Source organism: Coprococcus sp. AM100_B19A (assembly GCF_027662015.1).
Taxonomy (GTDB): Bacteria; Bacillota; Clostridia; order Lachnospirales; family Lachnospiraceae; genus Allocoprococcus; species Allocoprococcus comes.
This window is the reverse complement of record NZ_JAQDKN010000009.1, coordinates 57,898-115,538: the sequence shown is the minus strand read 5'-3', so window position 1 is coordinate 115,538 and position 57,641 is coordinate 57,898. Positions and strand designations below refer to the sequence as shown.

General features: G+C 43.1%; 47 protein-coding genes, 2 tRNA genes, 1 pseudogene and 1 other annotated feature (1 of these 51 running past the window's edge). Of the genes and pseudogenes, 46 read left to right on the top strand and 4 right to left on the bottom strand.

Annotated features, from left to right (window positions below; genetic code table 11):
* Positions 1-355 precede the first annotated feature (355 nt).
* Complete coding sequence (locus tag PGQ33_RS10775; protein ID WP_270205711.1) at positions 356-1,483, bottom strand: glycerate kinase family protein; 1,128 nt, start codon at positions 1,481-1,483, stop codon at positions 356-358.
* A gap of 308 nt (positions 1,484-1,791) precedes the next feature.
* Here PGQ33_RS10775 and PGQ33_RS10770 point away from each other — a divergent pair, with 308 nt between their 5' ends.
* From PGQ33_RS10770 to PGQ33_RS10660, 23 genes and pseudogenes are all read left to right on the top strand, one after another.
* Entirely contained in the window at positions 1,792-2,649 is an 858-nt protein-coding gene (locus tag PGQ33_RS10770) for an aldo/keto reductase (protein WP_173826253.1), read from the top strand.
* 167 nt (positions 2,650-2,816) lie between these two features.
* A complete protein-coding gene (locus tag PGQ33_RS10765) occupies positions 2,817-4,796 on the top strand; it encodes a sodium-translocating pyrophosphatase (protein ID WP_173826252.1) in 1,980 nt (659 codons plus the stop codon).
* Positions 4,797-4,993: 197 nt separating this feature from the next.
* The gene (locus tag PGQ33_RS10760; RefSeq protein WP_270205710.1) at positions 4,994-5,428 is read left to right on the top strand and encodes a C-GCAxxG-C-C family protein; all 435 of its coding nucleotides are present in this window, start codon (positions 4,994-4,996) and stop codon (positions 5,426-5,428) included.
* On the top strand, positions 5,429-6,112 hold the full coding sequence (locus tag PGQ33_RS10755) for a TIGR04282 family arsenosugar biosynthesis glycosyltransferase (protein WP_022221077.1): 684 nt from the start codon (positions 5,429-5,431) through the stop codon (positions 6,110-6,112).
* Complete coding sequence (locus PGQ33_RS10750; RefSeq protein ID WP_022221076.1) at positions 6,105-7,082, top strand: (Fe-S)-binding protein; 978 nt, start codon at positions 6,105-6,107, stop codon at positions 7,080-7,082. The genes PGQ33_RS10755 and PGQ33_RS10750 overlap by 8 nt, the downstream gene beginning before the upstream one ends.
* Positions 7,083-7,100: 18 nt before the next feature.
* Positions 7,101-7,982 (top strand): LysR family transcriptional regulator, encoded by an 882-nt coding sequence (locus PGQ33_RS10745; protein ID WP_117555897.1) that lies wholly within the window; start codon positions 7,101-7,103, stop codon positions 7,980-7,982.
* Positions 7,983-8,087: 105 nt separating this feature from the next.
* Positions 8,088-9,347 (top strand): ABC transporter substrate-binding protein, encoded by a 1,260-nt coding sequence (locus PGQ33_RS10740; protein ID WP_117555899.1) that lies wholly within the window; start codon positions 8,088-8,090, stop codon positions 9,345-9,347.
* 1 nt (position 9,348) lies between these two features.
* Positions 9,349-10,212 carry an ABC transporter permease gene (locus PGQ33_RS10735; protein WP_117834328.1) on the top strand — a complete coding sequence of 288 codons (864 nt, stop codon included), beginning with the start codon at positions 9,349-9,351 and terminating at the stop codon, positions 10,210-10,212.
* A gap of 13 nt (positions 10,213-10,225) precedes the next feature.
* Entirely contained in the window at positions 10,226-11,035 is an 810-nt protein-coding gene (locus PGQ33_RS10730; RefSeq protein ID WP_177999131.1) for an ABC transporter permease, read from the top strand.
* Positions 11,036-11,048: 13 nt separating this feature from the next.
* On the top strand, positions 11,049-12,074 hold the full coding sequence (locus tag PGQ33_RS10725; RefSeq protein WP_195488115.1) for an ABC transporter ATP-binding protein: 1,026 nt from the start codon (positions 11,049-11,051) through the stop codon (positions 12,072-12,074).
* Between the two features lie 15 nt (positions 12,075-12,089).
* Entirely contained in the window at positions 12,090-12,977 is an 888-nt protein-coding gene (locus PGQ33_RS10720) for a nucleoside hydrolase (protein WP_195501922.1), read from the top strand.
* A 5-nt stretch (positions 12,978-12,982) separates the two neighbouring features.
* A pseudogene (locus tag PGQ33_RS10715) lies at positions 12,983-13,660 on the top strand (TIGR04283 family arsenosugar biosynthesis glycosyltransferase); the annotation flags it as partial.
* A gap of 139 nt (positions 13,661-13,799) precedes the next feature.
* Complete coding sequence (locus PGQ33_RS10710; protein ID WP_270205709.1) at positions 13,800-14,576, top strand: ABC transporter permease; 777 nt, start codon at positions 13,800-13,802, stop codon at positions 14,574-14,576.
* A gap of 8 nt (positions 14,577-14,584) precedes the next feature.
* Positions 14,585-15,322, top strand: coding sequence for an ABC transporter ATP-binding protein (locus PGQ33_RS10705; protein ID WP_270205708.1), 738 nt, complete (start codon positions 14,585-14,587; stop codon positions 15,320-15,322).
* 9 nt (positions 15,323-15,331) lie between these two features.
* Complete coding sequence (locus PGQ33_RS10700) at positions 15,332-15,913, top strand: hypothetical protein (RefSeq protein ID WP_270205707.1); 582 nt, start codon at positions 15,332-15,334, stop codon at positions 15,911-15,913.
* 24 nt (positions 15,914-15,937) lie between these two features.
* Positions 15,938-18,394, top strand: coding sequence for a glycosyltransferase family 2 protein (locus tag PGQ33_RS10695; protein WP_055247769.1), 2,457 nt, complete (start codon positions 15,938-15,940; stop codon positions 18,392-18,394).
* Positions 18,395-18,397: 3 nt separating this feature from the next.
* Entirely contained in the window at positions 18,398-20,191 is a 1,794-nt protein-coding gene (locus PGQ33_RS10690; protein ID WP_195368008.1) for a glycosyltransferase family 2 protein, read from the top strand.
* A gap of 39 nt (positions 20,192-20,230) precedes the next feature.
* Positions 20,231-21,559: an undecaprenyl-phosphate glucose phosphotransferase gene (locus tag PGQ33_RS10685; RefSeq protein WP_270205706.1), complete on the top strand. Its 1,329-nt coding sequence runs from the start codon at positions 20,231-20,233 to the stop codon at positions 21,557-21,559.
* A complete protein-coding gene (locus tag PGQ33_RS10680; protein WP_022220925.1) occupies positions 21,556-22,491 on the top strand; it encodes a glycosyltransferase family 2 protein in 936 nt (311 codons plus the stop codon). Before PGQ33_RS10685 ends, PGQ33_RS10680 begins: the two co-directional genes overlap by 4 nt.
* Positions 22,484-23,773 carry an LCP family protein gene (locus PGQ33_RS10675; protein ID WP_270205705.1) on the top strand — a complete coding sequence of 430 codons (1,290 nt, stop codon included), beginning with the start codon at positions 22,484-22,486 and terminating at the stop codon, positions 23,771-23,773. Before PGQ33_RS10680 ends, PGQ33_RS10675 begins: the two co-directional genes overlap by 8 nt.
* Positions 23,774-23,787: 14 nt before the next feature.
* On the top strand, positions 23,788-24,717 hold the full coding sequence (locus PGQ33_RS10670; RefSeq protein WP_055156750.1) for a rhodanese-like domain-containing protein: 930 nt from the start codon (positions 23,788-23,790) through the stop codon (positions 24,715-24,717).
* Positions 24,690-26,051, top strand: coding sequence for a glycosyltransferase (locus PGQ33_RS10665; RefSeq protein WP_330663258.1), 1,362 nt, complete (start codon positions 24,690-24,692; stop codon positions 26,049-26,051). Before PGQ33_RS10670 ends, PGQ33_RS10665 begins: the two co-directional genes overlap by 28 nt.
* A 110-nt stretch (positions 26,052-26,161) precedes the next feature.
* Positions 26,162-27,070, top strand: a complete 909-nt coding sequence (locus tag PGQ33_RS10660; RefSeq protein WP_270205703.1) for a rhodanese-like domain-containing protein — start codon at positions 26,162-26,164, stop codon at positions 27,068-27,070.
* A 115-nt stretch (positions 27,071-27,185) separates the two neighbouring features.
* Here PGQ33_RS10660 and PGQ33_RS10655 read toward each other — a convergent pair whose 3' ends face one another.
* A complete protein-coding gene (locus PGQ33_RS10655) occupies positions 27,186-29,510 on the bottom strand; it encodes a rhodanese-like domain-containing protein (RefSeq protein WP_270205702.1) in 2,325 nt (774 codons plus the stop codon).
* Positions 29,511-29,701: 191 nt separating this feature from the next.
* Here PGQ33_RS10655 and rfbA point away from each other — a divergent pair, with 191 nt between their 5' ends.
* The 18 genes from rfbA to PGQ33_RS10565 all read left to right on the top strand — a co-directional run bounded on the left by rfbA (position 29,702) and on the right by PGQ33_RS10565 (position 50,599).
* A complete protein-coding gene (gene rfbA / locus PGQ33_RS10650) occupies positions 29,702-30,598 on the top strand; it encodes a glucose-1-phosphate thymidylyltransferase RfbA (RefSeq protein ID WP_022220496.1) in 897 nt (298 codons plus the stop codon).
* Between the two features lie 16 nt (positions 30,599-30,614).
* Entirely contained in the window at positions 30,615-31,613 is a 999-nt protein-coding gene (gene rfbB, locus PGQ33_RS10645) for a dTDP-glucose 4,6-dehydratase (RefSeq protein ID WP_008369702.1), read from the top strand.
* Positions 31,607-32,530, top strand: a complete 924-nt coding sequence (rfbD, locus tag PGQ33_RS10640; RefSeq protein ID WP_022220495.1) for a dTDP-4-dehydrorhamnose reductase — start codon at positions 31,607-31,609, stop codon at positions 32,528-32,530. The genes rfbB and rfbD overlap by 7 nt, the downstream gene beginning before the upstream one ends.
* 7 nt (positions 32,531-32,537) lie before the next feature.
* Positions 32,538-33,083, top strand: coding sequence for a dTDP-4-dehydrorhamnose 3,5-epimerase (rfbC, locus tag PGQ33_RS10635; protein WP_044998736.1), 546 nt, complete (start codon positions 32,538-32,540; stop codon positions 33,081-33,083).
* Position 33,084: 1 nt separating this feature from the next.
* Positions 33,085-34,107 (top strand): aminoglycoside phosphotransferase family protein, encoded by a 1,023-nt coding sequence (locus PGQ33_RS10630; protein WP_022220493.1) that lies wholly within the window; start codon positions 33,085-33,087, stop codon positions 34,105-34,107.
* 104 nt (positions 34,108-34,211) lie between these two features.
* A complete protein-coding gene (gene spoVT / locus PGQ33_RS10625; RefSeq protein WP_022220492.1) occupies positions 34,212-34,760 on the top strand; it encodes a stage V sporulation protein T in 549 nt (182 codons plus the stop codon).
* Between the two features lie 52 nt (positions 34,761-34,812).
* Positions 34,813-35,184, top strand: a complete 372-nt coding sequence (locus PGQ33_RS10620) for a TIGR04086 family membrane protein (protein ID WP_270205701.1) — start codon at positions 34,813-34,815, stop codon at positions 35,182-35,184.
* Between the two features lie 260 nt (positions 35,185-35,444).
* Complete coding sequence (gene scfA / locus PGQ33_RS10615) at positions 35,445-35,588, top strand: six-cysteine ranthipeptide SCIFF (RefSeq protein ID WP_008369659.1); 144 nt, start codon at positions 35,445-35,447, stop codon at positions 35,586-35,588.
* A gap of 115 nt (positions 35,589-35,703) precedes the next feature.
* Positions 35,704-37,101, top strand: a complete 1,398-nt coding sequence (scfB, locus tag PGQ33_RS10610) for a thioether cross-link-forming SCIFF peptide maturase (RefSeq protein ID WP_117558972.1) — start codon at positions 35,704-35,706, stop codon at positions 37,099-37,101.
* Positions 37,102-37,116: 15 nt separating this feature from the next.
* The gene (gene secD / locus PGQ33_RS10605; protein WP_270205700.1) at positions 37,117-39,282 is read left to right on the top strand and encodes a protein translocase subunit SecD; all 2,166 of its coding nucleotides are present in this window, start codon (positions 37,117-37,119) and stop codon (positions 39,280-39,282) included.
* Positions 39,283-39,361: 79 nt separating this feature from the next.
* Positions 39,362-41,122, top strand: a complete 1,761-nt coding sequence (gene recJ / locus PGQ33_RS10600) for a single-stranded-DNA-specific exonuclease RecJ (protein WP_117823008.1) — start codon at positions 39,362-39,364, stop codon at positions 41,120-41,122.
* Between the two features lie 71 nt (positions 41,123-41,193).
* Positions 41,194-41,718, top strand: a complete 525-nt coding sequence (locus PGQ33_RS10595) for an adenine phosphoribosyltransferase (protein ID WP_022221132.1) — start codon at positions 41,194-41,196, stop codon at positions 41,716-41,718.
* 19 nt (positions 41,719-41,737) lie between these two features.
* The gene (locus PGQ33_RS10590; RefSeq protein ID WP_173826203.1) at positions 41,738-44,062 is read left to right on the top strand and encodes a RelA/SpoT family protein; all 2,325 of its coding nucleotides are present in this window, start codon (positions 41,738-41,740) and stop codon (positions 44,060-44,062) included.
* Between the two features lie 6 nt (positions 44,063-44,068).
* Entirely contained in the window at positions 44,069-44,692 is a 624-nt protein-coding gene (locus PGQ33_RS10585; protein ID WP_008369645.1) for an MBL fold metallo-hydrolase, read from the top strand.
* Positions 44,693-44,704: 12 nt separating this feature from the next.
* On the top strand, positions 44,705-46,204 hold the full coding sequence (hemZ, locus tag PGQ33_RS10580) for a coproporphyrinogen dehydrogenase HemZ (RefSeq protein WP_117823010.1): 1,500 nt from the start codon (positions 44,705-44,707) through the stop codon (positions 46,202-46,204).
* Complete coding sequence (gene hisS, locus PGQ33_RS10575; protein ID WP_195250590.1) at positions 46,189-47,460, top strand: histidine--tRNA ligase; 1,272 nt, start codon at positions 46,189-46,191, stop codon at positions 47,458-47,460. The genes hemZ and hisS overlap by 16 nt, the downstream gene beginning before the upstream one ends.
* Before the next feature lie 30 nt (positions 47,461-47,490).
* Positions 47,491-49,290, top strand: a complete 1,800-nt coding sequence (gene aspS, locus PGQ33_RS10570; RefSeq protein WP_117834278.1) for an aspartate--tRNA ligase — start codon at positions 47,491-47,493, stop codon at positions 49,288-49,290.
* Positions 49,291-49,429: 139 nt separating this feature from the next.
* Positions 49,430-50,599, top strand: a complete 1,170-nt coding sequence (locus tag PGQ33_RS10565; protein ID WP_044998604.1) for a M20 metallopeptidase family protein — start codon at positions 49,430-49,432, stop codon at positions 50,597-50,599.
* Between the two features lie 190 nt (positions 50,600-50,789).
* On the opposite strand, the gene PGQ33_RS10560 is transcribed toward PGQ33_RS10565, so the two are convergent.
* Positions 50,790-50,862, bottom strand: a tRNA-Gly gene (locus tag PGQ33_RS10560).
* Between the two features lie 260 nt (positions 50,863-51,122).
* Here PGQ33_RS10560 and PGQ33_RS10555 point away from each other — a divergent pair.
* Positions 51,123-51,195, top strand: a tRNA-Gly gene (locus PGQ33_RS10555).
* Between the two features lie 587 nt (positions 51,196-51,782).
* On the opposite strand, the gene PGQ33_RS10550 is transcribed toward PGQ33_RS10555, so the two are convergent.
* On the bottom strand, positions 51,783-52,661 hold the full coding sequence (locus PGQ33_RS10550) for a hypothetical protein (protein ID WP_195250275.1): 879 nt from the start codon (positions 52,659-52,661) through the stop codon (positions 51,783-51,785).
* Positions 52,662-52,880: 219 nt separating this feature from the next.
* Between PGQ33_RS10550 and PGQ33_RS10545 the strand changes: the two genes are divergently transcribed.
* The 4 genes from PGQ33_RS10545 to ilvB all read left to right on the top strand — a co-directional run.
* Positions 52,881-54,167, top strand: coding sequence for a homoserine dehydrogenase (locus tag PGQ33_RS10545; protein ID WP_195250270.1), 1,287 nt, complete (start codon positions 52,881-52,883; stop codon positions 54,165-54,167).
* Between the two features lie 33 nt (positions 54,168-54,200).
* Positions 54,201-55,049, top strand: coding sequence for a thymidylate synthase (gene thyA, locus PGQ33_RS10540; protein ID WP_008369620.1), 849 nt, complete (start codon positions 54,201-54,203; stop codon positions 55,047-55,049).
* 17 nt (positions 55,050-55,066) lie between these two features.
* Entirely contained in the window at positions 55,067-55,555 is a 489-nt protein-coding gene (locus PGQ33_RS10535; RefSeq protein ID WP_270205699.1) for a dihydrofolate reductase, read from the top strand.
* An 80-nt stretch (positions 55,556-55,635) separates the two neighbouring features.
* Positions 55,636-55,894 (top strand) — a binding site (T-box leader).
* A gap of 88 nt (positions 55,895-55,982) precedes the next feature.
* On the top strand, positions 55,983-57,641 hold the 5' portion of the coding sequence (ilvB, locus tag PGQ33_RS10530) for a biosynthetic-type acetolactate synthase large subunit (protein ID WP_008369614.1). It continues 72 nt past the right edge of the window; 1,659 of the gene's 1,731 nt are visible here — the first part of the coding sequence; it begins with the start codon at positions 55,983-55,985; its stop codon lies beyond the right edge, outside the window.

Below are 57,641 nucleotides of genomic sequence, written 5' to 3'. Positions count from 1 at the left end.
CGAACGGTACGCACGGTGGTGTGAGAGGACGGCGGTTAGTCACCGCCTCCTACTTGATTGCTTAAAACTACATAGGTGGATTGTTTACGGCAAAACTTAATCTGCAATATTTGCGATCACTGAGAGGTTTGCAGAGTCATCCAGAGAAATGGTAACAGAAGAACCTGCCTTCACAAGTGAAAGCTCTTCATTTGATGAAGAATCATTGTTACAGATGAAATGAAGATCTGTCAGGTCGTAGATCGTTGTGTTGTTGATGGTCAGTGTAGGAAAAGAAGAAAATCATAAAGAAAAGAGAGTATTTCTGTAAAAACTATACAAAAACACTCTCTGAAATTTGTAAATAATATTAAAACTATAACAGACGGAATACCTGTTCCACAGCTGCTGCCATATTTGATTTTGCATTTTTGGGATCCATTGCTTCGGCTAGTGTTGTGATTCCACGGACGATCGGGAAGAATGCATCGATTCCGGCCGCATTGCAGGCTGTTGCTTCCGGGGTGACGCTTCCGGCAAAAGCAACGACTTTGGAGCCGTATTTTTTTGCAAGTCTTGCCACACCGACAGGAGCTTTTCCCATAGCGGTCTGGTGATCGAGGCGTCCCTCGCCGGTAACAGTGATATCTGTATCTTCTAATTCTTTTTCCAGTTCGACAGCGTTAAGAATCAGATCGATTCCAGGAGTCAGCGTAGCATTTAAATAACTGAGAAATGCAAAGCCAAGACCCCCTGCAGCACCAGCACCTTCTGCAGATGCATAATCATTATGAAGAAATTTGGAGGTAACAGAAGCATAATGATTCATTGCCTGATCCAGTTCTTCTGCTATTTCCGGTGTGACACCTTTTTGCGGACCATAAATATAGGTAGCTCCGTTCTTTCCGCAAAGTGGATTAGTTACATCACAGGCAATATGAAAATTGCATTCTTTGAGAATTGGGTTAGCTTTTTCTATTATAATAGAAGATACCCGTTCAAGCGCCTGTCCGCCTTCGCCGACATCCTGTCCATTTTCATCGGAAAATTGATAGCCAAGTGCCTTAAGCATTCCAATTCCACCATCATTTGTTGCGCTTCCTCCAATTCCAATAATGAAATTGCGGATACCGCGTTCCATGGCATCTGCGATCATTTCACCGACACCGTAAGTGGTTGAAGTAAGTGGATTTTTTTCAGATTCTCTTACCAGGATAATTCCGGCAGCGGCAGCCATTTCGAGGATGGCAGTATTTTTTTCTGCCAGATATCCGTAATGTGCATTTACCGGAGTACCAAGAGGACCAGTCACTGTAAGATCAATACGCTCACCACCAAGTCCTGCAATCAGGGCATCTGTGGTGCCTTCACCACCATCTGCAAGTGGTTTTACGACAACATTCGCATCCGGGTGTGCTTTTAAGATCCCTTCCTTTGCAGCCATTCCGGCTTCAATCGAAGTGAGACTTCCTTTAAATGAATCAATTGCAACTACAACTTTCATAATTTCTAATCTCCTTATCACTGAATTTATTTTATGATAAATCCAGTGTATCATGGATTGAAGAAAAAAAGAATGTTATAAGAAATAATAAAAAGAATAAATAAACATAAAAATATGTCCCTTATAACATTTGCAAAAAGTGGGATATTTCCTATAATATGAGGTGTTCGAGGATTGCGGGAATTGCATAGCAATGGAGCAATCCAGTTACATCAGTGAGTGGCAAAATTTATTTTTGACACTCATATCATAAGATAGTAAAAACAGACAGTAAGGAACAGAAAAACAAAATGCAAGGAGTGGAAATCATGAATAAAAAAGAGATAAAACTGAGTAATGGAATGGAAATGCCAAGACTTGGAATGGGAACCTGGTTTCTTGGAGAAAATAGGAGCAAAGACGCGGAAGAGACAGCGGCACTCAGAGCAGGAATTGATGCGGGAATACGATTGATCGATACAGCGGAAATGTATGGAGATGGAAGATCAGAGCAGTTGATCGGACGAGCAATCCAAGGGTATGACCGCAGCAGGTTATTTCTTGTATCGAAGGTATATCCGCATAATGCCGGAAGAAGAAAAATTTTCAAAAGTCTGCAGCAGACACTGAAAAATCTACAGACAGATTATCTGGATTTGTATCTTTTACACTGGAGAGGAGGGATTCCACTTGAGGAAACGGTAGAATGCATGGAACAGCTTGTGAAAGAAGGAAAGATCCGTAGCTGGGGAGTATCGAATTTTGATACAGACGATATGAAAGAATTGTTTTCAGTGCCGAATGGAAATCATTGCGTGGTGAATCAGGTGCTGTATCATCTGGGCTCCAGAGGAGTAGAATTCGATCTTCTTCCGTGGCTAAAAGAACACAATGTGCCACTTATGGCATACTGTCCGCTGGCGCAGGCAGGGGATCTGCAGAAAGATCTTCTGCAAAGCAGTGCAGTGAAGGAAGTAGCGCGGATTCATGGAATTACACCAATGCAGGTGCTTCTGGCATTTGTTCTGTATAAGGAAAATGTGATTGCCATTCCAAGAAGTGGAAAGGCAGAACATGTACTGCAGAACTTGGAGGCGGGAAAGGTTCATCTGACAGTGGAGGAATATGCCAGATTAGATGCTGCTTTTCCGGCACCTCGGGAAAAAACATATCTTGATATTGTGTAAATCCCAGTGGAATGTGGACGGTGAGATACAAATTAAAAAAATAGAGAAAGACCACATTTATAGATAAACAAAATAAAACTTATTGAAAATTCAAAAAATTGTTTTGCATTCTTGTTCTTTTTATGATATTGTCTTTAGAGGTACAATAATTCAGGGAGGAACAAGAAATGAATAATTACATGTATCTGGTCCCGATTGCAGCTGTTATTGCTTTATTATTTGCAGCATATCTTGCTGGTAAAGTAGGAAAACAGGATGCAGGTACGGACCGCATGAAAGAGATTGCAGGCGCAATCGCGGAGGGCGCAAGAGCTTTCCTCATGGCTGAATACAAGATTCTGGTCATTTTTGTAGTAGTGCTTTTTGTACTGATCGGATTTGGTATCAGCTGGGTAACAGCAGTATGCTTTGTAATTGGAGCACTTTTCTCAACAGTTGCAGGATACTGTGGTATGACAGTCGCTACAAAAGCGAACGTAAGAACTGCTAACGCAGCAAAAGAAAGCGGAATGAATAAAGCATTATCAATTGCTTTTTCTGGCGGGGCCGTTATGGGAATGTGCGTAGCAGGTCTTGGAGCACTTGGCGTAAGCCTTGTGTACATCGTTACAAAGAACGTAGATGTGCTTTCAGGATTCAGTCTTGGTGCATCTTCAATCGCACTTTTCGCCCGCGTTGGTGGTGGTATCTACACCAAAGCAGCAGACGTTGGTGCAGATCTTGTCGGTAAAGTAGAAGCAGGTATCCCGGAAGATGATCCGCGTAACCCGGCTGTTATCGCTGACAATGTAGGTGATAACGTAGGTGACGTTGCAGGTATGGGAGCTGACCTTTTTGAATCTTATGTTGGTTCACTTGTATCAGCACTGACTCTTGGAGTAGCAGCAGGAGCTGTATCCGGAGTACTTTATCCGCTTGCGATCGCAGGATGTGGTCTGATCGCTTCTATCATCGGAACCTTCTTTGTAAAAGGTGATGAGAATTCGAATCCGCAGAAAGCTCTTACAAAGGGAAGCTATGCAGCTTCTATCGTAGTTATTGTTGTAGCACTTGTACTGAGTAATGTACTCTTCGGAAAGATGAGTGCAGCTATTGCTGTTATCGCAGGTCTGGTTGTTGGTGTGATCATCGGTAACATCACAGAGTACTACACATCAGCAGACTACAAACCGGTTCAGGGAATCGGAGAACAGTCAGAGACTGGTGCAGCTACTACAATCATCAGTGGTCTTGCAGTAGGAATGAAATCTACAGCAATCCCGCTTCTCCTGATCTGTGTAGGTATCTTTGTATCTTACTCAGTTGCAGGACTTTACGGAATCGCACTTGCAGCAGTAGGTATGCTTTCTACAACAGGTATCACAGTTGCCGTTGATGCATACGGACCGATCGCAGATAATGCAGGTGGTATCGCAGAAATGTCAGGACTGGATGAATCTGTTCGTGAAATCACAGATAAGCTTGACTCAGTAGGAAATACAACTGCAGCTATGGGTAAGGGATTCGCAATCGGATCAGCAGCCCTTACAGCACTTGCACTTTTCGTATCTTATGCACAGGCAGTTGGTCTTGAAGCGATCAACCTTCTTGACTACAGAGTAATCATCGGTATCTTTATCGGTGGTATGCTTACATTCCTCTTCTCCGCATTTACTATGGAGTCTGTATCAAAGGCTGCATACAAGATGATCGAAGAAGTAAGACGCCAGTTCCGTGAAAAACCGGGCATTATGAAAGGTGAAGAAAAACCGGATTATACATCATGCGTTGCAATCTCTACCACAGCAGCTCTTCACGAAATGCTGCTTCCGGGTGTGATGGCAGTCGTAGTACCGCTGATCGTTGGTATCGTTCTTGGTGTGGAATCCCTCGGTGGATTACTTTCCGGAGCACTTGTTACAGGTGTACTTATGGCAATCTTCATGTCCAACGCTGGTGGAGCATGGGATAATGCTAAGAAATACATCGAAACAGGACATCATGGCGGAAAAGGAAGCGAAGCTCACAAAGCAGCAGTTGTTGGTGATACAGTAGGTGATCCGTTCAAGGATACATCAGGACCGTCTATCAACATCCTGATCAAACTTATGACAATTGTTTCACTTGTATTTGCACCGTTATTCTTATCAATCGGTGGATTACTGTAAGAATTGAATAAAGTAAAAGAAATCCTTCATTTGCGGGAAACCGCAGATGAGGGATTTTTTTGTAAAAGGCACGAATTATTTGATTTATAAATAAGACAAGCAAATTATAGTTAAATACGATAAGACAATCTATAGAAATAGGACTGGTTTGATGTTAGAATGAAAAAGTGATGTAAGATGACAAAGGAGAGAGAAAAATGATAGAAGAAAGTATGATTCGGGAAAAATTTATAAAAGGATATGATTGCTCTCAGGTCGTTCTGTCTTATTTCGCAGAGAAACTTGGGATTACGGAAGAGATGGCGAATAAAGTCTCGGCTTGTTTTGGAGGTGGAATGATGCATGGGGATACATGCGGTGCATTTACCGGAGCAATCATGGCTGTTGGATTAAAATATGGACACTGGGATGTGAATACTCTGCTTCGGCAAAAAGAAGAAATGATGAACAAATATGCAGAATTTAGAGCATTGTTTCTGGAAAAGTTTGCAACAAACAGTTGCAAAGAGTTATTAGGCTATGATGTATCGCTTCCGGAACAGCTTGAAGAAGCACTTTCGAGTGGCAGAATGCTGGATTTTTGTCCTAAAGTAGTGGAAAGTGTGATTGAAATGTTGGAGGAAATATTATAGATGAAAGATGCACTTATTTTATTTACGAGGGTGCCGATACCAGGACAGACAAAGACCAGGCTGATGCCTTTTCTAACTGGGGAAGAGTGCGCGCGTCTACATGCCTGCTTTGTAAAGGATATATATGAAAAAGCAAAGCAGGTGGATGCGGATATTTTCGTGTTTTTTACACCAAAGGATGAAAAGAAGCTGCTACAGCAAGTTCTTGATAATGAGACAGTATGTCTTCCACAATTTGGTGATGATCTTGGTGAAAGGATGAAGAATGCGATTGGAATCGTACTGAGAATGGGGTATGAGAAAGTAATTCTGATCGGGACAGATATTCCGCAGATTCATCCGGAAACACTGAAAAATGCATTTGATAATCTTGGGGGAAAAGATATTGTGATTCATCCTACATTTGATGGAGGGTACTATCTGATCGGAATGAAAAAAGAATATGATTCTATATGGAAAATTGAACGATACGGAACGAATACAGTTATTTATGATACCTTACAGCACATGAGAAATGAGAAACTCTCTACGGCGGTAGGTCAGATGTATTATGATGTGGATGATAAGGGAGATTTGTACCACCTGTATGAGGATATTGAAAAGGGAGCAATTTGTAACTGTCCAATTACGATTGATTATCTGGAACTGGGACTGAAAGGAAAGCTGGATAAAAATTATGAATAAGTGGGATTTGGATGCATGTATCCATTGTGGAAAATGTACCAGAAGTTGTCTGTTTCTGGAAAAATACGGAATTGATCTGCCGGTATTAAAAGAAAAACCGGAGCTGGCATATCATTGTTTCTTGTGTGGAACCTGCGGGTGTGTCTGTCCAAAAGGAATTGATGGAAAAGAGATTGCACTTGACAGTCGGAGAAAATTGGTTGAAGACGGAGGTGGGAAGCTTCTTGATAATTCATATGACGGACTGCTCTTAGAAAAGAATCCGTATAAATTTGCAAATTACCGCCATTCAAAAAAGAAAGCAGTTTTTTTTACGGGATGTAATTTTCCGTCTTTTTTTCCGAAAACGACAGATAAGTTGGTGGAAGAATTCGCAAAATATGATGTGGGAGTTGTATATGACTGTTGTGGGAAACCGATTGAAGAACTGGGACTTGTTTCAGAGGCAGCGGGGATCATTGAGCGAATCAACTGGAAATTAAAAGAGTCAGGAGTAGAACAGGTGATCATGGCATGTCCGAACTGCTATTATTTTTTAAAAGGACGACTGGATGCGGAGATTATCAGTGTTTACGAAAAAATGGCAGAGCTTAAAATTGGAAATATTTATCAAAAAGAAAGGATTCCAATGTATTATCCATGTCCGGACCGGAAAGACAGAAAGTTTGAATATGATATGAAGCCATTCCTTGTCGGAAAGGTAGAAGATGCATTCAGAGATGTACAGTGTTGCGGGCTTGGTGGATGCGCAGCTGGAAAAGAAGCGGATGTGGCACAGGCACTGACAGACCGTGTAAAAGCATCGAGGGAGCCGGAACTTTATACATATTGCGCTTCGTGCATCTGTAGTTTCAGAAGGAGAGGATATGAAGATGCAAAGCATTTGCTACCGCTTATTATGGGAATCGATGAAAAGGTACCTCTTGGGAAAACACCTATTTTGAATCGGGCAAAATGTAAATTTAAATAGGGGAGTCGTGGGAAAAGAATGACGATTAAAGAATTAGAGGAATTTCGGATGATTTGTCAAAGAGGAAGTCTTGCGAGGGCTTCAAAAGAGCTTTTTATGTCACCACAGGGACTCAGCCGTGTACTGAAAAATCTGGAAAATGAACTGGAATGTACGTTGCTTGACAGGGTTGCCTCCGGGATAGAACTGACAGAGAGTGGACAGAGGCTGTATGATTATGCGAATACGGTTCTTAGCGAATATGACAAATTGAAAAAAGAAATTGATATGATACGTGCGAGTGAGGAAGGGACAGTAGAACTTCTGGTTGCCTATGATATCCTGCGTTACCTGACGCCAGACTGTATTCTGGAATTTCAGAAGAAATATCCGAATGTGACATTTTCTTATATGGAATATCCGGATCGGATCGTAGAGAAAATGCTGCTTGACAAAGAAGGGAATGTGGCATTGTCGATCGGACCATTTGCAGGAGATTGTTTTGATATGAAAAGTTTAAAAAAATGCAGTCTGGGGCTTCTGGTCTATGAAGGACATTCTCTGGCGAAAAAAAGAGAAGCAACTATTCTGGATCTGGAAGGCGAGCCTCTTTATCTTGAAAACAGCAGTTTTAAACTCAATGAGTTTATTCAGAGTAGATGCTGGAACCGGGGATTTGAACCGGATATTGTATTTGAGACAAATGGATTTGATCTCTGCTATAAAATGTGCCGGCTGAAGAGAGGGATTTCTGTGACGATTGACTTTGTCCATGAAGATATGAATACAGAGGGGCTGGTCATGATTCCTTTCGCAGAAGATGATATGATCTGGGAAATCGGTCTTCTTACGCTGAAGGACAGAGCAATGGAATCATCGGTAGAAAAATTCTATAAGTATATAGAAAAATACAATAGCTAAACGAAGTGTTGAGGGGCAACAACAAAGCAGGAATGAAAAACAGCGTGCTTTTTGTTAATAATTTGTTATAATGAAGGACGGAGAAAATGAAGGAGGAAAATTTTAATGAAAAAGAGAATTGCAGCGCTGCTTTTAAGTACTGTGATGGCGTTTTCCTTAACAGCATGTGGAAACAGCGCAAAGACAGAAAAAGCAGACAACAAAGAAACCAAGCAGACAACCGAAGCCGTAGAGGATATGAGCTTCGATGAAATGGTGGATGCAGCCAAGGGTACAACCGTTACATTTTACGGATGGGGCGGAGATGATAGCTTAAATGACTGGCTTGATAACTACTATGCACCGCGTCTGAAAGAAAAATATGACATCACACTGGAACGTGTACCGATGGATATTGATGCGATTTTAAGTCAGCTTTCCGGTGAAATTTCAACAGATAAAAAAGATGGCGATATCGATATGATCTGGATTAATGGAGAAAACTTCAAGACCTGTAAAGAAAACAACATGCTTTACGGACCGTTTGCAGAAGAACTTCCGAACTTCCAGTCTTATATTGATACAGATGATGAAGAGACAAATGCAGACTTCTGCTTTCCGATTGAGGGATATGAAGCTCCATACGGAAAAGCACAGCTTGTTATGATCGCAGATACAGCAGTAACACCGGATCTTCCGACAAACACAGATGAGTTCATGGAGTTCTGCAAAGCGAACAAAGGAAAAGTAACTTATCCTGCATTACCTGACTTTACAGGAAGTGCATTTGTTCGTAATGTGATTTACGATATCTGCGGATATGAACAGTTCATGGATATGGAAGCTGATAAAGAGACTGTAAAAGCAGCAATTGAGCCAGCTCTTGAATATCTGCGTGAACTGAATCCATACCTGTGGAATGAAGGAAAGACTTTCCCGAAGGATTCTACGGCACTGACCAATATGTACTCTGACGGAGAAGTTGTAATGGATATCTCTTACAGTGCATATTCAACAGCTACCAATATTGAAAATGGTACTTACACAGAAACATCTCAATCCTTCCAGTTCGATAAAGGAACAATTGGAAATACAAATTACATTGCAATTGCAGCAAATTCAGGAAACGTAGCAGGAGCCCAGGTAGCAATCAACGAGATGATGGATCCGGAAGTACAGGCAGATCGTTTCACAGAGATCCGTACCATTCCGGTTGTAGATTACAACAAATTAAACGATACACAGAAAGAAGCATTTGATAAAGTTGAAATCGGTAAGGGAGCAATCTCTCAGGATGAACTTTTATCAAAACGTCTTCCGGAAATGCCTTCCGCACTTGTACCGATCATCGAAGAGATCTGGGCAGAGGAAGTAGTAGGAAAATAAAATGAAGAAAAAAATGACACCTTATATACTGTTGGTGCCGCAACTTATATTAGGCGTAGTTTTTATTATTGGTCTGGGAACTGGAATCATCCAAAGTTTAGGGGTGATTCCAGCTTTTGGGTTAACGGAACCGACGCTGAAATATTATAAGGAGGTACTGACAAGGCCGGATCTTTTGCAGTCATTAAAATATAGTCTGTACATTGCATTTATGTCGGCTTTTCTTGCCACAGTAACAGGAACATTTCTGTGTGCAGTTCTGGTGAGTGCCGGAAAAGTGCGCGGAATCATTATGCGGATTGTTCAGATTCCGATCATTGTTCCCCATGTTGTTGTGGCACTCTTTATTGTAAACATTCTTTCGCAAAATGGAATCCTTGCGAGAATCCTTGCAAATGCAGGACTGATTACGGATCAGCAGCAGTTTCCGATGCTGATCTATGACAGATATGGACTTGGTGTAATTCTTGCCTATCTGTGGAAGGAAATCCCATTCATAATCTATTTTGTGATTGCTCTGATGGCGAATATCAATGGCAGTCTTGGAGAAGCAGCGACCAATCTTGGAGCGAATAAACTTCAGACCTTCATGAAAGTAACGCTTCCTTTATGTATGAATACAGTGCTCAGTGGTTTCCTGATCATCTTTGTATTTGCACTTGGAGCATATGAGCTGCCGTTCATACTTGGAGCAACGACACCAAAGGCGCTGCCGGTTCTGGCTTATCTGGAATATACCAAGCCGGATCTGCGGGCGCGACCGTATGCGATGGCGATCAATGGAATCCTGATCGTGATTGCTCTGATTGCAGCAGTTTTATATTACATATTACTTCGCCGGAGCACGAAGAAGCTGGCAGGTTAGGAGGAACAGGAAGATGAAAAGAAAAAAGAACATCTGGGAAGGCCTGATCATAGGCAATTTTATTTTCCTGGTTATCGTACCGATCCTTACAATCCTTGTCTGGGTGGGAACTGAGAGATGGGCGTGGCCGTCGCTCATACCACAGAAATTTTCTATGAGAGCGGTGAATGGAATACTGAGAAACAGGCAGCAGCTTGTGCGACTTTGTATGTCCAGTCTTTTCATATCGGCTTCGGTCGCGTTCCTGTCGGTTGTGATTGGAACAATGACGGCGAGGGCGCTGGAATGCTATGATTTTTTTGGAAAGCGGCTGTTTTCATTTATGTCGATGCTTCCGTTTCTTGTTCCGGGAACCGTGTTTGCGATGGGGGTTCAGATTACCTTTATCAAATGTGGACTTAGCGGAACTGTTCTGGGGGTTATTATTGTCCATCTGATCTGCTCCCTTCCATATGCAGTGACACTGATGCAGGATGGCACAAGAGCGATAGGGGTAAAGCTGGAGGAACAGGCAAGAGTTCTGGGGGCTGGTGCGCTTCAGGCATTTTTTAAAGTGACACTTCCGAATCTGTTTCCGGTCATGCTTTCTGCGTTTTCGATGGCATTTGTTGTTTCGTTCAGTCAGTATTTCCTGACGTTGATGATCGGCGGGGGAAATGTCAAAACATTTGCGATCGTCATGGTTCCATATCTCGGAAGCGGAGAACGTAATTTTGCCAGCATTTACAGTGTGATATTCCTGGTGATCATGCTTCTGGTGTTTGGAATACTGGAATGGATCGTGGGACGTTTTACAAAGGCACAGGAAGTAGAATATTATTAGGCAGGAGGAGCACATGAGTCTTACAATTAAAGAACTTTGTGTAGATTTACAAAAGATAAGAATACTGAAGAATATAAATCTGGAGATTAGAACGGGAGAATTTGTTTCGCTTCTTGGCGCCTCAGGCTGCGGAAAAACAACACTGTTAAAAAGTATTGCAGGTCTTCTTGAAACGCAGGAAGGGGATATCCGGATCGATGACACATCGATTACAAATCTTGCACCGGAAAAAAGAGGAACCGTGATTGTTTTTCAGGATCTCAGACTGTTTCCGCATATGACGGTAGAACAGAATATTAGCTTTTCGATGGAGCTGAAAAAAATCCCGAAAAAAGATAAGCAGGCGCGGGTAGGAGAACTGTTAAAAGCTGTCCAGCTGGAAGGATTTGAGAAGCGTAAGATCCGGGAAATGTCCGGTGGACAGCGTCAGAGGGTCGCGCTGGCAAGAGCGCTTGCGGCAGATCCGAAACTTCTTCTTCTTGATGAACCATTTTCAAGCCTGGATGAGAATCTGCGGTGCGAGATGGCAGATCTGGTAAGAAAGCTGCATCATGAGATGGGGCTTACGGTCGTTATGGTCACGCATGATAAAGAAGAAGCGATGAAGGTGTCTGACCGGATCGCTCTGATGAAAGCTGGAGAAGTGCTTCAGTATGATAAGCCGGAGAGGATGTTCTACCATCCAGAGTCCAGAGTGGTGGCAGATTATATGGGACAGACAAATTATATTTTTGGGAAAGTGGAGAATGGCAGATTCGTAAGCCGGGCAGTTTCATTTGAGACGCAGAAAGCGGAAGGAGAGTATGAACTGATGGTCAGACCATCGGCGATCACGCTGACCGTAGATGAGACGGAAAGAATGTATCAGATTGAAGAAGTTATGTTTGAGGGGGAAACAGCAGAAATCCTGTTGAAGTATGCAGATGGAAAGCTGACAGTATGGATGCTTCACCGTGACTGGATGAAACTGGGGGTAAAAACAGGAGAACTGGTTGGCATCAAAATTGATGAAAGACAGGGGATTTTGTTTCAGAAGTGATAAAAGGAGAATGGTATGCGAAAAATAATTCATGATTGTGACTGTACGTTTGGAATTAATGGGTGTGATGTAGATGATGGACTGGCACTGCTGTATCTGCTGGGGGATCCGGAAGCAGAGGTCCTGGGAGTGACGACAACTTATGGGAACAATACGCTGGAGAAGGTTTACGAAAATACAAAGAAGTTTGTAAAGAAAATCGGGCATGACGAGTTGCGCGTTTACAAAGGTGGAGCAACACCTGGAGAAACCGAAAGTGAAGCGGCACATTATCTTGCCGAGATGGCAGAAAAATATGCCGGGGAGCTGGAAATTCTGGTGACGGGTTCCGTGACAAATCTTTATGGAGCCTGGAAACACAATCTTGAGTTTTTTCATCAGGTGAAGAGTATCGTATTGATGGGAGGAACAACAGAACCGCTGATCTTTGCAAAGCGGGAAATGGATGAACTTAATTTCTCCTGTGATCCGCTGGCAACTTATGCGACACTTACCAGTGGAACGGATGTTGCGGTTATTACGGGTAATAATTGCCTGAAGGTACTTTTTACAAGAGAAGAGTATGAAAGAGAACTTTCGGATCTGAGTAAGGGAGTTGTAAGGCTGATCAAGAATGAGACGGATTACTGGTTTGACAATAACTGGGATGAATATGGAATTCCCGGATATTATAACTGGGATGCGATCGCTGCGGCTTACATGATGCATCCGGAACTTTTTGAGATACAGAGAGTGGACATGCAGCTGTCAACAGAAAAGCTTACAAAGGGAAGACTGATTCTGGCAGAGGATGAAACGAAAAAGAACTGCACTCTCAAGATCCCGGTGATCAGAGATGCGGACGAGTTCCGGAGAAATCTGTATGATACCTGGATGAACGTAGAAATTGAAACCGTGAAGTAGAGATGAAAATATCAATTATTATACCAACATACAATGAAGAATCGACAATTGAAAGGCTGATGAAGACACTGGAGCCGCTGAATGAAAGATGTGAGATTCTGTTTGTAGACGGGGGAAGCACGGATGGAACACTGGCACTTTTGAAGGACCGGTATCCGGTAATTCAGTCCCCGAAAGGAAGAGCAAAGCAGATGAACAAGGGAGCGGAAGAAAGCAGTGGAGATGTACTTTTTTTCCTGCACTGCGACAGTGAAGTTCCAGCTACAGCATTAGAAGAGATTGAGACTGTAATGAAAAAATACCGGGCAGGGTGTTTTGGAATTGCATTTCATTCATATAACTTTTTTATGTTCACCTGCAGGGTGATCTCCAATCACAGGATTAAAGACAGAAAAGTAATGTTTGGAGACCAGGGGATTTTCATTGACCGGAAGTTGTTCTTTGAAGTGGGAAAATTTCCAGAGATGCCGATTCTGGAGGATTATCAGTTTTCACTGATCCTCAAAGAAAAAGGGATTCCGCTTGGGATGACAAGACACAGGATTTATACTTCAGACAGAAGATTTGGCGGAAATACAATCGAAAAGCTGAAAGTAATGTGGCTTATGAACCGGCTGAGAGCCATGTACCGGGATGGTGTTCCGGCAGAAGAGATTGCAAAATTATATAAGGATGTCCGTTAGGGAGTCTGCTTTATGCAGACTCCTTTACTTATTTGGAAAATCAATAAAAGAAATAGAGAAAATCAATGATAAGTGTAAGGGATTTGATTGAATAAAGACTGAAAAAATAATATAATTATAATTTAAAGGGGAAGAAAATATGTCAGTTTATATTCAAAATTTTGTCAAATTTAAGCCGTTTTTAAAAGAACTGGTTTCAAGAGACGTGAAGGTGAAATACCGGCGTTCCATACTGGGGGTTTTATGGACACTGCTGAATCCACTTCTTATGATGACGGTTTTATCCATCGTTTTCTCAAATCTGTTTAAATTTGATATAGAGAATTTTCCGTTGTATTTGTTATGTGGGCAGGTTATTTTTAACTTTTTCAATGACGCTACGACAAATGCAATGTCAGCAATTATCGGGAGTGCATCTCTGATAAAGAAGGTGTATGTACCGAAATATGTATTCGTGATGTCAAGGGTGTGTTCCAGTCTGATCAATCTGATGGCATCCTGTGCAGCGTTATTTCTGATTATGATCGGTATGCATGCGGAACTTCACTGGACAATGCTTCTTTCAGTTGTGCCACTTTTTTTGTTGGTGGTTCTGGCTCTGGGGATTGGACTGATTCTGGCGACGATTGCGGTGAAATACAGGGATGTTCTGCACTTGTATTCGGTGCTGATGGCAGTGCTGATGTATCTGACACCGGTTATCTATCCAATGTCGATTCTGCCGGAATGGTTATACCATCTGGTAATGATAAACCCTCTGACCAGTATTCTGATCATGTTCCGGAATGTTGTAATCTATGGCAGACTTCCAGGTCTGGTGATGCTTCTGGTGACAGCAGCAGAAGCTGTACTGTGTCTTGGAGTGGGATGCTGGTTTTTTTATAAGCATCAGGATGGTTTTATCTTTGATTTGTAGGAGTAAGGATGGAGAAAAAAGTAATTGTAAAAGTAGAAGATGTTTCCATCAAATTCAGTCTGGCATCAGAGAAATTTGATGGATTTAAGGAATATTTTATACAGAGAGTAAAGAAAAAGATTACCTATCAGGATTTCTGGGCACTGCAGGATGTGTCGTTTGAAGTCTATAAAGGAGAAACACTGGGACTGATCGGTGTAAACGGAAGTGGAAAAAGTACGATGTTGAAAATCATTGCCGGTGTCATGAAACCAACCTGTGGCAGCGTTAAGACTTCCGGTGTGATCGCGCCGCTGATCGAACTGGGAGCAGGGTTTGATTTTGACCTGACTGCGAAGGAGAACGTATTTCTGAACGGGACGCTGCTTGGATATACCAGGGAATATCTGGAGGAGCGCTATGAAGAGATTGTAGAGTTTTCAGAACTGGACCAGTTTATGGATGTACCGGTGAAAAATTTTTCATCGGGAATGTTTTCGCGTCTCGCGTTTGCGGTAGCAACAATCGGACAGCCGGATATTCTGATCGTGGATGAAGTATTATCGGTAGGCGATTTCCATTTTCAGCAGAAATGTGAAGCAAGAATTAACCGGATGAAGGAGAATGGAGCTACGATTTTGTTTGTTTCGCATAATATGGAGCAGGTGAGAAATCTGTGCAGCCGGATTGTATGGCTGGAACATGGAAGAGTTCGCAGTATCGGGGATGCAGATGAGTTGTGCAGAGAATATCAGGAAGCAGAATAAGAGGGAAAAATGAGAAAAGTAGAAAAGTTGGCAACAGTTATTGTGCTGATTCTGCTTGCATTTGTTTATGGACATGTTCATAAGACGCATGCGATTTATGACCGGATGATAGAAAATGACCAGTATGTCATGATGGATGTGTCGCAGGATCAGATATCGCAGGAATTTGTCTGTGAGGAGGAGACACTGGATGGAATCCAGGTGAAATGCCAGAATTTGCAGGAAGATCCAGAAGCAGAGATCCGAATTTATCTTCAGGATTGTGAAAATGGAGAAACGGTTGCGGAATCTGTGAAGAAGGTGGGAGATATAAAAACGGGCAAATTCAATGAATTTTCGTTTGATACGGTAACCAGATGCAGGGGGAAGGCGTATAAAGTAGTATTTGAAAAAGATTCTATTGCACTTTATACGGAAAAGACATCAGAGGAAGGAACAAATTTGAAAATAAATAGTGAAGAAAGTGAAGGAACTTTAATTTTAAAGACGGTTACATATCGGTTTGATATAGAAACATTTTGCGTATTTCTGCTGCTAGTATTGTATATCTGTGTTTTCTTTCAGTTTTTGAACTGGTTATTTTCCAGATAGTGTGGAAGTGAGAGGATTTGAAAAATGGAAAATGCTTTTTATATCGCAACATGTCGGTTTCATGTAAAAGAAAAAGACAGATTACTTATTACGGGATATTTTCTGGATAACAGACCAGATGGAAACCGGATTGAAATCCGGCTGGATGGAAAGAAACTATTTTATACAACGGATGGAATCCGTCTTCATCCGTTGAAGTTCCGTAAGATAAGAAAAAGACTTATAACCAAACAGTTTTTTCTTTGGATACATCTTCCGAAAGACTGGAGAGAAGCGTCCAGACTGGAAGTATTGCAGTCGTATCGTGGAAAAGAAGAATTGATGAAGACCTTTGCAGTCAGTGAATTGAAGAACCTGGAGAAATGGCTGGCAAACAGCATAGATAAGGTGAATACTGAAGAAAAAGGATTTTCAGTCGAGGGATGGTATTATAGAAGGAAAAATGCATCGATTCGGTTTCTGGATGAGAATCAGAATGAACTGGAGATGAAAGAAGAAAAAATCCGGCGTCTGGATGTGCTGCGAGAGTATCCGGAATGTAAAAAGGAAGAGATTGCCGGGTTTAAGGCATTTTATGAGGAAGGTATTCCGCGAAAACTGGAAGTATGCTTTGAAGAAGAAGAGAAAAATGCGGAAGAGATCATGAATCTCAAAAGAAAACTGCGACGTCAGAAAATGCTGGATGATTTTCGCAAAGTCAGAATCTATTATCGTCAGTTTGGAATCCGTGCAGCGTTTATCAGGGCGGGTGACAAATTGAGTGGGAAAAACGGTACAGAGTATGAAGAATGGCTGCGAAGACATGAGCCGTCCAGGATCAGACTGTACCGGCAGAAGAGAAAGCAATTTACCCGGATGCCGAAGATTTCGATTGTTGTTCCTCTTTACCGGACACCAGAAAGATATCTGCGGGAAATGCTGGATTCTGTAAGAGGACAGTCCTATCAGAACTGGGAGCTCTGTCTTTCAGATGGAAGCGGGGAAGATTCGTCGATTGCAGGGATTCTGGAAGAATACACAAAGAAGGATAGCCGAATCCGGGTGAAGGACAATAAAAAACAACTGCATATTTCGGATAATACAAATGTGGCACTGGATATGGCAACGGGAGATTATATCGCTTTTATGGATCATGATGATCTGCTGACACCGGACGCATTGTATGAGTGTGTGGCAGAATTGAATGAATATCCGGATACAGAGCTTATTTATACGGATGAAGATAAGATTACGATGGATGGAGAAGAGTATTTCTTCCCTCATTTCAAATCGGATTTTAATCCAGATATGCTTTGTACAACAAATTATTTCTGTCATCTGGTGGTTGTTAAAAAGGAATTATATCAGGCGGCAGGAAAATTGAACGGCGAATACGATGGTGCACAGGACTATGATTTTGTACTCCGGTGTGTTGAGAAGACCGATAAGATCCGGCATATACCGAAAATCCTATATCACTGGCGAGCATGCGAAGGATCTACAGCAGGCAGTGCAGACAATAAATCCTATATTGTGGATGCAGGTGCAAAAGCGGTAAGAGCGCATTACAGAAGAATGGGAATTGAAGCAGAAGTCATTCCAACGAAGTATCCGGGAATGTACCGGACGAAATATCCGGTAAAACAAACACCTAAGATATCGGTTATTATTCCGAACAAAGATCACACAGATGATCTGATCAAATGCCTGCGATCGATCCGGGGAAAAAATACCTATGAGAATATAGAAATTCTTGTTATAGAAAATAACAGCCAGAAAAAGAAAACGTTTAAAGATTATAGAAGGATCATGCATGAGTATCCAAAAGTTAAGGTTTTGTACTGGAAAGGAGAAGGATTCAATTATCCGGAGATCAATCAGTATGGAATTGATCATGCGACCGGCGAATATCTGCTGTTTCTGAACAACGATACAGAAATGATCGGCAATGACTGTATTAAAGAAATGTTGAGCTATTGTATGCGGGAAGATGTAGGTGCTGTCGGGGCGAGAATGTATTATGAAGATGGAACGCTTCAGCATGGAGGAGTGATCATCGGGCTTGGAGGAGTGGCAGGACATGCATTCCTTGGAATGGACGGAGATTCGCCGGGATATTTTGCGAGGGCGCAGGTGATCCATGATCTGAGTGCAGTGACAGCAGCCTGTATGATGATAAAAAAACAGGTGTATGAAGAAGTCGGAGGATTTGATCCGAAGTTTGCGGTGGCATTTAATGACGTAGATCTGTGTCTGAAAATACGGAAAGCAGGATATCTGATCGTATATGATCCATATGCGGAACTGATTCATTATGAGTCCAAGTCAAGAGGATATGAAGACACAGAGGAGAAAATTGAACGTTTTAACAGAGAAATTAAATTGTTTCAGACTAGGTGGAAAAAGATTCTGGAAAATGGAGATCCGTATTACAGTCCGAATCTGACACTGGATCATAATGACTTTGGACTGAATCATCTGGCAAAAGTGGAGAGGAGATAGGAGATGTTCAATAAAATGTCTCTGTATCGGGTAAAAAAAGGGCTTGTATATCTTCGGTACTTTGGACCAAAAGAGTTTATGATACGTTTAAAAGAAAGGATCCGTTTTCAGAAGATTGATTATGAAAAATGGTATCAGAATCACAGGCGGACCAAAGAAGAGATGGAAAGACAAAGACAGGAAGCGTTTTCGTATGCACCCCTGATCAGTATTGTTGTTCCGGTATATCAGGCACCGGAAGAATTTTTGAGACAGATGATTCTGTCTGTATGCCGTCAGACGTATAAAAATTGGGAATTATGTATGACTGTTTCAGATGAAGAGAGACACAGAATGGAAGAAATTCTAGAAGAGGATGAGTTCAAAGAAAAAGCGATTCACCTGATCGGTATTTCAGAAAACAGAGGAATTTCTGAAAATACAAATGCAGCGATAAAGGAAGCTACCGGAACATATATTGGTTTTCTGGATCAGGATGATCTGCTTGCGCCAGATGCATTGTATGAGATGGTAAAGAAACTGAATGAATATCCGGAGACCGGACTTCTTTATTCCGATGAGGACAAAGTGACAGCAGATCTGAAAAAACATTTTCAGCCGCATTTTAAACCGGATTTCAATCTGGATCTGTTGCGGGCAAATAATTATATCTGTCATTTTTGTGTGATAAGAAAAAGTCTGATCGAAGAAGTTGGTGGACTAAGAAGTGAATTTGACGGAGCGCAGGATTACGATCTGGTTTTCAGGTGTGTGGAAAAAACGATAACGGCGCATGTGCCGCGGATTCTTTATCATTGGAGGGTACATCAGGTTTCTACTGCGGACAATCCAATCAGTAAAACTTATGCATTTGAGGCTGGACAGCGTGCCATAGAAGCACATCTGCTAAGATGTGGTGAACATGCAGAAGTTTTACCGGAACTGGACAGAGGGTTTTATCGTGTCCGGTATAAGATGCAGGGGAATCCAAAGATTTCCATTCTGATTCCCAATAAAGATCATATAAAAGATTTGGAGAAATGTCTAGAATCGATTTCCAGATCGGATTATAAGAATTATGAGATCATAATTATCGAAAATAACAGCGAAAAAGCGGAAACATTTGCTTATTATAAAACAATAGAGTCAGACCATATCCGAATTCTGAGATGGGATGGACCATTTAATTATTCGGCGATCAACAACTACGCAGTAAGCGAGACTGATGGAGAATATCTGGTACTTCTGAATAATGATACGGAAGTGATCGGAAAGGACTGGCTGGAAGAAATGCTTGCGAACTGCCAGAGAAAGGAAGTCGGGATTGTCGGAGCAAAGCTTTATTATCCGGGTGGTCAGGTGCAGCATGCTGGAGTCATTGTTGGGATTCGGGGAATTGCTGGTAATATGTTCCGGGGACTTCCAAAAGGTTATTCCGGGTATCTGCACAAAGCAAGTACCCAGCAGGATCTGTCAGCGGTGACAGCAGCATGTATGATGGTAAAGCGTTCCGTATATGAAGAAGTGGGTGGATTTGAGGAGCGACTTGCAGTGGCGTTCAATGATATTGATTTCTGTCTGAAGGTACGCAGATGCGGATATCTTGTAGTATATGACCCTTATGTGGAACTGTATCATTATGAATCCAGATCGAGAGGGGCAGAGGATAATGAGGAAAAGATCAGAAGATATCAGTGCGAGATTGATTATGTACGCCGGACCTGGTCTGAAATCATGGAAAAAGGAGATCCGATGTACAATCCCAATCTTACGCTGGTGAAGTGTGATTATTCTTTGCGCGAAAAAGAGGATGGATAGAGAAAAGATGGTGGTATTTTGATAAAGAACAATCAACGGATGCTAAATAAAGCACAGGTATGTGTAGATGCAGGAATTATTGCTGTCGCATATTTTTTCTCGTGGTATCTGAGATTCAGGAGTGGGATTTTTGTGCAGGACGCAGGAGTCCTGCCGGTGCAAACATATTTTTCAGCTCTGTTTTTTATAATTCCTGGATATCTGCTTTTGTATAGCAGTTTTCAACTTTATATGCCAAGAAGGATAAAAAGTTACAGGCAGGAATTGTGGGATATCATTCGTGCCAATGGGATTGGTCTTATGGCTTTTATCCTGGTACTTTATTTTATAAAGCAGGAGCATTTTTCAAGACAGATGCTGTGCATTTTCTTTCTTGTAAATATCTTCCTGGAATTTGTTTCAAGATATCTGATCCGTACAGTGCTGTGGAAAATACGAAAGCAGGGGATGAATCAGAAACATATTCTGATGGTCGGAGAGAGTAAGGCAGCAGAACAGTATATGGACAGACTGAGACAGAATCCAAAGTGGGGATATCATGTGTTTGCCCATCTGAAAGATAAAGAAAAACTGGAAAGAATACTGGAGGGGAATGAACTGGATGAGGTTGTGATTGCGCTTCGTGCGGAGGATTATGGAAAACTGGAGCGGATTGTGGATGTCTGTGAGAAGGCAGGGGTACACACGAAAATGATTCCTGATTTTGGAAATGTGATTTCTACCAGGCCTTATATTGAGGATGTGCAGGGGATTCCGGTGATTCATGTCCGCAGAGTTCCACTGAATATCATGCGGAACAGGGCGGCAAAGAGGGCAGTTGATCTGATTGGGGCAACGGTTGCAATCATTCTTTTTTCACCGGTCATGCTGCTTACTGCGCTAGTGGTTGCCTTTACAGAGGAAGGAAGTGTGATCTACCGGCAGGAAAGAGTTGGACTGCATAACCAGGTATTTTATATGTACAAATTTCGATCTATGATCATGCAGGATGAAGAAGAGGAAAAAACAGAATGGTCTACCAGGAATGATCCGAGGATTACACCGGTTGGAAAGCTGATCCGCAGGACGAGTATTGATGAACTGCCGCAGCTTTTTAATGTGCTGAAAGGAGAGATGAGTCTGGTAGGACCAAGACCGGAAAGGCCACAGTTTGTGCAAAAGTTCCGGGATGAAATTCCACGTTATATGGTAAAACATCAGGTGCATCCGGGAATGACTGGCTGGGCGCAGATTAATGGATATCGTGGAGACACTTCCATTGAGAAGCGGATCGAATATGATCTTTACTATATTGAGAACTGGACAATGGTATTTGATATGAAAATATTGATTCTGACAATTTTTAAAGGATTTTTTGACGGAAGATGAAGATAGATGTGATCATACCGGTCTACAGACCGACAGAAAAACTGCATAAAGTATTGTATAGGCTCTGCAGACAGACGCACCTTCCGGAGCAAATCATTCTGTTACACACCAGGGATGGGATAAAGCTGGATGTTTCGGTTTGTAAAGACCGGGTTTCTGTTACAGAGATTCCGATTTTGGAAAAAGAATTTGATCATGGAAGAACCAGAGAGCAGGGAATCTGGATGTCAGATGCAGATATTGTGGTCATGATGACCCAGGATGCAGTTCCGGCAGATCCGTTTCTTTTGGAAAAGCTTTCAGAAGTATTAAATGAGCATCCGGATGCTGTGGCAGCTTATGCCAGACAGATACCGGATCAGAACTGTGGTCTGTTGGAAAAATATACGAGAGTTTTCAATTATCCCCCAAAAAGCCAGATTAAATCGCAGAAGGATTTGCCAAAACTGGGAATAAAAACTTATTTTTGCTCCAATGTGTGTGCTGCCTATCGGAGAGGAGTCTATCTGGAACTGGGAGGATTTCCGCATCCGGTCATCTTCAATGAAGATTTGGTCTTTGCAGCAGGAGCAATCCAAAATGGATGGAAGATTATTTATAAAGCAGATGCACGGGTGATTCATTCTCATGAGTATACTTACAGAGAGCTGATAAGGAGAAATTTTGACCAGGGTGTATCGCAGGCATGTCATCCAGAAATATTTGAAAAAGTAAAGTCAGAGAAAGAAGGCATACACCTGATTTGCACACTTGTGAAAAAGCTTTTAAAAGAAAGAAAATATTTGCAGATTATACAGCTGTTTGTGGAAAGCGGGTGCAAATATCTGGGCTACCAGATGGGAAAACATTACCGACAATTACCGGAAAGTTTCATCATGAAACTGACAATGAATCATAATTACTGGAGAGGAAGGAATGATGAGGATGCTTAAAAAAATAGCAGGATGGTCGTGGAAGAAAAAGATTATTGGGATTATTTGCATGATGCTGATTCTTGTTCTGGGGATGGCAGGTGCCGTATTTGGTTATGCTGCCAGCAAAGTGAACAAAATCCAGAAAATCGAAGTAAAAAAAGAAACACTGAAGGAATCGATTACAGAAGAGGTGGAACATAAGAGTGGATACCTGAATGTGGCAGTATTCGGGCTGGATTCCAGGGACGGTTCGCTGGATAAAGGAAATCGAAGTGATACGATCATGATCGTAAGTTTGAATCAGGAAACTTATGAAGTGAAAATGGTATCGGTGTACCGTGATACTTTTATGCGGCTGAAAGATGGAAGTTATAATAAGGCGAATGCAGCTTATTCTTATTTCGGACCGGATGGGGGTGTTGCTCTTTTGAATGAGAACATGGATATGAACATTGAGAAGTATGTATCTGTGAACTTTAATGCCTTAGTCGATGTAATTGATGCGGTGGGAGGAATGGATCTGGAGCTGACTGATGCAGAAGTAGTCCACATGAATAATTATTGTGTGGAGACTTCTGAAGTAACCGGAAAAAGTTATAAGAAGATTGAGCCGGAAGTCGGAGGTAGCTATCATCTGAATGGAGTACAGGCGGTTTCTTATGCGAGAATCCGTTATACAGATGGTGGAGACGCGCAGCGTACAGTGCGTCAGAGAATCGTCCTTCTGAATATCATGCAGAAGCTGCAGCAGATGGATCTGACGACGATCAATAAGATTGCTGACAGTGTTTTTCCACAGATTGCAACCAATTTTTCTTTTACTGAAATTCTGAATTATGCGAAAGATTTTCAAAAATATAAAGTAGGTGAAACACTTGGATTTCCAAATACAAGGTATTCCAAAATGCTTTCTGGTGTAGGAAGTACAGAAATCGCAGATACACTGGCATCCAATGTTGCCGAAGTACATCAGTTCCTGTTTGGAGATACAGATTATCAGGTATCAGGGACAGTAAAAGGAATTGATGATGAAATAAAAGATGCGCTTTCCAGTGGAAAATATGAGGAAACAGACGAGACGGAAAAAGAGAATGAAAAGTCGGAAGACAAGACATCTGAGGAAACGAATCATATAGAAAGTAATATAGAAGTGACGGAAGATGGAAATGCCGGAACGGATTCTGGCAATTCATCAGCCGACAGTGGATCTGGTTCATCAGCAGTGACAGAACCACAGCAGCCGGATACAGAAACACCGCCGGATTATTATGAGGAAGATTACTATTATGGTGATGATTAAAGGAGGAAAAAGGAATGAGAAAAATAACAAAGTGGTTATGCAGTGTATTGCTTGTAGCAGCAATTGGTCTGACAGGATGTGGACAGAAACAGAAGACGGAAAGTACGGCAGAGAAATCCAATGAAAATCATTTTGTGGGAGAGTGGATCGTTGAGCCGGAGTATGCAATCAGCAAGGTTGGAGATGAAAATACGCTGTTTGTAGATGGAAGGGGAGAAAAAAAGGCAATCCTTGGAACTGTAAAAGGTGCAATTGCTACAGTATGGCAGGACTGGAGTATTACAGAAGGAAAACAGGGAGATGAGAAATGGGGGTGCATCCAGGAGCCGGAACAGCTGGAAGAGACTCTTGGCAATCTTGGAATTACAAAGGATAAAGAAATTATTCTGATCGGTGAGACCCTAGATGGATGGGGAGATGATGCGAGACTTCTCTGGGAACTCCGGGCAGCCGGATATGAAGATGTGAAGATGGTAGATGGCGGATGGAAGGCGTTGAAAGACAGTGGAATCAAGACACAGTTCCTCGCATCCAAACCGGAACCGGCAGAAGTAAAAATCGATGAAATTGATTATTCCCATGTGATGACAACCGAAGAATTACAGAAGAATTATGACGAGTACAAAATTGTGGATGTGCGTACCGATGAAGAATATGAAGGAGCAATCCTGTATGATGAGGCAAAGGGAGGACATCTTCCGGGAGCAATTCATATCCGGTACACGGATCTGTTCGATGATGCGGGATATCTGAAATCCAATGAAGAACTGACAAAAATGTTTGAGGATGCCGGACTGTCTAAAGATGATGAGATCGTCACTTATTGTACAGGAGGAATCCGTTCGGCATATACACAGCTGGTAATGGAAATGTGTGGATTTGAACATACATACAATTATGATCAGTCATTCTGGAGATGGGCTGTTGTTGGAGATGTAGAATAATGGTTAGCGTTTTGATGTGTACTTATAACCGGAGATTTTGTTTGAAACAGGCGATTGACAGCGTACTTTGTCAGACGTATCCGGATTTTGAATTTGTCATCGTAGATGACGGATCGACCGACGGAACAGAAGAACTGATTAAAAGCTATCAGGATCCACGGATCAGATATTTTAAACTGAATCGGAATTCGTTTTACTGTTATGCAGCAAATCAGGGGCTTGATCACTGCCAAGGAGACTATGTGGCATTTATGAACAGCGATGATGCATGGTTGCCGGACAAGCTGGAAAAGCAAGTGACGGTTATGGAAGAGGATCGGATGCTCGGGGCATGTTTTACGAGAGTATATCTGGTTGATGAAAGTGGCAATGATCTGTCAGAAGAATGCAGGGATATGGCAGAGCTTTTTGACAGGAAGTGTTCGACACAGAAAGAATATCTGCATACGCTTCTGCAATCTGGGAATTTTCTTTGTCATCCCTCAGCTCTGGTCAGAAAATCTGTATTGGATAAGATCGGATATTTCAATCTTTTGTATCGCCAGCTGGCAGATTATGATCTGTGGCTTCGGATTGTAAGTGAAGCAGAGATCACGGTTCTGGAAGAGAGACTGATCCGCTTTCAATGGAATATAAAAGGAAAGAAACAGATCAGTATGTCAACAAGAGAAAATTCAGTCCGCGCATTTAATGAATCTGTCATGATCCGGAAAAATTGTGTTGAATCGATGACGGATGAAAAATTTTGTCAGTTTTTCCGGGAAGATTTCCGGAATCCGGATTCTGTATCACATTTACAGCTGGAATTTGAAAAAGCATTCTGGTTGATGAAATGTATAGAGGAAGTACCGGGACTGAAAGCAGCGGGGATGGAAATGCTGGGGCAGATTATGAGAGAAGCAAATGCAATGGAGACTTTAAGAGAGCATTTTCATCTGGATATTTTTGATCTGTATCAGTGGAATGGAGAACATATGTATAAGACGCCATGGCTGATAAGTGAAATTGAAGAAGGAAGCCAGCAACTGGCGTATTATAAAGATATTCTCAAACAGAAAGATGAGTATATCGGGCAGCAGAAAGAACAGCTTGAAAAACAAAATGCAGCGATTGAACAGCAGCAGGAATATATAGAAGGACAGCGAAGGCAGGCCGCGCATTATGAAGAACAGCTGGATGAACTTGGCAGACGGATGGAACAGAAAACAGGGCAGCTTAAGAAATATGAGGATAAGATCAGGGAGCAGGATGAAATGATCCAGACATATGCAAATTCAACCAGCTGGAAAATAACAGAACCGATGAGAAAAATCATGCGTCTGCTGAAAAAGTGATTTATAGAAAAGATGAATATACTTAATCCGGGATAAGGACAATCAATTAGTGAATAGATTGAAGATATGCTATAGTTAGAAGAAAGAAGATTAGACGAGGAGAAAAGATTATGAAAAGAACAGCATTATTTCTTGCAGGAATTCTTGCGATTTCATCACTTTCAGGATGTGGTGCAAAGAATTCGAAATCAGACAGCAGTGAACCATTTGAAGGAAAGTATGTAGTAACCGCCGACTATGTGAAAGAAAATCTGGACGATATCATCGTAGTGGATGCAAGAGGTGAAGATGAGGCGAAAAAAGGTACTGTAAAAGGTGCAGTGGCAACGACATGGCAGTATCTGGCAACCTGCGAAGACGGGGAAGCGGGGGATGCAAACTGGGGATGTATTCTTGATACAAAGCGCCTGAGCGAAAGATTAGGAGAGCTTGGGCTGGCAAAAGATAAGGAAATCGTGCTTTTTTCAAATGCGGAGAAAGGTTGGGGAGAAGATGGCAGGATTGCATGGGAGCTGATCGCGGCAGGCTATGAGGATGTGAAAATCGTAGATGGCGGGATCAAAGCACTGAAAGCAGCAGGAGTTGAGACTGTCAAAGGAGTAGCAGAGCCGAAACCGGTATCGGTAGAAATTGATTCGATTGATGAAACGCATGTGATCAATACGGATGAGCTGAAAGAGATTTATGACGACTGTAAAATTGTGGATACCCGTACAGATAAAGAATATAATGGAAAGACAATGTATGGGGAGGAAAATGGGGGACATCTTCCAGGGGCAATCCAGATCCGTTATACGGATTTGTTTAACAGTGACAGTACATTAAAGAGTAATGAAGATCTGACCAAGATGTTTGAAGATGCAGGACTTTCAAAAGAGGATCATATTATTACTTACTGTACCGGAGGAATCCGTTCAGCTTATATGCAGCTTGTAATGGAAATGTGTGGCTTTGAAAATTCAGAGAACTATGACGAATCTTTTTACAGATGGTGTGTGGAAGGAGATCTGGAGAAATAAAAGAGAAGCAGATCAACGAGATCTGAACATCGTATGAATATGAATGGATTTGAAAAAGCGGGACGTTGGCAATTTAGTCAACGTCCCGCTTTTGTAACCTTTTTGGGAATAATTATTATTTTACAATTTTTTTCTTACCGAATGCAATGATTGCGCCAAGAGCAGCGAGCATTGCAACCGCGAGAGCAGCGATAGGAGCGGTATCTCCTGTCTTTGTTGTAGCAGCAGTAGTGGTTTTACCGTTATTCTGGTTTTTATTGTTATCTTTGCCATTGTTGTCTTTCTTTGTATCAGGATCAGCGACAGGATCTGTTACAAAATGCTTCTGGATCACTTCACTTTTTGCACCGTTTTCGATGGTGAATACCTTGATGTTGGTGATTCCGGCTTCTTTGAGAAGCTGAGTTGCTTTTGCAGCACCTCTTGCTCCACTGTTGCAAAGAACGTAAATTGTTTTTCCTTCAAAATCTGCTTTGTGAGCAGTTACATATTCTGTAAATGCTTTTGCGAGATCATCCGGAAGTTTGTTATCTTTGTCAAAAAGTGGAAGGGAAAGGGATCCCTTTAAGTGTCCTTTTGTGTAAGAAGCTGTAGAACGTACATCAAGAATCAGGTAGTTCTTTGTATCTGCCATTTTATTGATTACATGAGTGTCAGAAACATAGATTGCAGCAGCGTTTACATCAGCATCTTTTGCACCACCAGTGATAGTATGCACTTTTGCAAGATCATATCCGGCAGCTTTTAATAAAGCAGTAGCAGCTCTTGCACCACTTGCACCACTGTTACAGAGAAGATAGAGATCTTTTTTCTCAAGAGTGGCTTTGTTGTCTGTTACATATTTTGTGAAATCTTTGGAAAGCTGGTCATCTGTAGTTTTTGCAACACCATCAGCATTAAATACTGGTGTTGAGATAGAACCTTTCAAATGTCCGGCACCATAGTTGCCTGTTGCACGTACATCAAGGATTGCTACATCGTCTTTTCCAACAGCAGCAACAGCTGTTTTTCCGTCTACAGCATTTCCATCTGTTCCTGACATTGCGTACAGGAGTTCCAGGCCTTTTGCACCGTTTGTGATGGTGTATACTTTTCCATCTTCCTTAGTGCTTGTGTTATAGCCAAGTTCTCCAAGAAGTTTGGTTGCTTTCTGAGCCCCTCTTGCACCACTGTTGCAGATGATGTAGATTGGTTTGTCTTCTGTTATTTTGGAAGTAATTTCTTCTTTGAAAGCTTTTTCAAGTGCTTCAGCTTCAGCTGTGTCAAGTTTGTTGTCGGCGTCAAACAGAGACTGTGAAATGGATCCTTTCAGAGTGCCTGTTTTAGCCTGTGCTTTTGTAGAACGCACATCAATGACATATGCAGTTCCTTCTTTTGCAGCTGTAATAGCATCGTTTCCGGATACAAATTTGTAACCATCTACAGTTACGAAAGCACTTTTTACAGTTTCATCTTTCGCACCACCGGTGATGGTATAGATTGTGTTTTTGTCAACACCGTTGTCTGCAAGTAAAGCAGTAGCGGCTCTTGCACCTCTTGAACCACTGTTGCAGAGAACGTATACTTTTTTGCCTGTAAAGGTAGAAAGATTGTTCGTTACATATTTTGCGAAAGCTTTTGAATATTCGTCCTGATTTGTTGGAGTAACTGTCTCTTCGCCTTTTTCATCAATATAGAACACAGGCTGAGAAATAGAATTCTTCAGATGTCCCTTTGCATAGTTTTCTGTTGTACGTACATCGATGATTACTACATCAGATGAATCAACAGCAGCTACGGCTTCAGCACCGGTTACAGCGTTGTTTGTTCCAAGGAATGCGTAACGAACTTCAAGGCCTGTTGCTCCGTAAGTAATAGTGTGAATGTTGTCAAGAGAATATCCTGCAGCGTTTAATAAAACAGTAGCAGCTTTTGCACCTGCGTTTCCACTGTTGCAGAGAACATAGATTTCTTTTCCTTCAAGAGCGGAATTTCCGGTTACAGTTTCTGTGAAAGCTACAGCAGTAGGTTCATCGGAACGCTTAACAACACCATCAGAAGTAAATACTGGTGCAGAAATAGAACCTTCAATATGTCCCTTGTTGTAGTTTTTAGGTGTGCGTACATCTACGATAACACCAGAGCCGGCTTTTGCATTTTCGATGGCTTTTGATCCATCTATAGGATTACCATCTGTGCCAAGTTCTGTGTAGCGACCAGCGATATCAGTAATAACATCCGAAGTTTCTTTAGAATCATCAGCTTCAGTAGAAGCTTCTTCTTCAGAAGTTTCCCCTTCAGGAACTGTTACTTCTTCCTGGTTTTCCTGATCTTCTGAAACAGTAGTCTGCACATCACTTTCTGTAACGGCATCAGCAACCGGATCAGCGGCAAAAGCTGTCAGAGAGCCGTTCGCAAGTAATGCGAAAGACAGAAATACTGGTAATAATTTTCTTTTCATTTTTCCTCCTTACTCTCAAAATTAGGTTACGATTACATTGTAACAGTTTTCACAAAAATTTCATAATTGTTTTAATCTATATATAAAAACGGAATAGATAAAATCTATAGGTATAATTGAGAGATTTTATTAAACTAACTGCTGTTTCGTGGTAGAATAAAAAGATAAAAATGAAAAACGGGGATATGAAAATGAAAGGAATTATTTTGGCAGGCGGATCAGGAACCCGGCTCTATCCACTTACGATGGTGACATCCAAGCAGCTTTTACCTGTGTATGACAAGCCGATGATCTACTATCCGTTGTCAGTTCTTATGAGTGCAGGAATTCGGGAAATCCTGATCATCAGTACACCACAGGATACACCGAGATTTGAAGAACTTTTCGGGGACGGGCATCAGTTCGGCATCGAATTAACCTATGCGGTGCAGGAAAGACCGGAAGGTCTTGCGCAGGCGTTCATAATAGGAAAAGAATTTATTGGCAATGATGCGGCGGCAATGATCCTGGGGGATAATTTGTTTGCCGGGCATGGGCTTAAGAAACGTCTTTTAGAAGCGGTAAAAGCAGCGGAGAGAGGAGACGGTGCAACCATATTTGGATATTATGTGGATGATCCGGAACGGTTTGGTATCGTGGAATTTGATGAAAAGGGCAAGGCGGTTTCCATTGAGGAAAAACCCGAACATCCGAAAAGTAATTACTGTGTGACAGGTCTGTATTTTTATGATAACCGGGTGAGCGATTATGCAGGACAGTTAAAGCCAAGCAGACGCGGGGAGCTGGAGATCACGGATCTTAACCGGATCTATCTGGAACAGGGAAGACTTCGGGTAGAGCTTCTGGGTCAGGGCTTTACCTGGCTGGATGCGGGCACCCATGAGAGTCTGACAGATGCGACCAATTTTGTGAAGACGGTAGAGACTCATCAGCACCGGAAAATTGGATGTCTGGAAGAAATTGCCTATATGAATGGCTGGATTTCCAGAAACGCACTGCTGGAAGTCTGTGAAAAATACAGACAGAATCAGTATGGACAATATTTGCATGACGTAGCAGAAGGAAAGTTCAGAGAGAATCTATTTTAGACAGGGGAGAGAGTTTATGAAAATCATTGTTACCGGCGGCGCCGGATTTATTGGCAGCAACTTTATTTATTATATGATGGAAAAGCATTCGGAGGATCAAATCATCTGTCTGGATGCACTGACTTATGCAGGGCATATGTCAACCCTGGAAGTAGCAATGAAAAATCCAGCGTTCCGTTTTGTGAAAGCATCTGTGACGGATCGGGTGACTGTATACCGGCTGTTTGAGGAAGAACACCCGGATATAGTAGTTAACTTTGCAGCGGAAAGTCATGTGGACCGGTCGATTGAAAATCCGGAAGTCTTTCTGGATACCAATATAAAGGGAACGGCAGTGTTGATGGATGCGTGCCGGAAATATGGAATCTGGCGTTATCATCAGGTTTCTACGGATGAGGTGTATGGGGATCTTCCGCTTGAACGGCCGGATCTGTTTTTTACAGAAGAGACGCCGATCCATACGAGCAGTCCGTACAGTGCATCCAAGGCAGCGGCAGATCTTCTGGTACAGTCCTATCACAGAACGTATGGACTTCCGGTTACAATTAGCCGTTGTTCCAACAACTATGGACCATATCATCTGCCGGAAAAGCTGATTCCGCTGATGATCGTCGAAGCGCTTCATGACCGGCCGCTTCCGGTCTATGGTGATGGGAAAAATGTCCGTGACTGGCTTTATGTAAAGGATCACTGCCGGGCGATCGATTTGATCCTGCGTCACGGAAAAGAAGGGGAAATTTACAATGTCGGCGGGCATAACGAGATGAAGAATATTGATATTGTGAAGCTGATCTGCAGGGAGCTTGGAAAGCCGGAAGAGCTGATTACTTATGTGGAGGATCGGAAAGGGCATGACAGAAGATATGCAATCGATCCGTCAAAGATCCACAGAGAGCTTGGCTGGCTTCCGGAAACTTCTTTTGCAGAAGGAATTAAGAAAACAATCAACTGGTATCTGAATCATCAGGAGTGGTGGAGACCGATCGTAGAAAAGGAAATGAAAATAAAATGCTAAAGTTTTTGGTGACGGGTGCTGCCGGGCAGCTTGGAAAGGATGTTGTACGTGAACTGGAAAACCGGGGATATGAAGTGACGGGAAGCGGCAGCAAAAAGAGAAAAACAGCAGGTCGTTATGTGAAGATGGATATCACAGACAGAAACGAAGTCGAGGCAGTAATGAAAAAGCTCAGACCGGATATTGTGATCCACTGTGCGGCGTGGACGGCGGTGGATGCGGCAGAAGAGCCGGAAAACTATGAAAAAGTATGGGAAGTTAATGGAAAGGGCACAGCAAATCTTGCATCCGCCTGCCAGAAAATTCATGCTAAAATGGTTTATATCAGTACAGACTATGTGTTTGGTGGACAGGGGAGCAGACCGTGGGAACCGGATTGTGAGGAGTTTTCGCCGCTGAACCGATACGGTGAAACGAAATTACAGGGTGAACAGACAGTGAAAGCAGAACTGAAAGAGTATTTTATTGTGCGAATCGCTTGGGTATTCGGGAAAAACGGGAATAATTTCGTGAAGACCATGCTGGAGCAGGGGAAAAGACGGAAAGAACTTCGAGTGGTATGTGATCAGATTGGAACGCCGACTTACACAGCAGATCTTGCAAAATTTCTTGCAAATCTGTCGATGACAAAGCGATATGGAATCTATCATGTGACTAATGAAGGAGAATATGTCAGCTGGTATGATTTTGCAAAAGAAATCTTCGCACAGGCTGTGAAGCTTGGTGAAAAAGAATATGCAGATGTAAAAGTGATTCCGGTTACGACAGCAGAATATGGAATTTCAAAAGCAGCAAGACCGTTTAACAGCAGACTTGACAGAAAAAGGATCTGTGAAGAAGGATTTCAGCCACTGCCGGTCTGGAAGAATGCGCTGGAGAGATATTTGCAGGAAGTTCTTGCAGAGAGAAAAGGATAAAAGGAAAATGGGACAGATAAAGGTAGAAAAAAATGCAGGTGGAATCGAAGGACTCTGCGTGATCGAACCGTCGGTGCATGGTGATCAGCGTGGATATTTTATGGAAACTTATAATCAGAAGGATATGGAGGAAGCCGGACTTACGATGAAGTTTGTACAGGATAATCAGTCCGGTTCTGGAAAAGCAGTGCTGAGAGGACTTCATTTTCAGAAGAAATATCCGCAGGGAAAGCTAGTCCGGGTGATCCGGGGAACCGTATTTGATGTGGCGGTGGATATCCGGAAAGGAAGTGCCACCTATGGAAAATGGTATGGAATTGAACTGTCGGAAGAGAATAAAAAGCAGTTTTACATTCCGGAAGGATTTGCGCATGGATTTCTGGTGCTGAGCGACCAGGCAGAATTCTGCTACAAATGTACGGATTTTTATCATCCGGATGATGAGGGCGGGATTGCCTGGAACGATCCGACGATCAACGTTGCATGGCCAGAGCTTGATGTGCCATACAGAATGAGTGAAAAAGATAAAAAGTGGGGAAGGCTGGGAGAATAAGATGGAAAGAATTCAGGGATTAAAAGAATATGTACAGACAGAACATTATCTGGAAGGAATCGGGATCGGGAAAGAAGAGCAGAAGGAAATTCAGATTACCTATCAGCCACTGGCACAGGGCGAATATAATATCAACTACTGGTTCGTACACCCACTGACCGGAAAGAAACTGGTGCTTCGTGTCAATACAGGAAGCCAGATGCATCTGGAAAATCAGATTGAATACGAATATCATGCATTGGAGCTTCTGGCAGATTCAGGACGGACGCCAGTGCCGGTTTTTGTAGATGGAAGTAAGAAGGAACTGCCGTATGGTGTGATGGTTATGGAGTTTCTGGAAGGGAGTGCACTGGATTATCGGAAGAATCTGATGGAAGCGGCAGAATGTCTTGCGGATATCCACAGTGTTCCGGTAAAAGAAACGGATGGACTGATATCGCCATCGAATCCACTGCAGGCGATTCTGGATGAATGTAATCAGATGGTGCAGACATACTACGAGTCTGATCTGGGAGAAGAAAAGAAAAAAGTACAGATCCGGCGTCTTCTGGAGCTGGGACAGGAGAAGATCAATGAGATCCGGGATTATAGTGGATACAGATGCTGTATTAACACAGAGCTGAATTCAGGAAATTTCCTGATGAATGGCGCAGGAAAAGACAATTATCTGGTTGACTGGGAAAAGCCGCTTTATGGTGATCCGGTTCAGGATCTGGGGCATTTCCTTGCACCAACGACAACTTTCTGGAAAACAGATGTGATTCTGACAGAAGAAGAGATGGCTGATTTTACAAGAAAATATATCCAGGCGGTAAATGGCAGATTTGATGTGAGTGGAATCGAAGAACGTCTGAACATTTTTATTCCGATCACGTGTCTCAGGGGAATTACATGGTGTGCAATGGCGTGGGTAGAATATCAGGAGCCGGGAAGACTGATCCGCAACGAAGAAACATTTAAAAAGATGGAAGACTATTTAAACCGGGATTTTCTGGATATGATCGAAGAAAGATATTATAAATAAAGATTTCAGGGATACGGAGTAATAAAATCCTACGTTTTTCCACATACTACCCATATCGAATAAATTATGGAAAATATGTGGAACACAGGAGGAATAGAATCAATATGAAAGCTACAGGAATTGTCCGCCGGATCGATGATCTTGGCAGAATTGTCGTTCCGAAGGAAATCAGGCGCACGCTACGTATCCGTGAGGGTGATGCACTTGAAATTTTCACCGACCGGGAAGGAGAAATCATTCTCAAAAAATACTCACCGCTTGGGGAAATGGGAAATTTTGCAGACCAATATGCGGAAAGTCTGGCGCAGACGCTTGGATATCTGGTGTGTATCACAGATACAGATCAGGTGATTGCAGCAGCAGGACCGGGGAAGAAAGAATTTCAGGAACAGCTGATCACAAGACAGCTTGCGGAAGTGATCGCAAGAAGGGAGCAGTTTCTGGCATCCTCTATGGATCGGAAGTTCACGGTCATCGTGTCGGGACAGAATGCAGAACTGAAATGGCAGGTGGTAAGTCCGATCATCTGCGCCGGAGATGCGATCGGTTCTGTCGTGATCCTGGCAAAGGACGGCAGGAAAAAACCCGGTGAGTTGGAACAGAAGATGATACTCTGCGCAGCAGGATTTCTGGGACGACAGATGGAACAGTAAAGGAATATTTCATAAGAATCTCTCATAGTATAAAAGGACAGGAGGGGTTCTTATGGAAAAAAAGCTGTTTGGAAATATCTGTTTTACAAGACTTGTGAAAGCACTGATGCTTTCTTACTTTCTTACGATGCTGATGCTGCTCGGGCTGTCCTTTGGACTGTATAAGTTTGACTTAAGCGAGAAAACAGTCCGGATCGGGATCCTTGCGGTTTACATAATTTCCACATTTGCCGGTGGATTTGCCATGGGAAAAATGGGGAAGACAAGGAAATTCCTGAGGGGATTTATGCTTGGAATGTTCTATTTTCTGCTCCTGCTTGCAATTTCAGCAGGGATCTACCGGAGCGTGCAGGGTGGAATACAGATGATGATCGCCTGGATCCTCTGTGGGGCAGGCGGAATGCTCGGTGGTATGGTGTCCTGAAGGGGCGGAGATGTAATTTTTGCGTTGACGGTATCAAGGGATATGGGCGATACTTTTATTTTTTAATCCGGAGGAAGCAGTTGCTTCGGAAGGAGCAGTAATGACTCCGGGCACTTGCATGAATGTAAGGATTGTAAAGAAAAACTGGATTTTGCCCATTTGTTTCACACATTTGTTTCAGATTGGATTTTTGCGTTGACGGTAAGTTGGAAAATGTGTTATACTGTATCACATAATGAGCAAAGAAGGAGGATATTACAATGAAACACATTAAAACATTGAATACACAGACTCTGAACAATACAGTAAAGAAGGGCGGATGCGGAGAATGCCAGACATCCTGTCAGTCAGCATGCAAGACTTCTTGTACAGTAGGAAATCAGACTTGCGAACACAGCAAATAAGAGATATTTGTAAGTGTAGTGAATAAGTATGACAAGCAGGCAGCGGCTTTAAAGCCGCTGTCATTTGACGTATGAGGAAAAATTTGAAAAATAAGGATAGAAAGGGGTACCGGTTGTGATTCATCAGTACCAGAACAATGGATATAATATTGTACTTGATGTCAACAGCGGATGCGTTCATGTAGTGGACGAGCCGGGGTACGAAGTTATTGCATGTCTGAACCGTATGAACGAGAATCAGACAGTGCAGACGCTGAAAGAAGAAAGTACATGGAACCAGCTGAAAGATGAGCTGGAAGGGAAATATTCCGAAGAAGAACTCAGAGATATATTGGATGACGTGACAGAGCTGACTGAGAATGGACAGCTTTTTGTTGTTGATACATATGAACCTTTTATCGGGGAGGTTATCAAGCGTAAGACAGTTGTGAAAGCACTTTGTTTGCATATCGCACACGACTGCAATCTTGCCTGCAAATACTGTTTTGCAGAAGAAGGAGAGTATCACGGAAGAAGAGCGCTTATGACTTATGAAGTTGGTAAGAAAGCCCTGGATTTCCTGATCGCCAATTCCGGAACAAGAAGGAATCTGGAAGTTGATTTCTTTGGCGGGGAGCCGCTGATGAACTGGCAGGTTGTAAAAGACCTGGTGGCATACGGAAGAGAACAGGAGAAGCTTCATGACAAGCATTTCCGTTTTACTGTAACTACGAATGGTGTACTTCTGAATGATGACATCCAGGAGTTTATCAATAAAGAAATGGACAATGTAGTCATCAGTCTTGACGGACGTAAGGAAGTTAATGACAGAATGCGTCCTTTCAGAAACGGAAAAGGAAGCTATGATTTGATCGTTCCGAAGTTCCAGAAGCTTGCAGATTCACGTAATCAGGAACGCTACTATATCCGCGGAACATTTACCAGAAACAATCTGGATTTTTCAGAGGATGTGAAGCACTTTGCAGAGCTTGGCTTCAAGCAGATGTCGATCGAACCGGTTGTCGGGGATGAATCTGATCCGTATGCAATCCGCGAAGAAGATCTTCCACAGATCTTTGATGAGTATGACAAGCTTGCAAGATATATCATCGAGAAAGATAAAAAGGGAGAAGGATTCAATTTCTTCCACTTTATGATCGACCTGGAAGGAGGACCGTGTCTGTACAAACGTCTGTCCGGATGTGGTTCGGGAACCGAATACCTTGCTGTTACGCCATGGGGAGATTTCTATCCGTGTCACCAGTTTGTAGGTGATGAAGATTTCCTGATGGGAAATGTAAACGAAGGGATTACAAGACCGGAGATCGCAGATGAGTTCCGTTGCTGCAACGTATATACAAAAGAAAAATGTAAGAAATGTTTTGCAAGATTCTACTGCAGTGGCGGGTGTATGGCAAACGCATACAAGTATGCAGACGGATTAAATGATTCTTATGATCTGGGCTGTGAGATGGAACGTAAGCGCGTAGAATGCGCGATTATGATAAAGGCTGCAATGGCAGACGAAAACTAAGAAAGGGACTTGGACATGAAGAAGAGTAAAGGAATAGTAAGCCTTGTTCTGATTGCTGCACTTTTAGGACTTCTTGGATTTACCTGCTGGCAGGGATTTGGTTCCTCCCACACAGGTTCTGCAAGAAATATCAATCTTGGTCTTGACCTTGCCGGTGGTGTCAGCATCACTTATCAGGCAAAAGACAAGAATCCTTCAGCAGAAGATATGAAGGATACGATCTACAAGTTACAGAAGCGTGTAGAGCAGTACAGTACAGAAGCAAGTGTATATCAGGAAGGGGACGACCGGATCAACATCGAGATCCCAGGTGTATCCGATGCCAATAAAGTTCTGGAAGAACTCGGCAAACCAGGATCACTGGTATTTCAGGATGCAGATGGCAACACCGTTCTTGAAGGAACAGATGTTAAAAATGCAGAGGCCCAGACGCAGGAAAACTCTACGACTAAGAATAAAGAATATGTTGTAGCTCTGCAGCTTACCAAAGAAGGAACAACCAAATTTGCAGAAGCAACAGCAGCAAATGTAGGAAAACAGATTTCCATTATTTATGATGGACAGACAATCAGTTCACCAAGAGTTAATCAGGCGATCGAAGGCGGAGAAGCCGTTATCACAGGGATGTCAAGCTATGAAGAAGCAGACAATCTTGCAGCTACCATCCGAATCGGTGGACTTTCTCTGGAACTGGAAGAACTTCGCTCTAATGTAGTAGCTGCACAGCTCGGAGAAGAAGCAATCAGCACAAGCTTAATGGCTGGTGCCATCGGACTTGCCATCATCTTCGTATTTATGTGCTTCGTATATCTGATTCCGGGACTTGCAGCAGGTCTTGCACTTCTGATCTACACAGGACTGATCCTAGTGCTTTTAAATGCATTTAATATCACGCTTACCCTTCCGGGAATTGCAGGTATCATCCTTGGAATCGGTATGGCAGTCGATGCCAACGTTATCATTTTCGCCCGTGTGCGTGAAGAAGTGACAACAGGTATCAGTGTTAAGACTTCCCTGAAGAATGGTTTCCACAAAGCACTGTCTGCGATCGTTGACGGTAACGTAACAACTCTGATCGCTGCAGCTATTCTCTGGTTCAAGGGTTCAGGTTCTGTAAAAGGATTTGCACAGACACTGGCACTTGGTATTGTTGTGTCAATGTTTACGGCACTTGTTATTACCAGGATCATCATTTTCTCTCTGTATGCGATTGGTCTTCGTGATGTGAAATTTTATGCGAAGAAATTCAAAAAAGAAAGAAAAATTATCGACTTCCTCGGAAAGAAAGCCATTTTCTTTGCAATATCAATTGCTGTGATCGCAGCAGGTTTTGTGACAATGGGAGTCCAGTCGGGAAAAGGTGAAGGTGCGCTGAACTACAGCCTGGAATTCAAGGGCGGTACGGCTACAACCGTAACATTTGATAAAGATTACTCGATTAAAGAGATTGATTCAAAGATCGTTCCGGTTGTAGAAGATGTGACCGGAGATCACAATGTACAGGCACAGAAAGTAAAAGACAGCAATCAGATCATCATCAAGACACAGACGCTGAATCTTGATGAAAGAGAAGCACTTAACAATGCGCTTGCTGATAAATTTGGTGTAGACACATCGACAATTACAGCAGAAAATATCAGTTCTACGGTAAGCTCCGAGATGAGACAGGATGCGATCATTGCAGTTATCATTTCAGCGATCTGTATGCTGATCTATATCTGGTTCCGGTTCAAAGATGTACGTTTCGCATCAAGTGCGGTTCTTGCTCTTTTACACGATTTGTTATTTGTGCTTACATTCTATGCACTTGCAAGAACATCTGTCGGTAATACATTTATCGCATGTATGTTGACAATCCTTGGATATTCTATCAATGCGACGATCGTTATTTTCGACCGTATCCGTGAAGAGCTTCGGGTCATGAAGAGAAACGATGATCTGAAAGCGCTTGTAAACAGAAGTATCACTTATACACTGACAAGAAGTATTTACACAACATTTACTACATTTGTCATGGTAGCGGTTCTTTATATCATGGGTGTAAGCTCTATTAAAGAATTTGCAGCACCTCTTATGGTTGGTATTGCAGGTGGCGGATATTCATCTGTATGTATCACCGGTGCATTATGGTATGTAATGAAAACAAAAATCGGCGGCAAAAAAGCAGCGAAAAAGAAATAACTGACAGAAAATGAGGTGTCGGAGGAGAATCCTCCGGCATCTTTGTATTATCTGACTACCAAAGAAAGGAAAAGAGAAAATGGAGAACTGGGTACTTCTGAGAAAAGGAGCGGATTTTCAGCATATCAGTGAGAAATTCCATATCAGTCCGCGAGTGGCTTCCCTGATAAGAAACCGGGATGTAATCGGGGATGATGCGATCGAGAAATATTTAAACGGTACGATCGCCGATCTGTACGATGGAATGCTGATGAAGGATATGGACAAGGCAGTAGCGGTTCTTGGAGAAAAGATAAAAGAAAATGCAAAAATCAGGATCATCGGAGACTATGATATTGATGGAATCCAGTCGACCTATATTCTTCTGGAGGGATTCCGGATGCTCGGAGCTGATGTGGACAGTGACATTCCGGATCGTATGAAGGACGGGTATGGTCTAAACCGGAACCTGATCGACCGGGCGCTGGAGGCCGACGTGGATACGATCATTACCTGTGATAACGGGATTGCGGCGGCAGAGGAGATCGCCTATGCAAAAAGTATGGGAATGACGATTGTGGTGACGGATCATCATGAGGTCCCGTATACGGAAATTGGCGGGGAACGAAGATATATTTTGCCGGAGGCAGATGCGGTTGTGGATCCGAAGCAGGAGGACTGTACTTATCCGTTCAAAGGGCTGTGCGGGGCTGCGGTTGCTTACAAGCTGGTGGAGGCTCTGATGGAAGCCATGGGAAAAGATGCGGAAGATGCAGATTATCTGATGGAAAATGTGGCAATCGCAACGATCGGTGATGTTATGGATCTGGTGGACGAAAACCGTATTTTTGTTAAACAGGGACTGGATATGCTGAAACGGACGGAGAATCTGGGACTGAAGGCGCTGATGGAATGTACTGGTGTGAATGTAGATAAGCTGTCTCCGTATCACATTGGATTTGTGATCGGCCCGTGTATGAATGCCAGTGGAAGACTGGATACAGCAAAGCGTGCCCTGGAGCTTCTGGAGGCAAAGAAAGTGGCGGAGGCGGATCTGCTGGCAGGTGATCTGAAAGCACTCAATGACAGCCGGAAGGATATGACGGCGCAGGCGGTAGAAGAGGCCTTTATCCAGGTGGAGAACAGTGAACTTAAGGATGCAGACGTGCTGGTGGTCTACCTGCCGGAATGTCATGAAAGCCTTGCCGGGATTGTGGCAGGAAGGATCCGGGAAAAATATTACCGTCCGGTCTTTGTGCTGACGAAGGGCGCGGAAGGTTTAAAGGGCTCAGGAAGATCGATCGAGACCTGGCACATGTATGAAGGACTGAACCGGGTAAAGCATCTGTTGTCAAAATTTGGCGGGCATAAGATGGCGGCAGGTCTCTCCATGCCGGAGGAGAATCTGGAACAGTTCCGTAAGGAGATTAACGAAAAATCCGGGATCACACCAGAGGATCTGAATGAAAAGATTGCCATAGATATGCAGCTCCCGTTTGAATGTGTCAATGAAAAATTTATCGGAGAGCTTGCGGTTCTGGAACCATTTGGCAAAGGAAATGCACGTCCGGTCTTTGCAGAAAGACAGGTACAGGTGGAAAGTGCGAGAATCCTTGGCAAGAATAAAAATGTGCTGAAGTTGCAGGTGAAGGATCTTCACGGTACAAGGATGGATGCCATGTATTTTGGAGATGTGAATACCTTTGTGGAATATGTGCGTGAAAAATTTGGAGATATTGCCTGTGAGTGTCTACTGCACGGACATGGGCATGGAATTGTTATGGCATTTACCTATTATCCTGATATCAATGAGTATCAGGGAGTCCGTACGCCACAGATTGTGATCCAAAATTATAAATAATTTGAAAAACAGCAATTTTATGCTATACTAATAAATATTGCATATATTTGTAGGTAAGGTGGAGAAGAAAGATGAAAAAACTTGAAGAATATGTTGTCAGCATTCCGGATTATCCGGAAAAAGGAATTATTTTCAGAGATGTAACCAGCATTCTTGAAGATCCGGAAGGGCTTCAGCTTTCCATTCGGGAACTGCAGGATAAGCTTGAAGGCATGGATTTCAACATCGTGATCGGACCGGAGTCCAGAGGATTTATTTTTGGAATGCCGATTGCATATAATCTGCAAAAAGCATTTGTGCCGATCCGTAAAAAAGGAAAGCTTCCTTGCGAGACAGCATCGATCAAGTATGATCTGGAATATGGAAGTGCAGAGATCGAGATCCACAAGCGTTCGATCAAACCGGGAGACAAGGTTGTGATCGTAGATGACCTGATGGCAACAGGCGGTACGGCAGAAGCAATGATCAAACTGATCGAAGGACTTGGCGGTGAGGTTGTAGAAGTTCTCTGCCTGATCGAACTGATGGGATTAAAAGGACGGGAAAAACTGAAAGGATACAAAGTAGATTCCGTAATCCAGTATCCGGGAAACTAATGAGAAAGAAGGGAAGGCTATGGCAGACGATATCGGAATCCAGCAGGAGATGCTGATCGAACCAACACATAAAAAACTGGAGATCGTAGATGGTCATGCGGTAAAGGATGTGGAAGATTATCAGAATCCGGAACTGCTTTATAAAAGTCTGATCGAGCGAGTCAGAAAGTACCATCCTTCGGCGGACGTCTCTATGATCGAAAAAGCATATCATATTGCAAGAGATGCGCATAAAGGGCAGACACGGAAATCCGGAGAAGAGTATATTATCCATCCTCTGTGGGTAGGAATCATTCTGGCACAACTGGAGATGGACAAAGAGACGATCGTTGCCGGCATCCTTCATGATGTGGTAGAAGACACGGTGATGACGGACGAAGAAATCCGTCAGGAATTCGGAGATGAGGTGGCTCTTCTGGTAGACGGTGTCACAAAGCTGGGACAGCTTTCCTATTCAGCGGATAAGCTGGAGGTCCAGGCTGAGAATCTTCGTAAGATGTTCCTTGCGATGGCAAAAGATATCCGTGTTATCATCATCAAGCTTGCCGACCGTCTGCACAATATGCGTACCCTGCAGTATATGCGACCGGAGAAGCAGTTGGAAAAAGCAAAAGAAACCATGGATATCTATGCTCCGATCGCACAACGGCTTGGTATTTCCAAGATCAAGACAGAGCTTGATGACCTGGCACTCAAATATTCCCAGCCGGAGGTTTTTAACGATCTGGTAAAGCAGATCAATGCAAGAAAAACGGAAAGGGAAGAATTTGTCCAGCAGATCGTGGATGAGGTTTCCACGCATATGAAGAATGCGAACATTGATGCAGAAGTGAACGGACGTGTGAAGCATTTCTTCAGCATTTATAAGAAGATGGTGAACCAGGATAAGACGGTGGATCAGATCTATGATCTGTTTGCAGTCCGTATTATCGTAGATTCTGTAAAAGACTGTTATGCGGCGCTTGGAGTTATCCATGAGATGTATACACCGGTACCGGGACGTTTTAAAGATTATATCGCAATGCCGAAGGCAAATATGTACCAGTCTCTGCATACGACTCTGATGAGTTCGATCGGTCAGCCGTTTGAGATCCAGATCCGTACAAAAGAGATGCATAAAACTGCTGAATACGGTATTGCGGCACACTGGAAATATAAAGAGTCTGAAGATGGAAAGAAGAGCGTTGAAGCGAAGGAAGAAGAGAAACTGAGCTGGCTTCGTCAGATCCTGGAATGGCAGCGAGACATGTCAGACAACCGGGAATTTCTGAATCTTCTGAAAGGAGACCTGGATCTATTTGCAGAGGATGTATACTGCTTTACACCGAACGGAGATGTCAAGAACCTGCCGAACGGTTCTACGCCGGTTGACTTTGCCTATGCGATCCATACGGCGGTCGGCAACAAGATGGTAGGTGCCCGAGTCAATGGCAAGCTGGTCAATATCGATTATAAGATCCAGAACGGGGACCGAATCGAGATCCTGACTTCGCAGAACTCCAAAGGACCGAGCCGTGACTGGCTGAGTATCGTCAAGAGTACCCAGGCGAAGAACAAGATTAACCAGTGGTTTAAGAAAGAATTCAAAGAAGAAAATATTGTACGTGGTAAGGAAATGCTTGCCACGTACTGTAAGGCAAAAGGATTTGTACTCTCGGATCTGATGAAACCGAAATATATGCAGATCGTGCAGGAAAAGTACGGCTTTAAGGACTGGGATTCGATTCTTGCAGCACTTGGACATGGCGGATTGAAGGAAGGGCAGATCGTCAACCGTCTTGCAGAAGAATACAGTAAGGATCACCGAAAAGAACTGACTGACGAAAGTGTTCTGGAAAAGGTTGCGGAAGCGGCAAAGAACAAGGTGCATATCACCCGATCCAAGAGTGGTATCGTGGTCAAGGGAATCGACGATATGGCAGTGCGCTTTTCCAGATGCTGCAATCCGGTGCCGGGAGATGAGATCGTTGGTTTTATCACCCGTGGACGTGGAATGTCGATCCATCGGACGGACTGTGTCAATATCATTCATCTGTCAGAAACGGAAAGAGCGCGTCTGATCCCGGCAGAATGGGAAAAACCGGAGGAAGGTACAGACACCGGAAGCTATCTGGCTGAGATCAAGATGTATGCAAATGATAGGCAGGGACTTTTGATGGATATGTCCAAGGTGTTCACGGAGATGAATATTGATGTGAAGTCTATGAATGTAAGAACCAGCAAACAGGGAACGGCAACAATCGAAGCCGGATTTATTGTCCGGGGAAGAGAGGAGCTTGGAAAAGTGATCGGAAAGCTCCGGCAGATCGTCGGTGTGCTGGATATAGAACGAGCAGTGGGGTAAAAAGAAATGAAAATCGAAAAATTTGTAACAGGAATTATCAGTACCAATTGTTACATTGTTACTAATGAAGAAACAAAAGAGACCGTGATCGTTGATCCGGCAAATCTGTCAAAAGCGATGATCGGTTATATCGAAGAGGAAGAGCTTGTAATTAAGGCAATTCTTCTGACTCATGCGCATTTTGATCATATCATGGGAATCGATAAAGTGATCGACCGGTATGGAGAAATGCCGGTTTACGTAGAAGAATCTGATCTGGAGCTTCTTCACACACCGTCTATGAATGAGTCAACGGTATATACAAATGGCTACAGCTACCCGGGTGGAGACGTGATCCATGATGGAGATGTGCTTCATCTGATCGGAGAAGATTTCCGGGTGATCCATACACCGGGACATACCCAGGGCGGCGTATGCTACTATGTAGAAAAAGAGGGAGTACTTTTCAGTGGAGATACATTGTTCTGTTGTTCAGTCGGAAGAAGTGATTTTGCAACCAGCAGCACTTCTGCACTGATTCGTTCGATCAAGGAAAAGCTGTTCCTGCTTCCGGATGAAACAAAGGTATTCCCGGGACATATGGGCGCAACAACGATTGGCAACGAAAAAGTGAACAACCCGTATGTATAGAGGAGCAGAGAAATGATTCGGATCAGCTGTAAGAATGAACGTTTCACCTACGACATGTATCATATCGTAAAGTCATTTCTTCCTGATGCCGAGATCAGCCAGAAGGTAGATCCAGAACAGGAACTTCTGATCGAGATGACCGCAGAAGAGGAACCAGATCTGGAAGAGCAGGCATGTGATAAAAAGGTCCGGTGGACCTTTTTTCATTGCAGGGAGGCTGAAATCGCAGACATCAGCGAAAAAAGAGAACAAAAGCGTTATATCAATAAAAAATTATATCAGACTCTGGTCAAAAAGACCGGAGAAGAACATGCATGGGGGAATATGACAGGTGTCCGCCCCACAAAGATGATCATGGAAAGACTGGAAGAAGGTTCTTCTGAGGAAGAAATCATCCGGTATATGCATGATACCTATGTGGTAAGCGAGAAAAAAGCAATGCTTGGTATCGAGATTGCAAAGCGGGAAAAAGCCCAGCTTGACAAGCTGGATTATGAAAATGGATACAGTCTTTATATCGGAATTCCGTTCTGCCCGACAACCTGCAGTTACTGCTCCTTTACTTCTTATCCGGTTGCAAAATGGCAGGACCGGATGGATGAATATGTAGATGCACTTTTAAAAGAGCTTGCATTCATTGCAGAGGTTTCAAAAGAAAAGCATCTTAATGCGATTTATATGGGAGGCGGTACGCCGACAACCCTGAGTGCACAGCAGATGGACCGGGTTTTGAGTTTCCTGGAAGAACATTTTTCCTTTGAACATCTGAAAGAATATACGATCGAAGCCGGAAGACCGGACAGCATTACTGAGGACAAGCTGCGAGTGATCCGAAAGCATGGAGTTGGCAGAATTTCCATCAATCCACAGACCATGCAGCAGAAGACACTGGATGTGATCGGAAGACGTCACACAGTGGAAGATGTAGTCCGCATTTTCCATCTGGCAAGAGAACTGGGATTCGACAATATCAATATGGATCTGATCGCAGGTCTTCCGGGAGAACATCCGGAGGAGATGGAAGATACTCTTCGTCAGATCAAAGAGCTTGCACCGGATAGTTTGACGGTCCATGCACTTGCAATGAAACATGGTTCGAGACTGACACGCGAACGGGCTGCAAGCACAGAAAAACAAAATTACAAACAGATGGCAAGAGAGCTGGAAGAGATGATCGATATGGCACGTAAGGCGGCCGGTGAGATGGGACTTTATCCGTATTATCTCTACAGACAGAAGAATATTGCAGGAAATTTTGAAAATGTAGGTTACGCAAAGGTTGACAAAGCGGGAATTTACAATATACTGATTATGGAGGAAAAGCAGTCCATCGTTGCTGCCGGTGCAGGTGCATCGACTAAGGTGGTGCTTCCGTATGAGATTCCGGCACCCGGAAGTAAAAACGGGCGGATGACGAATCTGATAAGAATAGAAAATGTCAGAGATGTGGGAGAATATATTTCCCGTATCGATGAGATGATAGAGCGAAAAGGAGAATGGTTATGGCATTAAAGAAAAAACCGGTTACCGGCATGAAAGACATGCTCCCGAAAGAAATGGAAATCAGAGATTATGTGATCCAGATGATCAAGGATACCTATAAGACATTTGGATTTACTTCCATAGAGACACCGTGTGTGGAACACATTGAGAACCTGTGCAGCAAACAGGGTGGCGACAATGAAAAACTGATCTTCAAGATTCTGAAGAGAGGGGAAAAACTGAAAATTGCTGAGGCAAAAGAAGAGATCGATCTGGTAGACGGAGGACTTCGTTATGACCTGACAGTTCCGCTTGCAAGATACTATGCAAATCATGCAAATGAACTGCCGTCACCGTTTAAGGCACTTCAGATTGGCAATGTATGGAGAGCAGACCGTCCGCAGAGAGGACGTTTCCGTCAGTTCATGCAGTGCGATATCGATATTTTAGGTGAGCCGGGTAATCTTGCAGAGATCGAACTGATCCTTGCAACTACGACCATGCTTGGAAAGATGGATTTCCACAATTTTACGGTATGTATCAATGACCGTAATATCTTAAAGGCGATGGCTGCATTTAGTGGATTTAAGGAAGAAGATTTCGATGAAGTATTTATCATCCTTGATAAGATGGATAAGATCGGCAAAGAAGGCGTAGGCGAAGAACTGGTTGAGATGGGTTATACAAAAGAAAATGTAGATACTTATCTTGGACTCTTTGATGAGATCAGCCCGGATGTTGACGGAATCCGTTTCTGCAAGGAAAAGCTGGCAGGATTCCTTGACGAAAAGACAGCCGACAGCATGGAAACGATCATCTCCAGCGTAGAAAGTGCAAAAGAGGCAGAATTCAAAGTGAAATTTGATCCGACGCTGGTACGTGGACAGTCTTACTATACAGGAACCATTTTTGAAGTAACAATGGATGAATTCGGTGGCTCAGTTGCGGGTGGCGGACGTTACGATAAGATGATCGGTAAATTCACAGGGCAGGACACACCGGCATGTGGATTCTCAATCGGATTTGAGCGTATTGTCATGCTGCTTCTGGAAAATGGATATGAGATTCCTTCCAAGCGCCAGAAAAAAGCATATCTTCTTGAAAAGAATATGCACAAGGAAGGCATCCTCAAAGTACTTGAGATGGCAAAAGCTGACCGCGCAGCCGGGAAACAGGTTCTGGTGGTCAATATGAAGAAGAACAAGAAATTCCAGAAGGATCAGTTGATCGCAGAAGGATATGAAGATATCACAGACTGCTACAAAGATTCCGTTATGGATTTATAAGGAAAGAGAAACGCAGGAGGATAAATTAGAATGGCAGAGTCAATGACAGGACTGAAAAGAACACATCGGTGTGCAGAGCTTTCAGAGGCAAACATCGGTGAAAAAGTAACCATCATGGGATGGGTACAGAAGAACAGAAATAAAGGTGGACTGGTTTTTGTAGATGTACGTGACCGTTCCGGACTGATCCAGGTTGTTTTTGAAGAGGGAAGTACAGATAAAGCGCTTCTTGAGAAGGCAGCAAAGCTTAGAAGTGAGTTTGTTGTAGCAATCGTGGGAACTGTTGAAAAACGTTCCGGTGCAGTTAATGAAAATCTTGCAACAGGTGCGATTGAGATCAAACCGGAAGAACTCAGAATTTTATCTGAATCTGAGACACCTCCGTTCCCGATCGAAGAGAATTCCAAGACAAAAGAGGAAGTACGTCTGAAATACCGTTTCCTCGATCTTAGAAGACCGGACATCCAGAGAAACCTGATGATGAGAAGCCGTGTGGCTACCCTCGCACGTCAGTTCATGGCAAAAGAAGGATTCCTTGAGATCGAGACACCGTTCCTGATCAAGAGTACACCGGAAGGTGCAAGAGATTACCTGGTACCGAGCCGTATTCATCCGGGAAGCTTCTATGCACTTCCGCAGTCACCGCAGATCTTCAAACAGCTGCTGATGTGCTCCGGATATGACCGATATTTCCAGATCGTAAAATGTTTCCGTGATGAAGACCTTCGTGCAGACCGTCAGCCGGAATTTACACAGATGGATATGGAACTTTCTTTTGTAGATGTTGATGATGTCATTGATATCAATGAGAGACTGCTTGCACATCTGTTCAAAGAGGTACTGGATATCGATGTACAGCTCCCGATTCAGAGAATGACCTGGCAGGAAGCAATGGACAGATTCGGTTCTGATAAACCGGATATCCGTTTCGGCATGGAGCTGGTTAATGTGACAGAGACTGTCAAAGACAGCGAATTTGTTGTATTTAAGAATGCGATTGAAGCAGGCGGAACTGTCCGTGGTATCAACGCAAAAGGCCAGGGTGGCATGGCCAGAAAGAAGATCGACAAGCTGGTTGATTTTGCAAAAGGTTATGGAGCAAAGGGACTTGCTTATATTGCAATCCATGAAGACGGAACTGTCAAATCTTCTTTCTCAAAATTCATGACGGAAGAAGAGACAGCAGCGCTGATTAAAGCGATGGCTGGAGAGAATGGAGACCTTCTTCTCTTTGCGGCAGATAAGAATAAAGTTGTATGGGATGTTCTTGGTGCACTCAGACTGGAACTGGCACGCCAGATGGAACTCCTTGATAAGAATGAATACAAATTCCTGTGGATCACAGAATTCCCGCTTCTTGAGTGGAGTGATGAACAGAACCGTTTCACAGCAATGCATCATCCGTTTACCATGCCGATGGAAGAAGACCTTCAGTACATTGACAGTGATCCGGGAAGAGTCCGTGCAAAAGCATATGACATCGTTCTGAATGGTAACGAGATCGGAGGCGGAAGTGTCCGTATCTTCAACCAGGAGATCCAGAGTAAAATGTTTGAAGTACTTGGATTCACACCGGAACAGGCACAGGAGCAGTTCGGATTCCTTCTGAATGCATTTAAATACGGTGTGCCGCCACACGCAGGACTTGCTTACGGTCTTGACCGTCTGGTTATGCTGATGGCAAAACAGGACAGCATCCGTGACGTGATCGCGTTCCCGAAGGTAAAAGATGCATCTGACCTGATGACAGAAGCACCGGAGAGAGTCGATCCGAAGCAGCTGGAAGAGCTTGGACTGGAGCTGGAAGAGCATACAGCGGACGCTGAATAAATTTTATAATTCAATTTTTAAAAATGAACATTTTTTCACATAAAACAGAATTGGCTGTCAAAGTGAAGAAATGTTCATTTCTTTTTTTGTAGCGAAATTCTATAATAATGGTAGTTGAAATAAAAGGAGGATGGGATATATGGCACATAAAATTTTAGAAGAAGCGCAGGAAATAAATGATCTACTTATAAAATGGAGAAGAGATCTTCATCAAATTCCTGAGACGGATCTGGAGCTTCCAAAGACTGTGGAATATATCAGTAAACGTCTGGATGAGATGAATGTAGAATACAAGGTATTTCCTGAGGTTTCAGTGATTATCGCTCAGATTGGAAAAGGGGATAAATGTTTTCTCCTGAGAAGTGATATGGATGCGCTTCCGGTAGAAGAGGAAACGGGACTTGAATTTGCATCAAAGAATGGCTGTATGCATGGATGCGGACATGATCTGCACGCTACGATCCTTCTTGGAGCGGCAAAAATTTTAAAGGCGCATGAAGAAGAACTGCCGGGCGTGGTCAAATTATTGTTCCAGCCAGGTGAGGAGACCTTCCGCGGAGCGAAAGCAGCAGTGGAAGCAGGAGTCCTGGAGAATCCGCATGTAGATGCTGCCTTTGCAGCGCATGTATTTGCGGCAATTCCATGTGGAACGATTGGATATGGTGTGGAAGCCATGGCATCTGTATATGGCTTTAAAATCACCCTTACAGGACGTGGCGGACATGGTTCTGCACCGGAGGGCTGTATTGACCCGATCAACGCTGGTGTAGAAGTTTATCATGCTCTTCAGGCACTGATCGCCAGGGAATGTCCACCATCAGCAGAGGCAGCACTTACGATTGGACAGTTTACAGCTGGTAATGCAGCAAATGTAATTCCGGAGCGCTGCGTGCTTCAGGGAACACTAAGGACATTTAATGAAGAAGTGAGGACGATGCTGATCCGGAGGATTAATGAAATTGTTCCGGCTGTTGCAGCAGCTTATCGTACTACATGTGAAATCGAAGAACTCAGCAATGTTCCGAGTGTAACTTGCAATGAAGAACTGAATGCAGAGTATATTAAAAGTGTTGAGTCTCTTGAGAATCCGGGAACAACGATTAACGGTGGATTTCATGTCATGGGATCCGAAGACTTTGCCGTGATTTCGGCAAAAATACCGGCAAGTTATTTTGTAGTCGGAGCCGGAGTGGAAGATCAGAGTAAATGGAAAGGACAGCATAATCCAAAGATTCTGTTTAATGAAAAAGCATTACCGCTTGGCGCAGCCATGTATGCGAAGATTGCAATGGACTGGCTGGCAAAATAGAAGAGTAGATCTATAAGGTTAGAATAAATAAAAAGAAGGGATCAGGCTTTTACAAAAAAGTGAAAGCGGATCCCTTTTCGTGTATCTGGGACAACTTTGACAAATGGGGGCTTTTGATTTAATTAAAAGTTTAATCAGAAATTTACATGAATGAAAAAAGAGACTTATGAAAATCATAAGTCTCACAAAGAGCGACAGACGGGACTCGAACCCGCGACCTCCACCTTGGCAAGGTGGCGTACTACCAACTGTACTACTATCGCATCTATTAAATTGTGTTCATCAGAACAATATCTACTATACCGTACAAAGAAGGAATTGTCAACGAAAAAATGAAGAAATTCTGTTCTACTTTTTGCGGAGATTCAATAAGTTTTCTGTTAATCAGACAATAAATGATTTTAACAGAATAATAGACGAAGAAAAGTAGAAAAGTCCGACATATAAAATTGAAAATATACTTGACCAATTGATAGATATATTGTATAGTATTTATTGTTCTGATGAACAACAAATAATGAATGCGATAGTAGTACAGTTGGTAGTACGCCACCTTGCCAAGGTGGAGGTCGCGGGTTCGAGTCCCGTCTGTCGCTCTTGAATTAAGAACTACATGTTGCGTGTGGTTCTTTTTTTGTGCATACAATGAGCCAAATACAGATTTTCACATCCATGCAGATTTGTGCTTGCACAAGGATCTGCATGGATGTGAAAATCTGTATTTGGCGAATGTACATCATCGAGCTGCTAAGCGAGATGGTGTATGTTCGCCGGGGGTTCGTGTTCACACGAAACCCTGGCTCATTACTAACGTAAAATACCCACTGGCACCCATGCAGATTTGTGCTTGCACAAGGATCTGCATGGATGTGAAAATCTGTATTTGGCGAATGTACATCATCGAGCTGCTAAGCGAGATGGTGTACGTTTGCCGGGGGGCGTGTTCACACGAAACCTTGGCTTATTACTAACGTAAAATACCCATTGGCACCCATGCAGATTTGTGCTTGCACAAGGATCTGCATGGGTGTAAAAATCTGTATTTGGCGAATGTACATCATCGAGCTGCTAAGCGAGATGGTGTACGTTCGCCGGGGGTTCGTGTTCACACGAAACCCTGGCTCATTACTAACGTAAAAAAGACTGGCATCGAGCCAGTCTTTCATCATAACTATTCTTTTTTTTATTTCAGGAAGAACCAGTATCCTGCAAATGCAGCAGCTGCGATGATCAGGAAGATAAGGATTACAACAAGCGCAACAGGAAAATGTCTCTCATCATCGTCATCTTCTTCGTCTAACATATTCTGATAGTTCTCACGCATCTCCTGTTCACGTTTTTCACGGACATGCTTTGGTGGGATATTAGAATAGGTCTGTTCTTTTTCTCCTTCTGGAGTGGAAAGATCAGGTGCAGTAATTTTAAGTTCATCCTCTTCATCAGAAATGATACGTGTGCTGGAATTGTCAATTGCATGTACCGGTTTGGCTTCTTCCGGACGTTTCTTTTTCGGACGTGGACGAACTTTTTCCCGGCTTTCTTCCTGACCTTCTGCATATTTGAGAAGTGGACGGTCTGAAGTAGCAGGGCGTTTCTTTGGATGTGGTCTGGATGGCTGTTCTTCGGAAGAACCTTCTGTCTTCGGACGAGGTTTTCTTACCGGTCTTTCGCCTTCGGCAGCCGGGTTCGGACGTTTTTTCTTCGGATGAGCCGGTACTTCTGGATTAGCAGGAGAAGCGGTCCGCTTTTCGGCGTTTTCCGGAGATACCGGACGTTTTTTCTTTTTCTTTGGCTGGGCAGGACGTTCGGCAGAAGTCTTTTCTCCTTCGGCAGCCGGGCGCTTTTTGTGTGGCTTTTCTGTAGCCTTACCGGCTTCAACTGTTTTTTCAGCCAATGCTTCTTTTGCAAGCTTTTTTTTCTTTTCACGCTGTTTATCTAAATTCCACTGCTTTTTACAGTCGCGGCAGATTGCGAATTCATTGTAGATTGCTTCACCGGCTTCATTTTCGCCTATTTTTTTGTTCTTGATCTCAAGATCTTTTTTACAAATCGGGCACTGCATGATTTATCTCTCCTCTTTGGTTTTTTAATATGTATCTACTCCCTTATTAAATGATGTAAATGTTAAAAATTATGTTTAACATTCACATCCTTAAATACATAGAATCATACATTTATAATGTTATCACGTCCCCAAAAGATGTCAAGAAAGTTCTTTGAATATTTACAAAAAAGTGCTAGAATAAAATGGATTTACTATAGATTAGGAGGACGCGAAGACATGACAGATACAAAGACAATCAAAGTAGGATTACTTGGACTTGGAACAGTCGGAACAGGTGTTTATAAATTGATTGGACGCCGCAGTGAAGAGATGCAGCAGAAGACCGGCGCCGCTCTTGAAATAAAGAAAATCCTGGTACACAACATGAAAAAAGTAAGACAGGGTGTAGATCAGAATCTGCTGACAGATCAGTGGAAAGAGATTATAGAAGATGATGAAATCCAAATCTTGATCGAGGTGATGGGCGGAATTGAGCCAGCGAAAACGATGATCATAGAAGCACTGAAAGCAGGGAAAAATGTAGTAAGTGCAAATAAGGATCTGATCGCAGAATATGGAAAGGAACTCTATGACGCTGCGAAAGAAGGTAGCGCTGATTTCCTGTTTGAAGCAGCGGTAGCAGGAGGAATCCCGATCATCCGTCCGCTTAAGCAGTGCCTGGAAGGCAACCAGATCGATGAGATCATGGGAATTGTCAACGGTACGACTAACTATATCCTGACAAAGATGTTTGAAGATGGAATGGATTTCACAGAAGCACTCGCAAAGGCGACAGAGCTTGGCTATGCAGAAGCGGATCCGACGGCAGATGTGGAAGGCCTGGACGCAGGACGTAAGGTGGCAATCATGGCTACGTCAGCATTCCATTCACAGGTGAAATTTTCGGATGTCTATACGGAGGGAATCACAAAGATCACAGCAGCAGATGTAAATTACGCAAAAGAGATGGGAAATGTGATCAAACTGATCGGTATTGCGAGAAATACATCTAATGGAATTGAAGCAGGTGTTTATCCGATGATGATCGATAAGAAACATCCGCTCGCTACCGTAAGAGATTCCTTTAATGCTGTTTTTGTACACGGAGATGCAGTTGGGGATACCATGTTCTATGGAAGAGGAGCAGGAGAACTGCCGACCGCAAGTGCAGTTGTCGGAGATGTGATGGATGTTACAAGAAATATTGTATGGAACTGTACCGGAAGAATCGGATGGAGCGCATACAAAGAGCTTCCGATCAAGGAATATGCGGACGTCAAGAATCGTTTCTTTATCCGTATGCAGGTGAGTAATGAACCGGGAGTACTGGCAGCAATCGCGAAAGTATTCGGAGATCATAAGGTAAGTATCGAACGTGTGATTCAGGAACAGGCAAAAGCGGCAAAGGCAGAACTTGTCATCGGGACATCCGCAGTCAAGGAATACCATCTTCAGGATGCACTGGAGGAATTAAAAGAAATGCCGATCGTAAGTGAGATCAGCAGCATTATCAGAGAATATTAAAAGGCACAGCATTGGAAAAAGGAGCAATCAGGTATGAGTTATGCAGACAAAGTTTTTATAGAGATGTGCAGGGACATCATTGATAATGGAACCAGCACAGAAGGAGAAAAGGTACGTCCGAGATGGGAAGACGGGACTCCGGCGTATACTGTAAAAAAATTTGGTGTGGTGAACCGGTATGATCTGCGAAAAGAATTCCCGGCACTGACACTCAGAAGAACCGGGATCAAAAGCTGTACGGACGAGCTTTTGTGGATCTGGCAGAAAAAATCCAATAATATCCATGATCTGAACAGTCACATCTGGGACAGCTGGGCAGATGAAGATGGATCGATCGGGAAGGCATACGGCTATCAGATGGGCGTAAAGCATGTCTACAAAGAAGGAATGATGGATCAGGTAGACCGTGTACTCTATGATCTGAAGAATAATCCTTACAGCCGCCGGATCATGACGAATATCTATGTACATCAAGATCTTCATGAGATGAATCTGTATCCGTGTGCATACAGTATGACGTTCAATGTGACAAAAGAAAAAGGCAGCGACAAGCTGACACTGAACGGAATCCTGAACCAGCGTTCCCAGGATGTGTTGGCGGCAAATAACTGGAATGTATGCCAGTATGCTGTGCTACTTCATATGCTCGCGCAGGTATGCGATATGCAGGTGGGCGAATTTGTACATGTGATCGCAGATGCACATATTTACGACAGGCATATTTCGCTGATCGAGGAACTGATTTCAAGAGAGACGCACCCGGCACCGAAATTCTGGCTGAATCCGGAAGTGAAAGATTTCTATCAGTTTACACCGGATGACGTAAGATTAGACGATTATGTGACAGGACCGCAGATCAAAAATATTCCGATCGCGGTTTAGAAAAGGAGACAGATACGATGAACATTATTGTAAATGCAGATAAAAACTGGGCAATAGGAAAGAATAACAGTCTGCTTGTACGAATCCCGGCAGATATGAAATACTTCCGTCAGATGACAGAAGGCAATATTGTCGTGATGGGAAGAAAGACACTGGAAAGCTTTCCGCAGGGGCGTCCGCTTGCCAACCGGGTTAATATCGTGATTTCCCACAATCCGGATTATCAGGTGAAGGATGCGATCGTGGTACACAGTGTGGAAGAGGCAATGCAGGAATGTAAAAAGCACAAAGGAGAAGTCTTTGTGCTCGGCGGAGAAAGTATTTACCGTGCAATGCTTCCGTATTGTAATATAGCGTATGTTACACGGACAGATCATGTATATGAGGCAGATACCTGGTTCCCGGATCTGGAAAAGGATCCGGATTGGCAAAAAACAGCTGAGACGGATGAACAGACATATTTCGATCTTGAGTATGTATTTGCAAAATATGAAAGAATAAAATAGATCAATAAAATTTGCGAAATGTATCATTGACAAATCAATAGACCACTCATTATAATAAATGTAATCGATGAGACAATAGAAGAAATGCTATGACAAGGAGGAGTATATAATCTTCGGAAGCAAAGAGAGAAGGCGGACGGTGTAAGCCTTCATGAAGGGATTGTAGAAGTAGCCTTTGAGCAGCGGACCGAACGGGAATTTCTCAAGTAGACTTCGACGTAGGCCCTACGTTACAGGGGAATAGTATCGAACATTTCTATGGTTCTGTACTTGCGTGAGAGCAGAGAAGCAGCTTCTCTGAAGACAGGTGGTAACACGGATTTTATATTCGCCCTGAACGGTCAGCCGTTTAGGGCGTTTGTTATTCTATATGACTATGATAAAAATTTGGCGATCATCTGTATAGAAAATTCATGGAGGTAGATTTATGAAAAAAATATCAGGGAACAAATTACTTGTAAAAGCATTAAAAGAGGAGGGGGTAGATATCCTTTTTGGATATCCGGGAGCCTGTACAATTGATATCAGTGATGAAATTTACAAACAGGATTACACAAAAGTTGTACTTCCGCGTCATGAACAGGCACTTGTCCATGCTGCAGATGCTTACGCCAGATCAACAGGAAAAGTCGGGGTATGTCTGGTAACAAGCGGACCGGGTGCAACCAATCTGGTGACAGGAATTGCAACGGCAAATTATGACAGTGTACCGCTGGTATGTTTTACCGGACAGGTTGCGAGACATCTGATCGGAAATGATGCATTCCAGGAAGTTGATATTGTAGGTATTACAAGAAGTATCACAAAATACGGTGTGACAGTAAGAAAGAGAGAAGATCTTGGAAGAATCATCAAAGAGGCATTCTATATTGCGCGCAGCGGACGTCCGGGTCCGGTTCTTGTGGATCTCCCGAAAGATGTAATGGCAGAGCTTGGAAGCCCGAATTATCCGGAGACAGTCAATATCCGCGGATATAAGCCGAGTACCGGCGTTCACATCGGACAGCTTAAGAGAGCAGTCAAGATGCTTGGAAAAGCAAAGAAACCGTTGTTCCTTGCCGGTGGTGGGGTAAATATTGCAGGAGCGAATAAGGCGTTTACCGAACTTGTAGAACGTACCCAGATCCCGGTTGTGACAACGATTATGGGACGTGGTGCGATTCCGACAACGCATCCGCTTTTTATCGGTAATCTGGGGATGCACGGTGCATATGCATCCAATATGGCAGTGGAAGAATGTGATCTGCTGTTCTCGATCGGGACCAGATTTAACGATCGTATCACCGGAAAACTGCATGCATTTGCACCGAAGGCTACGATCGTACATATCGACATTGATACTTCCTCCATCTCACGTAACATTCAGGTAGATATTCCGATCGTTGCGGATGCAAAAGAAGCAATTGAAAAATTATTGGAATATGTAGAACCAATGGAGAAAAAAGAAAGCTGGATGGAACAGATCGAAGGCTGGAAAGAGGAGCATCCGCTTAGGATGAAACCAAAGGGAGACCAGATGCAGGCTCAGGATATTCTGGAGACGATCAATGAAGTGTTTAAAGAGGATGACAAGATTGTTGTGACAGATGTAGGACAGCATCAGATGTTCACATCCCAGTATCTGGAAGTGAATGAAAAGACCAGACTTTATATGTCCGGCGGACTTGGAACCATGGGATATGGATTCCCGGGAGCAGTCGGAGCGCAGATTGGCAATCCGGACAGTACGGTAATTGCAATTTCCGGTGATGGCGGTATGCAGATGAATATTCAGGAATTTGCAACAGCAGTGCTGGAAGAACTTCCTTTGATCCTCTGTGTATTTAACAATACCTATCTTGGAATGGTTCGCCAGTGGCAGAAACTTTTCTATGGAAAACGCTATTCTATGACGGATCTTCGTGCAGGCGCAGCGACAAGACGTGGAGAAGAGCATCCACCGAAATATACGCCGGATTTTGTAAAACTTGCAGAAAGCTATGGGGCAAAGGGAATCCGTGTAACCGAAAAATCCGAGATGAAAGCAGCATTTGAACAGGCAAAAGCAAACCGTGCACTGAAGGTGCCGACTCTGATCGAATTCATG

Excerpts from the sequence above, each read along its gene's own strand:
- PGQ33_RS10705 (WP_270205708.1), top strand. The coding sequence starts at position 14,585 with ATGGAGAAAAAAGTAATTGTAAAAGTAGAAGATGTTTCCATCAAATTC.
- hisS (WP_195250590.1), top strand. The coding sequence starts at position 46,189 with ATGGTTATGGCATTAAAGAAAAAACCGGTTACCGGCATGAAAGACATG.
- PGQ33_RS10595 (WP_022221132.1), top strand. The coding sequence starts at position 41,194 with ATGAAAAAACTTGAAGAATATGTTGTCAGCATTCCGGATTATCCGGAA.
- aspS (WP_117834278.1), top strand. The coding sequence starts at position 47,491 with ATGGCAGAGTCAATGACAGGACTGAAAAGAACACATCGGTGTGCAGAG.
- scfA (WP_008369659.1), top strand. The coding sequence starts at position 35,445 with ATGAAACACATTAAAACATTGAATACACAGACTCTGAACAATACAGTA.
- thyA (WP_008369620.1), top strand. The coding sequence starts at position 54,201 with ATGAGTTATGCAGACAAAGTTTTTATAGAGATGTGCAGGGACATCATT.
- PGQ33_RS10655 (WP_270205702.1), bottom strand. The coding sequence starts at position 29,510 with ATGAAAAGAAAATTATTACCAGTATTTCTGTCTTTCGCATTACTTGCG.
- PGQ33_RS10535 (WP_270205699.1), top strand. The coding sequence starts at position 55,067 with ATGAACATTATTGTAAATGCAGATAAAAACTGGGCAATAGGAAAGAAT.
- PGQ33_RS10730 (WP_177999131.1), top strand. The coding sequence starts at position 10,226 with ATGAAAAGAAAAAAGAACATCTGGGAAGGCCTGATCATAGGCAATTTT.
- PGQ33_RS10695 (WP_055247769.1), top strand. The coding sequence starts at position 15,938 with ATGGAAAATGCTTTTTATATCGCAACATGTCGGTTTCATGTAAAAGAA.
- rfbA (WP_022220496.1), top strand. The coding sequence starts at position 29,702 with ATGAAAGGAATTATTTTGGCAGGCGGATCAGGAACCCGGCTCTATCCA.
- PGQ33_RS10765 (WP_173826252.1), top strand. The coding sequence starts at position 2,817 with ATGAATAATTACATGTATCTGGTCCCGATTGCAGCTGTTATTGCTTTA.
- PGQ33_RS10720 (WP_195501922.1), top strand. The coding sequence starts at position 12,090 with ATGCGAAAAATAATTCATGATTGTGACTGTACGTTTGGAATTAATGGG.
- hemZ (WP_117823010.1), top strand. The coding sequence starts at position 44,705 with ATGATTCGGATCAGCTGTAAGAATGAACGTTTCACCTACGACATGTAT.
- PGQ33_RS10670 (WP_055156750.1), top strand. The coding sequence starts at position 23,788 with ATGAGAAAAATAACAAAGTGGTTATGCAGTGTATTGCTTGTAGCAGCA.
- recJ (WP_117823008.1), top strand. The coding sequence starts at position 39,362 with ATGGAGAACTGGGTACTTCTGAGAAAAGGAGCGGATTTTCAGCATATC.
- PGQ33_RS10735 (WP_117834328.1), top strand. The coding sequence starts at position 9,349 with ATGAAGAAAAAAATGACACCTTATATACTGTTGGTGCCGCAACTTATA.
- rfbC (WP_044998736.1), top strand. The coding sequence starts at position 32,538 with ATGGGACAGATAAAGGTAGAAAAAAATGCAGGTGGAATCGAAGGACTC.
- PGQ33_RS10755 (WP_022221077.1), top strand. The coding sequence starts at position 5,429 with ATGAAAGATGCACTTATTTTATTTACGAGGGTGCCGATACCAGGACAG.
- PGQ33_RS10710 (WP_270205709.1), top strand. The coding sequence starts at position 13,800 with ATGTCAGTTTATATTCAAAATTTTGTCAAATTTAAGCCGTTTTTAAAA.
- PGQ33_RS10740 (WP_117555899.1), top strand. The coding sequence starts at position 8,088 with ATGAAAAAGAGAATTGCAGCGCTGCTTTTAAGTACTGTGATGGCGTTT.
- secD (WP_270205700.1), top strand. The coding sequence starts at position 37,117 with ATGAAGAAGAGTAAAGGAATAGTAAGCCTTGTTCTGATTGCTGCACTT.
- PGQ33_RS10685 (WP_270205706.1), top strand. The coding sequence starts at position 20,231 with ATGCTAAATAAAGCACAGGTATGTGTAGATGCAGGAATTATTGCTGTC.
- rfbD (WP_022220495.1), top strand. The coding sequence starts at position 31,607 with ATGCTAAAGTTTTTGGTGACGGGTGCTGCCGGGCAGCTTGGAAAGGAT.
- PGQ33_RS10745 (WP_117555897.1), top strand. The coding sequence starts at position 7,101 with ATGACGATTAAAGAATTAGAGGAATTTCGGATGATTTGTCAAAGAGGA.
- PGQ33_RS10725 (WP_195488115.1), top strand. The coding sequence starts at position 11,049 with ATGAGTCTTACAATTAAAGAACTTTGTGTAGATTTACAAAAGATAAGA.
- PGQ33_RS10690 (WP_195368008.1), top strand. The coding sequence starts at position 18,398 with ATGTTCAATAAAATGTCTCTGTATCGGGTAAAAAAAGGGCTTGTATAT.
- spoVT (WP_022220492.1), top strand. The coding sequence starts at position 34,212 with ATGAAAGCTACAGGAATTGTCCGCCGGATCGATGATCTTGGCAGAATT.
- PGQ33_RS10550 (WP_195250275.1), bottom strand. The coding sequence starts at position 52,661 with ATGCAGTGCCCGATTTGTAAAAAAGATCTTGAGATCAAGAACAAAAAA.
- PGQ33_RS10760 (WP_270205710.1), top strand. The coding sequence starts at position 4,994 with ATGATAGAAGAAAGTATGATTCGGGAAAAATTTATAAAAGGATATGAT.
- PGQ33_RS10590 (WP_173826203.1), top strand. The coding sequence starts at position 41,738 with ATGGCAGACGATATCGGAATCCAGCAGGAGATGCTGATCGAACCAACA.
- PGQ33_RS10565 (WP_044998604.1), top strand. The coding sequence starts at position 49,430 with ATGGCACATAAAATTTTAGAAGAAGCGCAGGAAATAAATGATCTACTT.
- PGQ33_RS10680 (WP_022220925.1), top strand. The coding sequence starts at position 21,556 with ATGAAGATAGATGTGATCATACCGGTCTACAGACCGACAGAAAAACTG.
- PGQ33_RS10620 (WP_270205701.1), top strand. The coding sequence starts at position 34,813 with ATGGAAAAAAAGCTGTTTGGAAATATCTGTTTTACAAGACTTGTGAAA.
- PGQ33_RS10630 (WP_022220493.1), top strand. The coding sequence starts at position 33,085 with ATGGAAAGAATTCAGGGATTAAAAGAATATGTACAGACAGAACATTAT.
- PGQ33_RS10585 (WP_008369645.1), top strand. The coding sequence starts at position 44,069 with ATGAAAATCGAAAAATTTGTAACAGGAATTATCAGTACCAATTGTTAC.
- PGQ33_RS10700 (WP_270205707.1), top strand. The coding sequence starts at position 15,332 with ATGAGAAAAGTAGAAAAGTTGGCAACAGTTATTGTGCTGATTCTGCTT.
- PGQ33_RS10770 (WP_173826253.1), top strand. The coding sequence starts at position 1,792 with ATGAATAAAAAAGAGATAAAACTGAGTAATGGAATGGAAATGCCAAGA.
- PGQ33_RS10750 (WP_022221076.1), top strand. The coding sequence starts at position 6,105 with ATGAATAAGTGGGATTTGGATGCATGTATCCATTGTGGAAAATGTACC.
- PGQ33_RS10660 (WP_270205703.1), top strand. The coding sequence starts at position 26,162 with ATGAAAAGAACAGCATTATTTCTTGCAGGAATTCTTGCGATTTCATCA.
- PGQ33_RS10675 (WP_270205705.1), top strand. The coding sequence starts at position 22,484 with ATGCTTAAAAAAATAGCAGGATGGTCGTGGAAGAAAAAGATTATTGGG.
- PGQ33_RS10775 (WP_270205711.1), bottom strand. The coding sequence starts at position 1,483 with ATGAAAGTTGTAGTTGCAATTGATTCATTTAAAGGAAGTCTCACTTCG.
- PGQ33_RS10545 (WP_195250270.1), top strand. The coding sequence starts at position 52,881 with ATGACAGATACAAAGACAATCAAAGTAGGATTACTTGGACTTGGAACA.
- PGQ33_RS10665 (WP_330663258.1), top strand. The coding sequence starts at position 24,690 with ATGGGCTGTTGTTGGAGATGTAGAATAATGGTTAGCGTTTTGATGTGT.
- rfbB (WP_008369702.1), top strand. The coding sequence starts at position 30,615 with ATGAAAATCATTGTTACCGGCGGCGCCGGATTTATTGGCAGCAACTTT.